Here is a 57,479-nt window from a genome sequence, read left to right as displayed (position 1 = left end):
CAGATCCAGCACCAGCTCGGGGCGGACATCATGTTCGCCTTTGACGAGTTGACCACGCTGATGGACACCCGCGAGTACCAGGACGCATCCGTGGAGCGGACCCACCGGTGGGCGCGCCGTTGCCTGGAGGAGCACAACCGGTTGACCGAGGAGCGCGTCGGCAAGCCGTTGCAGTCCCTGTGGGGGGTGGTGCAGGGTGCCCAGTACGAGGATCTGCGTAGGCAGGCGACGCGCGGTCTGGTGTCCCTCTCGGAGGAGTTCCGCGCGGAGGGGAAACGCGGTTTCGGCGGCTACGGCATCGGTGGCGCCCTGGAGAAGGAACGGCTGGGCACCATCGTCGGCTGGGTGTGTGATGAACTGCCCGTCGAGGTGCCCCGGCATCTGTTGGGTATCTCCGAGCCGGATGACTTGTTCACCGCGATTGAATCCGGTGCCGACACCTTTGATTGTGTCGCGCCGACGCGGCTTGGGCGACGCGGTGGCGTGTACACCCTCGATGGGCGCATGACACTGACCGGAGCGCGCTTCAAGCGGGATTTCACGGGTATCGACGAGGAACTCGGCGGCTACGTCAGTGAGAACTACTCCCGCGCCTACCTCCACCACCTGCTCAAGGCGAAGGAGTTCCTGGCGGGCACATTGTGCACGATGCACAATCTCTATTTCATGATCCGCCTCGTCGACGGCATCCGGGCCGCGATCGACAACGGTGACTATGAGGCGTTCCGGGACGAGTTCATGGGCCGCTACTACGCGTCGAAGCGGTAGGCGGATCGAATCCCCGGGCGGTACTGGTGTCGGCTGGCCCCGGCCGGGCTGGGGCCGTCGTCGGTGACAGTCCCGCGGGAGGCGGGGTCAGTAGTTCTCGCGTTTCTTCACCCAGGCGATCGCGGCGTAGGTTAGCGGCATCATGATGACCTCGATGCCTGTTTTCCAGAGGAATCCGACGAGCGTGTAGTTGATGGTGTCGCCGATGGTGGTGATTCCGATGACGGGGGCGGCGATGAGACAGAACAGCAGGGTGTCACCGAACTCGCCGACGATGGTGGATCCGATGAGACGGGCCCAGAGGGTTTTCTCGCCGGTGCGTTTCTTGATGGCGACGAGCACGTAAGAGTTGAGTAGTTGCCCGGCCAGGTAGCCGACGAGCGAGGCGATGACGATGCGGGGGACCACGCCGAGGACGCTGGCGAATGAGTCCTGGCCGTCGTAGAAGTCGGCGGCTGGGAGCGCGATGGCAATGGTGAAGGCGGCGACGGCGAGGAGCATCACGGCGAAGCCGGTCCAGATGGCGCGCCGGGTGGCGCGGAAACCGTAGCATTCGGCGAGGACGTCACCGATGATGTAGGCGAGGGGGAAGAGGAAGAAGGCGCCGTCGGTGATGATGGGGCCGAGTGTCACGCCTTTGGTGGCGGTGATGTTCGAGATCACGAACACGGAGACGAACAGGGCGAGCAGCACGGGGTAGTAGGAGCGCTGGACGGGGATGAAGCGGGCGTTTGCGGACGCTGCGGACGTGTCGGCAGCGCCCTGCCCAGGCAGGGAGTTCATGGCTTTTGTCATGGCGAACATCGTGCCACACGGGGGCGCGTGGCTGCTTATCGACGCCCGACTCTTTGGCACCGTTAGCATGGGCCCATGTCCGTTTCTTCGCCCGGCGCCGGTCGTTACGCGCCCTCACCCAGTGGTGACCTGCACTTCGGCAATCTGCGGACAGCGGTGCTCGCCTGGCTGTTTGCTCGGCGGTCGGGGCGGCGTTTTCTGCTGCGGGTGGAGGACATCGATACGCAGCGGTCCTCGGCGGAGTCCGCGGGGCGGCAGATCGAGGATCTGACTCTGCTGGGGCTCGACTTTGATGGTGAGGTGTGGGTGCAGCAGGACCGGTATCCGGCGTACGCGGCTGCGGTGGACGAACTGCGTGCCCGTGGGCTGGTTTATGAATGCTATTGCTCGCGCCGGGAGATTCGGGAGGCATCCGGTGCACCGCATGTGCTCCCGGGCTGTTATCCGGGGACGTGCCGTGATCTGGATGATGCGACGCGGGAGCGACGGCGGGCGGCACTCGCCGCCGATAATCGGGTTCCGGCGCTCCGGCTGCGTTCCGGGGTGGGGGAGTGGACAGTCCATGACCTCTACGCCGGGGAGTACACCGGGGAGGTCGATGATCTGGTGCTGCGCCGTGGTGGGCAGTGCCCGGACTGGGCGTACAACCTTGCGGTGACGGTCGATGATGCGGCGCAGGGGGTGGATCAGGTTGTGCGGGGGCGGGATCTGTTGTCGTCGGCGCCCCGCCAGGCGTACCTGGCACACCTGCTCGGTTATTCGGAGGTGGGGTACGTGCACGTGCCGTTGGTGCTCGGGCCGGGGGGAAAGCGTCTGGCGAAGCGAGATGGGGCGGTGACGTTGCGGCAGATGCTCGAACATGAGTCGATCGAGTGGATTCGGGGACGGATAGCGGATTCCGTGGGGGTTCCCGGGGTATCGGACATGGCTGAGCTGCTGGAGAGTTTCGATCCGGCGCTGCTCCCCGATGATGATGTGGTGTGGGCTACTTCCGGCTGAGTGGCACGGGTGTATGTGTGGCGAGGTGCCCCTGATGTGAGCAAAAAGAGAGACACCACAGAGGTGTCTCTCTTTTAATGCCCGAGGAAACGTCGCCAGATTCGGTACACGATGGCGCGGGGTGTTTCCGTCTTCTGCTCGGTGGGGGCCGGATTCGCGATGACGACCGGCAGGCTGGCCGTTGCGGTGTCATCTGCCGGTTCTGCTTCCTGGCGTGTGGAGGACGACGCTTCAGGAAGTGTCTTGGGGGCCGGGGAGTTTTGGGTCTCGGGTGTGAGCCTCCCGCGGATCCCGAGGGTACTTCAAGCGATCTCGGCGACCCGCCGTTTGACGGAGGTGCGCAGGAGCGCGAGGTTGGAGGATTCCCGGTCGACGGCTACGTAGATGAAGGACTGGTCGTCGAGCATGCGGATCAGGTGTAGCTGATCGTCGAGAGTGAGCAGCATGTCCTCGAGACCACTTTTGAGCCCCAGGGCCTTGATTGTCTTGTACTTGGCCTTGACCATTTCGCTGTTGTAGGCGGAGGCGACATCGAGGTCGAAGTTTGCCATCTTGGAGGCGCTCGCGAGGGACATGCCTGTATCGAGGTCGACGATGGAAGCGCCGATGAAACCATCCAGATCACTGGAGATGTTGGCGATGAGGTTGTTCAGGTCTTCCTGACGGGACATGGTGATCCTTTCGAAAGGGGGTGGATGCTCTGAGCGTAGCGTATTGTGCTACTAATTCTCGTGAGTATCGGTGTGGTGCCCTAGGTGAACACCGAAACACCTGGAGAAGCATGACTGAGGCTGTAGAGTACCGTCTTTTCAGGAGCCCCCGTGAATCATTCCCATATGAGATCCGAGGAATCGGAACCCGCGTTGCCGATCGATGCGATCATTGGTTCTCCCTCGGATTCGGAAGTTGTTTTTGTCGGTCCGCCTGGTGTCGGGAAAACGACCGCTGTCACGACGTTGTCGACTGCTGCGCCTGTGACCACTGAAGTCCTGATGGTCGATGATGCTGCAGAATTCGGGGACACCGCCAAACAAACCACCACGGTAGGTATCGACTACGGGATCTGGGAGCGAGGTGACGGAACCCTCGTCGGGTTGTTCGGGACCGCCGGGCAGGACCGCTTCAGTCACAGTCGGGCCGCATTGAATAATCCCGATGCGGGGGTTGTGGTTTGGTTGTTTGGTGACCGGGGAAACCTAGACGATGAACTTGAATACTGGATTGCCGCCGCGGGAGGACCGGATGTGGCGGCCCGGATGATGGTTGCTTTAAATTTCACGGTGCCCGGTGCTCTGGAACGGGCTCGGGCCTCACTCAATGGGTTGGGCTATGACTCGATTCAGGTTGTCGAAGCCGATCCCCGGAATATGGACGACATGGTCCGGCTCGTGACGGCGGCCATCCGACTGACGGGGGGATACTGATGAGTGCACGTGGTCATGCTGGTGGCGCGCAGCACCGCCGAATCCGGGGGCGGGAACTCGGTGCGAATGAGATCGCGCGGGCGGCCTTGCCCTATCTCTCCACGATTCGGGAGGAGGTCACCGGAATACGAGCGGTCGTGCTCGGCACCGGTGACGGTATCCATGTGTGTTCCCTCGGCATGAGTGGACCGGAGGATGCGGCGCGACTGTCGGCACTGAACTCCTCGATGTTCGGTGTCACTGGAGCTCAGGTGGAGCTGATGGGGCATCCCGGTGCCGTTGGGGGTGAAACCGTGGTCGCGGTGACGATGCCCGGGGAGATCCTCATCGTGGTGAGTATCGTCTACGAACCGGTGGGAAATCTACTGCTCTGTGTGTCCGCGGAGGACACGCAGCTCGGGATGGCTATCCACCAGGCCAGGCGCGCGGCTGATGAGCTCGCGGCCTGGTTGTCGGAGGACTGATCCGGACGGCGGCACTTCCAGGCGGATCAGAGCATCTTTCGTGTACGTTCCAGCCCCTCGGTGGTGTTTCGGTGGAGGGCTCTCATGAGGCGGAATCCGACGGCGTGATCGGCTCTGAAGTTGGCGAAGCGCAGCCAGATGCTGCCCTCGTGTGCGTCGACTGTGCGGAAGTACTCATCGGTGTACTCCTGTGTGCGGGTCGTTGATTTGCTGAGGAACAGCAGAGTCATGACGGGTGCGTAAATGAGACGCCACAGTGAGATGTGCCCGCACTTCGCATGGCCGAGTTCGTGGGCCATGCTGAAACGGAGGCCACCGAAGTTCCCGTGACTGTACGCGAGATCGAAGATGTCGGAGTGCAGCACAATGTAGGTACGCATTCTGTACTTGCTGGTGAAGGCGTTTATTGTGCCGTTTGAGGTTGTGCAGGTAGAGCTTCGGTGGTTTGTGGACACTCGGTTGGTTGAAGTCCATCCATGTGCCGAGTTCGGTGTAGAGCTCAGAGAGCTGTTTCTCCGTCAACTGGATGCTGTTGGCTGGGGTTTTCCAGTACATCACGCGGATGAACACGACGGCGACGACGGGCGTGATCAGGCCCAGGAGAATGCCCGCATCGCCCAGTTTTGAGTTCGTGACGGTGTCGAGCAGGACCGGCGCAACCAGCGGTTTTCCGCTGGGGAATCGTGGTGAGGAACGCAAAAAACCGTGGCCCGGAAAAATTTCCGGGCCACGGTTTTTGTGGCGGAGGATAGGGGATTTGAACCCCTGAGGGATTGCTCCCAACACGCGTTCCAGGCGTGCGACATAGGCCGCTAGTCGAATCCTCCAGAAAAGCCACGGCAGGTTTCCCCGTCATGTCTGCGGTGTACTATACCTAAACCTGCTCTCTGGGCCAAACCGGCTATCGGCTTGGGGCTTTGGTGCATTGTGGGTTACCCTGTCATCAGGACCCCGTGCGGCGTACATCTTGTGAACTCCCCCAGGGCAGGAATGCAGCAAGGGTCAGCGAGCTCTGACGGGTGCGCGGGGTCCCCTTATTTTTCTCGGAGGTGCACCGGCAGTAGTTGGCGGTGCACCTTTTGCGTGTCCGCTTCTTTCTGGGGGCGTGCTCCAGCCGTGGTGCCCGTCGGCGGCTACAGTGGATTGCGAAAGACACCGTCTGCTGCCGGGGCTGATTCCCGGGCGGGTGTCCAGGACTGTTTTGCACCCATTCACCGTGGAAGGTGGCACCTATGCCGTTGCAGGATCTCGATGCGAAGGAACTCGCCGATTTCACCGGGGAGATCTCGGCGAAATATGACGAACTTAAGGCCCGGAACCTGAAGTTGGATTTGACGCGCGGCAAGCCGTCGGCGGAGCAGCTTGATTTTTCCGAGGAACTCCTCAGACAGCCGGGCACCGGTGAGCACGTCACGGCTGATGGCATTGATGTCCGCAATTACGGTGGGTTGACAGGCATCGTTGATATTCGCGCGATCTACTCTGATCTGCTGGGGATCCCGGTGGACCAGATCTGGGCTGGTGACGCGTCCTCCCTGAATATCATGTTCGATCTGATTCTCGCGTCCTACGTTTGGGGAAATAATGATTCGGAAGTGCCCTGGCGTGAGCTCGATAAGGTTCGGTGGATCTGTCCGGTCCCGGGCTATGACCGTCATTTCACCATCACGGAGCATCTCGGCTTCGAGATGGTTACTGTTCCGATGACGGATGAGGGCCCGGACATGGATGTCGTCCGTGATCTGGTCAAGGATCCGTCAGTCAAGGGTATGTGGACCGTTCCGGTGTTCGGTAACCCGACCGGTGTCACCTTCTCGGAGAAGGTTTGTCGTGAACTCGCTGAGATGGAGACCGCCGCCAGGGATTTCCGTATCGTGTGGGACAACGCCTACGCGGTGCACACCCTCACCGATGAATTCCCGGTCATCCACAATGTCATCGATTTTGCGGAGAAGGCCGGTAACCCGAACCGTTTCTGGTTCATGACATCGACCTCCAAGATCACGTTCGCGGGTGCGGGTGTTGCGATCTTTGCGTCCTCGAAGGAAAACCTGGCCTGGTACGGCACTCACGCGGGTGTCCGGGGCATCGGTCCGAACAAGGTCAACCAGCTTGCGCACGCCCGCTATTTCGGCAACGCCGAGGGGGTCCGGGCCCTCATGCGTCGGCACGCCGAATCGCTGGCCCCGAAATTTGCCAAGGTCCTCGACATCCTCGACACCCGCCTCGGTGCGCACGGTGTAGCCACCTGGACGAAGCCGGAGGGTGGATACTTCATTTCTCTTGACGTTGTCGACGGCACCGCTTCCCGCGTGGTTCAGCTCGCGAAGGAGGCCGGGATTGCGCTGACCGGTGCCGGGTCCTCGTTCCCGCTCCACGATGATCCGAACAACCGCAATATCCGACTCGCTCCGTCACTCCCGCCCGTTGAGGAACTTGAGGTTGCCATGGACGGCGTTGCCACCTGTGTGCTCCTTGCCGCGGCGGAGAAGTTCGCGGGCTGATCCTGGCCCTATACTCGTTTCACCGACATGTGACCGGTGACGAGAAGGAGGGGCCCGGTGGACCTCAAGGAAACGACCTACTGGATCAACGATCTCATTCCGGGGTCACTGGAGGTGCACCGGATCGGTGATTTCCACATCGGTTCCGGTGTCCTCGATTCCGGGGAACGCCTCGCCACCACCCTCGACTTCGGGCGGATCGACACCGGGCTGATCACCGATGCGTCCAGTATCTCGGAGTCCGCTGCTGATAGTGTGCCGACGGTGCCCACCGATCTCGACGCCTGCCCCGTCGATGTGCGCAGTGAGATCTTCGCTGTCGCTGCGGACACCTATGACTGTCTTGATCGTGTGGTCGCGGCGTCAGCGTCGCTTCTCCGGGACGCCATGGGTAGGATTCCGGCGTCCCCGGGGCAACTGCTGCCGGGTGTCGGTGTTCTCGGGGGTCTCATTGCGGAACCGGATGTGACGGTGCGTCACGGGCTCCTCGTCGTGCCGTACGTCTGGGCGCGGGGTGTACCCCGCATGCTGGAGAAAGCTGGGGAGGTGGGCTCTGATCCGGGGGTCGGTACGCGGCCGGTGAATGCCCGTCTGACGGTGTTGCTTCAGCTCATCATGCTTACCGATGACGAGTTCTCCTACGCCAGGACGTACGGCATTCCGGCACTCCAGCAGGCGATGGTGGAGCAGAACGTCAACCTGCTCGATCTGGGGCGCTGAACTGAGGTGCCCGCACGCCGGTAGGCTGGGGGAGTGGCTCTTTATCGTAAGTACCGTCCCGCAACGTTCTCCGAGGTCATCGGCCAGGAGCATGTCACCGACCCGCTGAGCGTGGCGTTAGATTCCGGCAGGATCAACCACGCCTATCTCTTCTCGGGGCCACGGGGTTGCGGTAAGACGTCTTCCGCGAGGATCATGGCGCGTTCGCTGAACTGTGTCGAGGGGCCTACGTCGACGCCATGTGGCACCTGTAACTCGTGTGTGTCGCTCGCTCCGGGGGGACCCGGGAATCTCGACGTCACCGAGCTTGACGCAGCCAGCCACAACGGAGTCGATGACATGCGTGAACTTCGCGACAGGGCGTTGTACGCGCCTGCGGAGTCCCGGTACCGGGTGTTCATCATCGACGAAGCTCACATGATCACCACTGCGGGGGCCAATGCACTGCTGAAAATCGTTGAGGAACCCCCGGCACATCTCGTTTTCATTTTCGCCACCACGGAACCCGAGAAGGTTCTGGGTACCATCCGTTCCCGGACCCACCACTACCCGTTCCGGCTTCTCACCCCGCCCGCGATGCGTAGTCTCCTTGAGCGGACCTGCAGAGCCGAGGGCGTTGATGTGGAGGACGCCGTCTATCCACTCGTGATCCGTGCGGGTGGTGGTTCGCCGCGGGATTCGCTGTCGGTGATGGATCAGCTTCTCGCGGGGGCGGGCCCCCACGGTCTGACCTATGAGATGGCTGTCCCATTGCTCGGCGTCACGGATTCTTCTCTCATCGACGCCGCCGTCAACGCCCTCGCGCAGGGGGACCGTGCAACGATGTTCCGTACTGTCGCCGACGTCATCGAAGCCGGGCACGATCCACGCCGCTTCACCTCCGACCTCCTCGACCGGTTGCGTGATCTCATGATCCTGCAAGCGGTTCCAGGGGCTATTGAGATGGGGCTTGTTGACGTGCCCGCCGCCCAGGTAGCCGGGATCACCGAACAGGCCTCCGCTTTCGGGGGGTCCGCGCTCGCTCGGCTGGCGGCACTGGCCAATGACGGCCTCGACGAGATGCGTGGTGCCACCGCCCCCCGACTGCTCCTCGAAATTCTCTGTGCCCGCATGCTGCTGCCCGCAGGCACAGACAGCGTTGCTGGGGTGAGCCAGCGACTCGATCTCATCGAACAAGGGCTCAGTCAGCTTCCCGACGCGCCGCCCCCCGCCCGGGCGGCGGCACTCGCCGCCAGTAATCAGGAGCAGAGTCAACAGCAGTCCGAAGCCTCGACCTCAGCCGATAGTGGGGTTACGCAACCATCGCCGGGGTCACCCAGGGAGAGTGTTCGCCGAGCCCGTGAAACCGCGGAACGCATCGCCCGCCGCGGCTCCTCCCGCACCCGGAAACCCACAGAAACCCCTGCGCCGACACCCACCCCGGAACCGGGCCACCCCCCGGCAGAAAACACGGACAGTGCCGCCCGCGGCGTCGATAAACGCGAGGAAGTCCCTGCCGCCGAGGACCCCGCTGCTCTCGTTCGGCGTAACTGGGAGCAACTCCGTAGAACCATTGGAGCGAACAACAAAGTCGCCGAGATCATGCTCACCGAAGCCACGGTGCTCGGAGTCCGGGGAACAACCCTCGTCATCGGGCACAACACCGGGGCACTCGCAGCACGCCTCAATGCCCCCACCAACAACGGAGCCATCGTCGCGGCACTGAAGAACGAACTCCAGCTCGACTTCGATGTTGTCTGTGAGGTGGGGACCAGCCCTTTTGACTTCGCGCCCCCGGCTCCGCCGGAGGTCCCTGCCCAAAGTGCGCCGAAACCGGAGTCGGAGCCTCAACCGGAACCTGCGCCAGACCGGGAGATGACGCCGCACCAGGAGATAGCACCGAAACCGAGCCCCGAGACAGAGAACATGAAGCAGGCGCGCCAAGGCCCCGCCACGGAGACCTCTGTCGATGAGCCGCCCGTCGACGGTTGGGCCGCGCCCGCGCCACTCGGTGGCCCGGCATCCGAGACCCCGGCAGACACCGGGAGCACCGGTGACGGGGGGGAGCGGCCCGAGCGGCTCACCTCCCCGGGGGAACGGTCATGGAAGGGCACCATCACCCGCGTCACCAAACAGCGGGAACAATATCCCACCCCACGGGAGGAGGGCGCGAGCGAGGACACACACAGCTTCACCGGAGGCGTGCCTTTACCTCCAGAGCCTTTCGATGACGATGCCCCCATGCCCGATGACCCTTACGGGTATTCCGATGATGAGGGTGTTCCGCGTGTCGGGGAAGCACCCATGCCGCGACAGGCCATTTCATCGTCGGAGGTCTCCCACCCCGATGTGGGTCGGGAACGTACCGATGACCAGCCGCAGCAACCCGGACCTGCTGACCCGGACCCGGTACACGGGATCGACGAGGAGGAAGAGGACATGCTACGGGAAGCGGAATCCGGTCCAGGAACCCTCGACCGGCGTACATCCCGGGATATCGCGATGGAGCTTCTCTCGGCGGAACTCGGCGCACGTCAGCTCTGAACCGGAGCAACGGAAGGTAGACTGCGCACAGACGGCCACCGGTTTTCACCGGGGGTCATGACAGCGTGCGAAGTACCGCACACCAATGGAACCCACACCAGGAAGGTCACTCAATGACTCAGCCCGACATGAACCAGATTCTCCAGCAGGCCCAGGAAATGCAGGCCAAACTTGAAGCCGCCCAGCAGGAGATCTTGGCCTCCAGCGTCGTCGGTGAAGCCGGAAACGGTCTGGTGAAGGCCACCATGACCGGTAACGGCCAGGTCACTGCCGTCACGATCGACCCGAAGGTCGTTGACCCCGAGGACATCGACACCCTTCAGGATCTGATTGTCGGAGCGTACGAGGACGCGCACCGTAAGGTCGCGGAGATCGCCGAAGCCAAGATGGCGCCGCTCTCGCAGGGCTTCAGTGGTGGTGACCTCGGCGGGCTGATGGGCTGATCCTCCCCTCTGCCCGAATTTTCCCACGGAACCCGCCTCACCGCTCCCGCAGAGTGAGGCGGGTTCCGTGCTGCCGGGTGGACGCGTCATTTCGCACTTTGTCCTCGGGCCGTGGCGAACCGTAGTCTGATCAGGGTGTTCGGCCTGCTGTTCAGGTCGGTCAGCATAGTCCATCCCCGAACAGGAAAGAGAAGCGCCGGTGTTTGAAGGACCACTCCAGGACCTCATCGATGAGTTGTCCAGGCTACCTGGCGTGGGGCCGAAGTCGGCGCAGCGCATCGCGTTCCACCTGCTGACCGTCGAACCGGAGGATGTGACCCGGCTGCAGAATGCGCTGGGGGCGGTCCGGGATGGGGTGGCCTTCTGCCGGATATGCTGCAACATCTCGCGGGAGTCGGTGTGCCGGATCTGTGCAGATTCAGGCCGTGACAAGGGTCTGATCTGCGTGGTGGAAGAGCCGAAAGATATCCAGGTCATCGAACGGACCGGTGAGTACAACGGTCGTTATCACGTGCTCGGGGGCGCACTGGATCCGCTGGCGAACATCGGCCCGAAGAACCTGAACATCTCCCCACTGCTGCAGCGCATCGGCGGGGTATTGCCGGATCGTGAACTGGCGGATTCGACGCCGGAGGAACCGAAGTTCGATGACGCGCCGGAGATCACCGAGGTGATTCTGGCTACCGATCCGAACACGGAAGGGGAAGCGACGGCGTCGTATCTGGCACGCCTGCTGCGGGACTTCCCGGGCCTGATCGTATCCCGACTGGCCTCGGGCATGCCGCTGGGCGGGGATCTGGAGTTCGTCGACGAGCTGACGTTGTCCAGGGCGCTCAGCGGTCGGTTGACCCTCTAGCGCAGTCGTTCCGCGCGCAGCTTGTCGACGATGTCGAGGTCCAGCGGAGCGAGGTCCGTGAGCTCGGTACCGAGTGCCCGGGCGAGGATGAGGTCAGCGAGTTGCGGGTTGCGGGCGAGCGCTGGGCCGTGCATGTAGGTGGCGATGACGCTGCCCTGGACGGCCCCTTCTGCGGTGGTCTGCGCGCCGGGATCGTCGGCTCCGGTGGCGCCGTGGGTGTCGCAGTTACCGACACCCCGGGTGACGGTGCCGAGGGGTTCGGCATCGGGACCGAGGATCGTGGCACCCATGTGGTTCTCGAAGCCGGTGAGCGGCTGGTCGAGAGCTGCGCTGATACCTGCGCCGGTGGGCATCGACGCGACCTCACCGATGGTGCGTTGCGCCAGTGTGGAGGTGGTGGCGTCGAGCAGCCCGACACCGTCGACGGTGCGGCCCGCCGCCCGGAAGGAGGTACCCAGCACCTGCAAGCCTGCGCAGATCGCGAGGATTGGCCGCCCGGCGTCCGCCGCCCGACGTAGACCACCGTCGCTGATGAGGTGCTCCGCCGCGAGGATCTGGGCCGTGTCCTCACCGCCACCGAGGCAGTAGGCGTCGAGACTCTGCGGCACCGGGGTGCCGAGAGATACGGTGTGGATCTCTGCCGTGATACCACGCATGCGGGCACGCTGGCGGAGGACCAGGGCGTTGCCGTCGTCACCGTAGGTACCCAGAACCTCCGGGAGGATGAGGCCGATAGTCATCTGGGTCATTGCTTGTCCTCCGTGAGTTTGGCCAGTGCGCGGCGCAGATCGCGGAAGGCCGTGTAGTTCGCGAGCACCTCGATGCGTCCCTCGGGACAGGCGCGGATCGCGTCGACGGTGTTCTTGACCAGGGTGTGGTCGATGTCGGCGTAGGTGAGCCGGACCGCCAGATCGGTGCCGCGTTCACCAGCGGCGATGACGGAGAGTTCCCCGAAGTCCTCGAAACGGACATCCCAGATCCAGGACAGATCCTCACCGTCGGCGACCTGACCGTTGACGGCGATGACGAGCCCGTCGGCGGTGCGGTCGACCATGCTCAGCGCCTCCTGCCAGCCGGCGGGGTTCTTCGCCAGCAGCATGTGCACGTCACGGCCCTCGAACCGGATGGTGGAGTACCGTCCGGCGACGTTGTCCACCGCCTCCACCGCTGTCAACGCTTCCCCCACGGGGACAGCGTAGTGCCCTGTGGCGGCGGCGATGGCCTGGGCCGCGTTACCCCGGTTCGCAGTACCGGGCAGGGTGAGATTCACGGGATGGGTCGCCCCATCTGGTCCGGTGAGACCGTCGCCGGTGATCGTCCACGCCGGTGTGGGACGGCGGAACTCGCGACCGTCGGGTAGTTGCTTCACGGCATACCAGTCGTCGCCGTCTCGGACGATGTGCCCACCGGTGCGGGGACAGGAGACCGAGTCCCCGTGCCAGCCGTTACCGGCAGCGACCCACACGACGTTCGCTGCGTCGTAGGCGACAGACGTCATCAGCACGTCATCACAGTTCGCGATGACGGTCATGTCCGGATTGTCGGTGACGCACTGCCGCAGCGCGCGTTCGATGGAGTTGATCTCCCCGACGCGGTCGAGCTGATCGCGGGTCAGATTGAGCAGCACCAGGCAGTCGGTGCGGAGCCGACGCGTCACACCGGGCACGTGCAGTTCATCGCATTCAAGGACGATGTGGCTGGCGTCGCGCCCGCCGAGCAGCGCGGAGATGATGCCGGCGTCCATGTTGTCGCCGCCCTCATTGGTCACCACGTCGAACCGGGTACGGAGCGCGGCGACGAGCATGCGGGTGGTGGTGGACTTACCGTTGGTGCCAGTGATCAGGGTGACGGGGCGGCCTTTGCCGAGCCCCTCCATGATCGCGGGATCAATGGCGCCGGCGACGAGGCCGCCGATCATGCCGCCCGCGCCACGTCCGGTGGCCCGTGACGCCGCCGTCGCGGCCGTCGCCGCGAGGGTGGCGACGGTGGTGCGCAACCGCTTCACGGGTGCTGGGAGGTTGAGTTTCATTCTGCCGAGTCTACCGCCCGATGCTACTGGTCACTCCCGGGTGCCCGGTACGATGTCGCCGCCGACGATTTCAAGGAAAGCGGAATCGCTGATCAGTGGGATGCCCTTGCGCGCGGCGTGCATCGCCTTCCCGGACAGGTCGGTGGTCTGGTTGCACACGACGAGACTCGTGGCGCGGGTCAGCTTCTCAGAGTAGTTGAGGTTCGCGCCGACCGCTGCAGCGATGATGTCGTCCGGATCGGCCGCGATCTCCGGGGAGACGACAATTTCCATGCCCTCGGTCAGCGGTGTGCCGCGCTGCCAGGGGCCGGGGTTGATGAAGCGGCGTTCCGCATCGGCGGCATCGACGCGGAGGTGGCTACGTTGCAGACCGAAGCGGTCACTGTGGAGGTTGCCGGGGTCCAGGCGCGCGAAGGGGCGTTGCTCATCGAGGGCCGCTGGGCCACCGTAGGCGTCGAAGAAGAGCTGCGCGATGAGCCGGTTGTCGGTGCGGGTGTGTTCGGATTCGCGAATATCCGCTCGTTCCACGGATGCCACTGGCGTCGGCGCATCAAGTCCGAGGGTACGGGCGACACCTCGGATCCGGGTGTCATCGAGTTGGACCGACCGCCTGCGGGCGGTCGCGAGTGTGTCGATGATCGCCACGGGTCGGGGCACATGCCCGGGTCTGCGCTTACGGCCCCGGGCCCGACGGCCTCGGTTCGTCCGGTTGGTGTTGCTCCGGATGGCACGCCGGGATTCGGAGACGATGAATCCCCAGACCCGGGGCGCGTTGTGGACCAGGAGGGTACGGCCGTCGATGAGCCTGGTCACCGAGCGCAGAGCGTTGTCGAATCGCTGTCCGGAACGGATCTCTGCGAAACTCAGGCCATGGAGATGGGGAGGGCCGGGATCCGTACCCGGGTTGAGGACTGCGTGGTAGGAATCGACCTCATCGCCGGTGGGTGAGTAGGTGACAAGGTCGATGGCGACGAGGCGTGCGGTGCTGGGGTGGATGCCCGTGGATTGGATCGCCGCAACGACATATGGCGCGGCGGCGATCTCCGCAGCGCGATCGCGCTGGCGTTGTGCGCGGTCCCGGTTGTCTCCGGAGCGCTCGTTCGCGCTGTCTGTGGTGCCGGGCATCGTCGTTGTCATCACCTCCATCATAGGCTCAATGGTGGTGAGGTCGGTGCGCAGGTATCGGGGATTCATGACTAATCTGGACGGCATGATCCCGATGAGTTCTCCCCACCACCCGGTGCGCCGGGTAGGACGTAAGACGGGCCCGAAGCCCAGTTTTTCGGTCGAGGATGTTGTGGATGCTGCGTTGGAGATCGGTATTGCGCGTTTCACCCTGGCTGAGGTGGCGAAGCAGATTGGGGTATCGACGTCGGCGGTGTATCGCGTGTTCGATAGCAGAGATGATCTCGTTGATGCGTGTCTGGCGCATGGAGCGGCGTCAGTGGAGTGGCCGGACGCCGCCGCTGGATCGTGGCAGGAACTGCTGAGACAGTGGGCGGAGACGACGTGGATGGTGTGTGAGCGGTATCAGGGTCTGGATCAGGTTCTGTTCACGTTCCCCGGGGCGTTTCGTCACATCCAGGGAATCGCCAGGACGCTCGTCGATGCGCTTCATGAATTTGGGTTCACTGAATCCCAGGCTCTGTTCGCACTGGATTTCATCGGGGACACGGTGATATCCACGCACATCAGCATTTCTACGATGCGAGGAACGGGGGAGGACGGCCGGACAGGGTTTGAGAAGTTGGTCGAGGTGGCGCAGGAGGATGATGCGTTCAAGCCACAGGAGTCCTGGATCGGGAGGGGATTCCTGGACTCGAAGCTCGATTTCATCATCGCGGGTCTGGAGGATCGGCGACCGGAGGTGTAACCGGGTTTATCTGTGCCAGCAAGAAGAACGACACCTCACCCCGGTTCGTGACCGGGATGAGGCGTTTCTTTGGGACGTGAAAAGCCCCCAGCGGCGTTGCTGGGGGCTTTTTGGAGGGAGGGAGGGTTACTTGTCTGCGGTGGTTTTCTTCGCTGCGGCCGGCCGGGTGGTTTTCCTGGCGGTCTTCTTGGCCGGGGTGGCGGCTTTGGCACTGGCCAAGATGGTGTCGATGGTGGCTTGCATCCGCGACAGCTCGGCCTGGTGCCTTTCCTCGTCACGCTGCCGTTCGGTTTCCAGCATCTCGGCTTTGGTCTCGCCGCGCTCCTGGACGCGGGTTACTCGGTAGTCAGCCCCCCGTGTCAGATTGGCGCACAGCCCTCTAGCTGTGGTGATGTGTGGCTGCCTGAAGCCGGGTTTTCCGGTGATCCTGTTTTCCCTGTTCGTCCCACTGTGACAAGTTGGCAGTCAGCCTCTGACCTGCATAGGTGGGGCGATTGCTGGCGGACGGCATTTCGCCAATGTGAAGCCCGTTTTGTGGGCGGGTGCGGCGGCTTCTTTCCCGGCTGCTGTGGGTAATAACGCCGGTCTGGCCTGACCGGTCGATGGTGGCGAATGGAAAAGCACTGTTCGCCCAACTATGACATTTTGGCAGTCATGCCCTGGCCTGATAAGTGGTCGAGTGTGGACCATTTTCAAGATGTCGAGAAAGCCCCCGTTGCCAGTTCTATTTGGTAGTAGAATAGTCCGAATAGGGGGTGGTTCGGAGGTGATTTTATACACGCATCTATTGGAAATCTGTTTCCAAACGCGATAGGTTCTCGACTGCCGGGGACGACAAGTATTCTCGACCGGAAAGGCGTGATCGTGATGCAATTTGGGTATGTCCGACCGTGTCGGCATACGGTGAAGACGAGACGTTGTGTGGTGGCGGCAATTACGGCCATCTCTCTCGCAAGTGGATTCATCGTGCCAGCCAACGCAGGCGTTTTGATGACTGACCGTGCAGGTAATACGACGGCGGCCGGGGACCGTTCCGAAGATGCAAATTTGGCCACTATAGAAGAAGCTCTTACTTGGCTTGGTGATGCGAGTCCGGAAGAGATACGTAAGGCTTATGAAAATAGGAATGCTGTGGAGGAAGAGCGTGGAATCCCACTTCCTGGCCCTGCAGCGATTGTCGGATGTGTTCTCAATGCCGCGTGGGTGTTCCGTGACGGCTACGATGCGGATCGAATCTACTATCAATTAGCGGACCTTGTTATGGGATGTGCTGGCATCCCATTCGCTTCCGCTTTGACTACGAAAGTCGCGAAGCTGATTTGGCAGAACCGTCAACGGATCGCAGCCGCGCTGGGTGTCGTCGGCATCACAGCAGCCCAGCTTGCTCCGTTCTTGAATGCACCTGAGCCAGAATGATGCGGTCCGGGTCTGTTGCGGTGGCCACTGTAATACTGGCCACCATTGGTTCATTGTCGCTGGCTCTGGCCTACTTTGGCGGCGGCTCTGGTGCCTCGTCCTTCGAGTATTGGTACTTCTCGGCGTCGACCACGATGGCGGCGAGTGCTGTACTTGCCTACCAGTACTGGAAGTGGCGTCTCCCCGACGGTGATGGCCGGGGAGAGCCGGTAGTCATCGCAGGGATCTGTGGTCTCTTCGCGATTGGTTGCGTGGTCACCGCTGTGCTGGATCTCCAAGCAAAAGGGATGGTCACGTTCTTTTCGATTGGTGTGGCGGCCAGTGTGCTGGCAGCTTCAAACGTAGCGTGGAAACACCGCCGTTCGTAAACCGTCGCAGCCAGTATTTGCGCGGGAATGGCCTAGTTGAACCGTTGCCGAGCACTAGAGCAATAACGAAAAATGGGAAAAGCCCCCAAGGGTGTTCTGGGGGCTTTTCCCATTTTTCGTTATGGGGCTACTGCTGGTTGAGAGCGGTGATGATGGCAGTGCGGCTGACTCCGAACAGTTCAGCCAATCGCCGTTGGGATTCCCCGGCTGCGTGTAGCTCGCGGGCGCGGTCGGCCTGGGCGGGGGTTAAGGCTTTGGGGCGGCCACCGATCCGGCCGCGTTTGCGTGCGGCTTCTAGTCCTTGCATGGTGCGGTCTCTGAGCCGGCCGGCTTCTAGTTCGGCAAAGGAGGCGGCTAGCCGGTAGAAAAATTTTCCTTCACTGGTTGATGTGTCCACCCCGAGTCGAAGAATTTTCAACCGCACTCCACGCTGTTGAAGTTCCTCGGCGGTGTGAATGATCTCTACGGTGGTGCGCCCTAGCCGGTCTAGATCGCACACCACAAGGGTGTCGCCCTCGCTAAGCACTTCAAGACATGTCTGAAAGTTCGGGCGCTGCATCGTGCGCCCGGTGTAGTGGTCCGTGTAGATGTGCTCGACACCAGCGGCTGTTAGTTCGTCTGTTTGCCGGTCGGTTTTCTGCGTCCTGGTCGATACCCTCGCATACCCGTAAACACTCACACCCCGACCCTACCGGTTAACGGCCGGGGTTTAACAGACCGACCAACAGGTAAAATAGTAGCCGGTTTACGCGCGTCTACAAGTGGCTCTAAAACGATGGGTTTAACGCCAGTGAAAGAAGAAAAGGGGCGCTTCTTTCTCTCTGTTGTGTCACGTTCCGGTGCGTTGTCCTGTGCTGTGTCTCCACCATTGTCACGGCCCAACCGGAGCGAAGCGGAGGACGGGAGCGCGCGTTAAAGGCGGGGGAGTCGCTACTTGTTGCCGGTTTGTGGGTTAGTGTTCTGCCGATAGTGTGGCCGGTTTTGTGTCCGTAGGTGGTCCGGTGTCGCGACTTTTTGTGGCACGGATCGGTCTTGTTGTGCTCGCCGGAGGCGACCGTCTGCGGCGGAAAAAGTGGGTAACTTTTGCTTCGAAGTGTGCCAGTTATCTGTGCGTGAAGTGCTTCGTAGTGTCGTAGCGGCGTGCGTTTTTTCATGCGGTGTGCGCGTTCCTCTGGCGTGCCAGGTGTGCGCGTGCGAATGGTCTGATCCCGTGCCCCTTCGCCTGCTGCGTGCCTGCCCTGCACTGCCCACTGAGATTCTTGTGGGGATACCGGGGAAGTGTAAACATGTTTACATGAGTGGGTTGTGAGTCTTCGGCTTACGGATGATGAGAAAAACCGGTTGGATGCACTGGCGGAAAAACAGGATGCCCGCGTGCGTTCTACATCCGTGAAGCGTTGGGTAAGTACCTTGACGAGTTGGAGCATGTCTACTCGGTGCGTGCCGAGCATGAAGCCGCGCGCCGCCGGGAGCGTGCGACTGTCTCACTCGAAGAGCGTGAGCGAGAGCGGTTGGAGGATTGAGTTCACCCCACACCCCAAGTACCCGTACAAAAAGAAAAGCAGACTCAACACGTGGTGTTGGGTCTGCTGTATGAAGTAGTCGGCCTTGATGATCCCCGCGTTCGTGGTCAAGTCGAGGCGTGTGGGTGACGCCGTTTGGTTCTGTAAGGTGCGGTTACGCTCCGGTGAATGCGGGGGCTTTTGCGTTCGCCCGGTTGACGGCGGAGGTGATGGCCTTCAGTGATGCGTAGGTGATGGAGCCCGCGATTCCGACGCCCCAGACACGGGTGCCGTTGACATCGGCGTAGATGTAGGCCGCGGCTTCGGCGTCGTCACCGGCACTGCGGGCGTGCTGGCTGTAGTCCTGCACCTCAACATCAATGCCCAGTGCTTCGAGGGCGTTGGCGTAGGCAGCGACGGGGCCGTTGCCGTGGCCCGTGACCGTCTTCTCCTCACCATTGTGGATGACGTGTGCGGTGATGGAGGCCTGGTCGTTTTCGGTTTCGGCGGCGTCGACGCGCACCGAGACCTGTTCCAGCGGGGTTCGCTGATCCAGGTATTCACCGGCGAAGATGTCCCACATGCTCTTCGAGTTGACTTCGCCGCCTTCGGCGTCGGTGACGGCCTGCACCGCGGCGGAGAACTCCACCTGCATCGGGCGGGGCAGTGCGATGCCGTGGTCGGTCTTCATGATGTAGGCGACGCCGCCCTTGCCGGACTGGCTGTTGACGCGGATCACAGCCTCGTAGGTACGGCCGACGTCACGCGGGTCGATGGGCAGGTACGGCACCTCCCAGACTGATCCGCGCAGTTCCTCGGGAGAGACGTCGGTGTGTGTTGCGCCCGCGCGGACACCGGCGGCCATGGCGTCCAGGCCCTTGTTGATGGCGTCCTGGTGGGAACCCGAGAACGCGGTGAAGACCAGGTCGCCACCGTAGGGGTGCCGCTCGGGCACACGGAGCTGGTTGCAGTACTCCACCGTGCGGCGAATCCGGTCGATGTCCGAGAAGTCGATCTGCGGGTCGACGCCCTGGGTGAACATGTTCAGACCCAGGGTGACCAGGCAAACGTTGCCGGTGCGCTCACCGTTGCCGAACAAGCATCCCTCGATGCGGTCCGCACCGGCCATGTAGCCCAGCTCGGCTGCTGCGACACCCGTACCCCGATCGTTGTGCGGGTGCAGGGAGAGGATAACCGAATCCCGCTTCGCCAGGTTCCGGTGCATCCACTCGATGGAGTCGGCGTAGACGTTCGGGGTGATCATCTCCACTGTGGAGGGCAGGTTCAGGATCACCGGGTTCTCCGGGGTCCCCTCCAGGACATCGACGACGGCGTCGCACACCTCCTTGGCGTAGGCGACCTCGGTGCCGGAGAAGGACTCGGGGGAGTACTCCCACCGCCAGTTGGTGCCCGGGTAGTCGGCGGCCAGGGACTTGACCAGTTCCGCAGCATCCGTCGCCAGCTTCTTGATCTGCTCCTTATCCTTGCGGAACACTACGCGGCGCTGCAGCTTGGAGGTGGAGTTGTAGAAGTGCACGATGACGTTCTTCGCGCCCTCGCACGCCTCGAACGTGCGCCGAATCAGGTGCTCGCGGGCCTGCACCAGTACCTGGATCGTCACGTCATCCGGGATGCGGTTGTTCTCGATGATGTCACGGACGAAATCGAAATCCGTCTGGGATGCGGAGGGAAAACCGACCTCGATCTCTTTGAACCCCATCTCTACGAGCAGTTCGAACATGCGGCGCTTGCGTTCCGGGCTCATCGGGTCAATCAGTGCCTGGTTGCCGTCACGCAGATCCACCGCACACCACTGCGGGGCGCGGGTGATGCGCTGGTCAGGCCAGGTGCGGTCCGGCAGGCTGATCGGCTCCACTTCCTCGTGGAAGGGCTGGTAGCGGTGGATCGGCATATCGGATCCGCGCTGCATGTTCCAGGAGGCCTGATCTTCGGCACGCGGGCCGGAGGGGGTGTTGATGGTTGCGGGAGCTGAGATGAATGCGTCAGAGGGAGCCATGAGAGTTCAATCCTTTGTTGGACCCTTATATGAGGGCCGGTCGGTTGTGGTGGTGAAGTCACGACCGGCGGCAGAACTCTACTCCGCGACGGGGTGCCGGTCGTGTCAGACCTTGTTCCACCCGCCGCGGCGGCTAAGGAGAAGCGCTCGCTGCATGGGGCATACGGTACAACAGAACCTCGATTTTGGGAGAGCAATTCCACTATATGGACATTGCGACATATTCAGAGTGTGGGGGTCCTCGCCGTGCGGTCATCATTTTTCCTGGTCAGGACTTTTTTACGGCATCTAAACGTATTTGCTCACCGCTGTGTTCTGAACATGTCGTCGCCATAAAATCTGTGCACGGGTGTGGTGCGGGGGTGGCGGATGGTTCGTTCGATGAAAGGGAATGGACTGCAATGCCTCAAGGATGCAGACTTGCTAAGGGGATGATTTGGCCAGGGCGGCGGTTGTTATGAAGGCAAATGGAGGTGAGTGGTGGGCGACGAGAAAAAAACCCTGCAGGAACGGATATCCGGGTTTCTTACTGATGCGCCTGAGTGGCTGACCACAGCGTGTGTGACGATTGGGCCTTCGGTTACTTTCTACGTTCTCGGGAACGATGGCCGGACGTGGATGGTCATTCTCGGTGTCTTGTCTCTGTTTGTCGGGTTGGCGCTTATCAGCCTTCGCTCTAAGCAGCAGAAAGACCTGCGCGAGAAGCTCTCCAAGCAGCAGAAGGATCTACGGGAGGAGATGCAGTCGGAGGTTGCGAAGCAGATTGAACAGGACGACAAGGCATTCCGCTGGGCGATGAACGAGCTGTCGGGCGCGATCCTGAAGACTGCGGATGGGATGAGCGATATGAGTGAGGAACCGCTTCGCCTCCAGATGGAATCTGTGCGGAAGATCATCCTGAACATGATTCGCCAGGACCTGGGGCCGACTGACGGGGTCCGTGCCTGTCTGTTCACGGTTAATCCTGATCGGTCATCGTTGTCCGCCTGGCAGGAGGATGGCCGGACCCGCGGAAAACTGTCGGACCGTGTGTTTCGAAGGGGGGATAAGACTTTCGAGGACTCCCTCAAAGGTATCAACAGGTTTGAGAGAGATACTCTTAACACCCGTGTGCATGAAGAGTATGGTAGCGGCTATCAGACTTTCGCCACGTGGCCGTTGCTAATCAGAGGTACCCTCTACGGGATACTCACCATTGATGCGCCCGCTGCTGGTGATATAACCGACCATGATGTGGATATGTTCCGCACCTTCGCTGCGGTGATGTCATTGACGTTCGCCGTGGAGAAGAGTGCCCCCGGTATCCGGGCCGACACAGACGGTGCCGCTTGACGGACGATTGGTGTGTGGCATGGGATAATCGGAGGCAGAGCCTACTTTTTTGAGGAAGTGCACAGTGAACAACAGATCACGACCGACCGATGAGATGCTGCTGAGTAGGATGCGTCTGCTGGAGTGTGATCCGGAGCGGTACTACCGAGAGTTCCCGCGCGTGCCGTTCGGTTTTCAAGAGACTCGGCGTCCGCGAACTCAGGTGCAGGAGCAGCATCCGAAGGTTTGAGCGACTCGGACGATTGAACCCCACCCCGGTATTCCGGGTGGGGTTCAGCCGTCTGGTGTGTTGTTTTATGCGGAGCCGGTTGCTGCCCGGACCCAGTCGATGAACGCGACGTAGGCGTCGATGGCGGCGGAGCCTGTGTCGCGGAGGCCCTCTACGACGACGGGGACGGGAATCGGGATGATGATCATGGTTCTCCTGTGGGGTTCATGCGGTGGGGCGGGGATGCACCGGTTCCTTATAGTCATTGGGGTGGAATCGGTGAGAGGCTCTGTCTGTGCTGATTCTATCGGTTGTTCCGTCTGCATGTGTTAGCTGACTCCGCGGCGGGAGAGCAGGAATGTGGAGACGATCATGGCGAGAAGTGCGAGGGCCATCCATGTCCAGTCGAATCCGCTGACGGAGAATGTCTCTCCGAGGACGGTGTAGCCGAGGGCGAACGCGAAGATGGGTTCAGTGACGGTCATGGCTGGGAGGGACTGTTGGAGTGCTCCCGCGTTGAAGGAGGATTGTTGGACGGCGGTACCCAGGATCGCTCCGCCGAGTAGTGCGTAGGATTCCCAGCTCAGCAGGATTCCGGTGAATCCCTGGTGAACGAAGACGTCGACGAAGGCCTTCGAGAGTACGGCGACGTATCCCATGACTCCACCGGTGACCACGCCGAGGAGGAGGGCTTTCTGTCGCCGGACCCGCGTGTAGGCGAGTCGGTTGATGATGTAGAGCAGCAGACCGCCGACCGCGAGTGCGGGAAGCCAGCGTTCAAGTGGAGGTTCGAGGAGTCCCGGTCGTGGTTTGCCGTGGATGACGAGGACTGCGACGGCGATGGTGAGGACGAGTGACCAGAAGGTTTCCGCTTTGCTGATACGGCGTCCGTCGTAGACCGCGGACATGGGGAACGTGAACATGAGGGAGAGTACGAGGACGGGCTGGACCACGAGAAGAGTCCCGAATGCGAGTGCCGCGATCTGTAGCGCGTAGCCGAGGAGCGCCGCGAAGGTTCCGGCCCACCACAGGGGCCGGGTTATCACCGCGAGGATCGGTGTGTTCCGGAGTGTCGTGCCGTCACCCGGGGCCTCTTCCGCTACCCGGTGGCGGATGACGGTTCCCCAGGCGATGGTCAGGGCGGAGGCGAGGGCGAACAACACTGCGATGACGTTGTTGTGCACCCGTTCCACGCTAGCGGATGCACTTGATGACGCCCATTCGTGTGAGCTCCATACTGTTGTCGGCGGGTTTCCGGGCGGCAGTGGTGTGCCCGTGGAATACAGTGATGGTGCTGCCTAGTACGATGGTGTTGACTATTTTGCAACAGACATGAAAACCGAGAGGTGACGCGGTGGCACTGGTCGTCCAGAAATATGGTGGTTCCTCGCTGGAGAGCGCTGAACGCATCCGACGTGTGGCTGAGCGGATCGTCGCCACGAAGAAGCAGGGAAACGACGTTGTCGTGGTCTGCTCCGCCATGGGTGACACCACTGATGAGTTCCTTGATCTGGCAGCGCAGGTAAACCCGGTTCCGCCGGCGCGTGAAATGGACATGCTGCTCACTGCAGGTGAGCGTATTTCAAATGCGTTGGTGGCTATGGCCATTGAGTCGTTTGGTGCCAAGGCCCAGTCCTTCACTGGTTCCCAGGCGGGTGTGCTCACGACGGAGCGGCACGGCAATGCCCGTATCGTGGATGTCACGCCTGATCGGGTTCGGGAGGCTCTGGATGAGGGTTTCATCTGTTTGGTCGCAGGTTTTCAGGGGGTTAACAAGGACACCCGGGACGTGACTACGCTCGGTCGCGGCGGTTCTGACACCACTGCGGTGGCTCTCGCTGCGGCCCTCAACGCTGATGTCTGTGAGATCTATTCAGACGTTGACGGGGTCTATACGGCTGATCCCCGTATCGTGAAGAATGCCCGCAAACTCGATCATCTGTGTTTTGAGGAGATGCTTGAACTCGCGGCGGTCGGGTCGAAGATCCTGGTGCTGCGCAGTGTTGAGTACGCTCGTGCATTCGGCGTCCCGATCCGGGTACGCTCGTCCTACAGCAACGATCCCGGCACTCTCGTGACCGGTTCAATGGAGGATATTCCCGTGGAAGAAGCAGTTCTCACCGGCGTCGCAACCGATCTTTCCGAAGCTAAGGTCACCGTCCTCGGAATCCCCGATTCGCCAGGCGAAGCAGCCCGAGTATTCCGCGTGCTCGCCGACGCCGAAATCAACATCGACATGGTCTTGCAGAATATCTCGTCTCTGGAGGACAACCGCACCGACATCACATTCACCTGCCCACGATCCGATGGGCCGCGCGCGGTGGAACTGCTGAAGAAGCTGCAGGCGGAGGATGCCTGCGAGAATGTCCTGTACGACGATCAGATCGGCAAAGTCTCCCTCGTCGGTGCGGGAATGAAGTCCCACCCTGGGGTCACTGCCGTATTCTGTGAGGCACTGCGCGACGCGGGCGTCAACCTTGAACTGATCTCGACGTCGGAGATCCGGATCTCGGTGCTTATCCGGGAAACTGACGTGGAGGCTGCTGCCCGTGCACTCCACGATGCTTTCGAACTGGGCGGCGATACCGAAGCTACCGTCTACGCCGGTTCCGGGCGTTAGTTATCTTCACCACTTGACCGGCATTGAGTGCCTTCGGCCGGTTGTTCCCATGTAAAAACAAGGAGTTCTGATTCCATGACCACCCTAGCCGTCGTTGGCGCCACCGGACAGGTTGGCCGCGTCATGCGGGCCATCCTTGAAGAACGTAATTTTCCGTTGGACGGTATTCGTTTCTTCGCGTCCTCCCGTTCCGCGGGCACTGTCCTCCCGTTCCGTGGAAAAGACATCAAGGTGGAGGACCTCGCAGAGGTAACTGAGGAATCGCTGAAGGGCATTGACATCGCGCTGTTCTCGGCCGGGGGGTCGACCTCGAAGAAGTATGCCCCCGTGTTTGCTGCTGCTGGAGCTACGGTCGTGGATAATTCCTCGGCCTGGCGCAAGGATGACGAAGTACCGCTGATCGTCTCTGAGGTGAATCCGGAAGCCCAGGACGGATTGGTTAAGGGCATTATCGCGAACCCCAACTGCACAACCATGGCTGCGATGCCGGTTCTCAAGCCATTGCACGACGCTGCGGGACTCGTTCGCTTGCATGTGTCCTCCTATCAGGCTGTCTCCGGATCGGGTCTAGCCGGCGTGGAGGCGCTCGCGGATCAGACCGCAGCCGTCGGGGCCCGGGCTACCTCCCTGGCGCTGGACCCTGGAGCTGTGGCGCCTGCCGACACCACGCCCTATGTTGCTCCGATCGCGTTCAACGTCGTTCCTCTGGCGGGGAACCTCGTCGAGGATGGCTCGGAGGAAACCGATGAGGAGCAAAAGTTACGCAACGAGTCCCGAAAGATTCTGGGTATCCCGGATCTTAAGGTGGCGGGAACCTGTGTACGGGTACCTGTGTTCACTGGTCACACCCTGACGATTCACGCTGAGTTTGATCGGCCCATAACGCCTGCGGAGGCGACGGACCTGCTCAAGGATGCGCCCGGGGTAACGGTTGTTGATGTACCTACGCCCCTGGCAGCGACGGGTGGTGACGACTCTCTGGTCGGTCGTATACGACAGGATCAGAGCATCGACGGAGACAGGGGACTAGTCCTGGTTGTCTCCGGGGATAATCTTCGTAAGGGCGCGGCATTGAACACGGTTCAGATCGCGGAACTGCTGGTCAAAAAATAATTAGAAATAAGATAAAGCGGCCCCTGCTTCAATTGAAGCAGGGGCCGCTTTAGTATTTTGTTTGCTAACAAATCTAATTCTCAAAAAAAACTGAGGTTACGGTGAAAAATACGGACTTTGATGTAACGGATGAAGGTGTTGGTGAGATCTAAGGGGTAGAACGGTTGAGTCTTGCTGAGACGGTCGAGCTCCTGGCTTGATGCATGGTTTTCCCTGGTAATTTTTAACGTGGTGCAGCCCGCCCGTTCTATTGCTGGGCACTAATTTAGGTCAGCCTACCCCAACTTTTTCTGGACGCTGTCCGGGAGGAGCAAATTTAGTGTTTTCTTGTTTTCTGTCAAGATGGATGGTAGGTTGGAGTGGAAAGAGGACTGAGTTGGACGCAGGATCAGACTAACTACATGCATGTGTCGTGAATGAATGGCACCAAACCAATTACCTTATGGGTACGTTTTCTTTCCGTGAGGATCGAAGCTGCCTGAGTGAAACCGTACCGTCATATTAAGTCGACGGACATGTCGAAAGGCACCAGAACTTTGAGTGAACTACTGAACCGCAACTTTTTTGCGGGTGGCGTCGCCGTCACGATAAAACACGTACTGGCCCTGATTTCGGTTGTGGCATTGCTGGTTGCCGTCATTTCAATCCAGGTATCCGACCATGCCTTCGCGGAGGAAACGGACAATAAGCTTGTCGGCGATACTCCTGTAGTCACTGATACCAATGAGGGCTTTCCATCCCTAACCCTCGAAGGGACCTCACAGTCGCCGGAGGCGGACAAGTCCGAAGAGGGGAATGTGCCCTCTCGGGCGGGAAATGCTGAACAGGTTACGGAACCTAACCGTTTATCCGTTCCGCTCCCCGTCGAATACGAGGAAGCATTGGCTAATTGGCCGGCGGATGAAGCTGATGAGTTTCGACGTTATTACCGTGACCACCCAAACGAGCTTGAACTCATCGATGTAGCCCGGTTGCGTCGTGATGAGGCTAGTCCGATACAAGATCATAATTTTAGGTTATCGCGACGCAGCCAAAATCCCGGGGCAGATCCTTCGAAAGAATGTGGATTGAACGTCGCTATCGTCATAGATGTTTCATCGAGTGTGAACGAAGGTGATCCGAATGGCATAAATAAAATAAAGAAAGCTACAAAAGGTGCTATCGATCAGCTTTCGGGCAATGGAACGAAGCTAGGTCTATACAACTTTGCAAATAATGCGAACATGATTCCCGAAGCTCAGTTCGGGCCAAAAATTCTCACGCCTGATAATGCGACTCAGGCGAAAAAGGCCGTAGACAATCTGCGAACCAATAGTACTTTTAATGAGACTAATTGGGAAGATGCCTTAAAGCAGGTTCGGGGAAAAGGCTATGATTCAGTTATTTTTATCACTGATGGTGTAACCAATAAGCCCGGTAATGCAGCAGGCGGAGCACAGTCTAATACTTATTCCCTGTTGAAGGCACAAGAACAAGCTGATGCACTCGCCGACGAGGGTGCCAACGTTATCCCAATTTTTATTGGAGAAAATAAAAGGAAGCCTGTATGGGTTCCGGGTTGTAAAAGCGGTAACAGCCAAGGAACATGTAATACGCTTAACTGGCAAGCAAAAGAAGGTTTTTACTTCTTGGCTCCTGAGAACCGTCCGCGTGGTGTCGACTATGAGAATGTTGCTGAAAACGGCGGCACTGTTCCCAGCTCGGAAGTGACATGTCACGATATACGGACGTTCACATACAACAAGGATGGGATTAACCTCGGAACTGTTTATGCACAAAAAGGATGCTATAGGGGAACGAATAATTTTGTCTACACTATTGCCCGGGCTACGCCTGAAATGATGGCAGGCAGCTTGTCACAAGATGGTCGTGCAGACGTTCTCGATAACTTTGATCAACTAACGCAAGAGCTCAAAGAAAAAACTGCCGGTTGTGCGTCCGTGGCACCAGACGTTCAGTTTAGAAAGCTTATTCGAGCAGGTTTTGACGGTTCCCAATCGGCTGATGCCAACACGAAAGAGGGAGCATTAGACCTTGGCAATGACAATAACTATGGTTCTTTCAATGTTGAATTTGAGGTAACCAATGTCGGAAATAGCCCAGTTACTTATCTCGAACTGACAGATCGTCAACTTGAAGTAGAGAACAGTCAAGCTCCGGAATCGCTCCGAGGACTACGCTGCGGTGATCACAAAATCGTCCTGAGCGAAAATGACACTAAAGCGACCGTAACCTTAACTAACCCGCTTACCAATGGAAATTCTTTGACCTGTACGATCCAGCGGGATATAGCGGAATCAAACTTCCATAACCCCGAAAATCCAATTGCGGTGGATAAGTATTACGGAAATGAAGCAACTCTTGTTGCGAAAGTTGATCGCAATGCAAAAGACGCCACAACGAAAAAGGATCAAGCATGGGCAAAAGCACAAGCTAATCTAACATTGTTTAAATCCTACATCGGCGGTGTCCCCAGGACTGTGACCGGGGAAATTGGTCAGCAGATTCGGGCAAATTATAATATTGTCCTAACTAATGATGGATATGTGGATGGGACATTCCCCTCCCTTATTGATACGCCGATGCCTGCCGCTTCCGGCCCTAATAGGGAACGCCCTTCACTGAAAATTATAGGAGTCAAAGCCTATAATCGGGACATCACGAATGTAGGTAGCTTAACGGCCCAAAATGAATTAATCGCCGGTGATGGTGTCGCGACTCTTAGTGAGGAAAGACCGGGTACTTGGAAACTCGATTCATCTCAAATGGAGATTCTTAAAGCGCGGCATAAGGGCAACTTCAGACTAGAAGTTACTTATGAAGTCACGGAGATTCTAAGTGGCGATGACGAGGATAACTACAGGTGCGAAGCTGTCCGAGGCGAAAGAAATCGTGGTCGTGGTCTTTATAATTCCATTGACATAGTTCAGTCAGATGGTGTTCCTAACGTCAAAGGCTCAACGCGTAATGTTTGTTATTCACTGTTGAAGGCGGACGTGGGTGTAACAAAAAAAATCAACGATCAGGGAGAGAAAGTAAACCCTAACGACGATTACCAAAAGCAAAAAGCCAATAAAACTATTAATTTGGAGCCAGGCGAGACAGAGTTCAATGTGTCTTACGTTATCCAAAATAATAGTAAAACAGGCCCCAAGAATGTTGCGTCAAATAATGGCGACTTCCCTTCTTCAGACTTGGTTTCGGTGAAGCTTGTGGATACTGCGCTCGATGAAAGTGGTAACCCTACGTTGAGCAAGGTTCCCGTAAAAGGCTTGAGCTGTAATGGTCAGGAGTCCGGCAACTATAATCCGGAAACCGGAGTTTATACCTTTAATCCAGCAATTCCGGCCGGCTCTGAAGTGACTTGTACCGGAAAAGTTATTGTCGCCGAGCTCAGCGCGAATGACATTCATGATGGTGTTCATGGGGACGAAATCAAAGTCACTCCTACCTATAGGGTCCAAAGAGACCAGAACGTACCTGATTCCGATGGCACGACCACAGATACTGCTGAAGGACCTGCGGTGACTGACAAGGCGTGGGTCGGGTTCCCTGCCCCAGCTACTTTCTCACTGAGTAAAACTCCTTTAGAGCTGTCCCGGGTGGTCGATGGTTCAGATAATCAGCAGATTCCCGCACGTTATTCCGTCAGTGTCCGAAACGAATCAAAAGTCTCGGGGACACCGGGATCGATTATCGAGAATCCCACTCCACTCGCTGGATTCCGTGTGGTCAGCATCAAGGCAACAAACTCCGGTGGAAGTACGAAGCTTTTGAATACTGACGAGCCCGTAAAGTTAGAAAAAGTAACAACTGCTGACAATGATAGCCTATATAAATTGGACGCCCGCCATTTTAATAAGCTATCGGGTAACGATGATCGATGGGGTTCCGAATCTTCGATAAATATTGAAGTACTCTACGAAGTCGAAGACCCTAGCGTGATCCAAGCAGATTCGACGGAATTGGAGTGCTCTGACCCTAATCGGCCCGGTATGGGTCTCCATAACGAGGTCTATTTTGAAGAAGATGAAGAAAACTCCGACGATGCTTGTATAAGTCTGATGGTGCCCAAAGTTGAGGTCGAAAAAAGGATCAATGGTGAAAGGGCTGTAAATAAGGACGAAGCAGCATTCATCTTCCCGGGGCAGGCGAACGTGCCGATTTCCTATACTGTGATAAACAGGGGGAAAGTGGAAATAACCGGTTTCTCCATCAGCGATCGGATTTTCAAAAACGGACAGGTTAGCGATTCTTTTCTTGAGATTCGCAACTTGAACTGTGAAGATAAGAGTGAGAATATTTACTATCAGAATTCTTCGGCGAGGATTATTCTGAAAGAACCCATGCAGCAGGGTGAATCTATTACCTGTAGCTGGGCGCAAGACAATGGTGAATATTTTGGGTATGACGACAACGGATACCACGCTAACCGAGCGAAAGTATCGGCGGAGTTTCAACAGAGTAATCAACAGGAATCTTCCACCCCGATTACCGATGAAGATGATGCCTGGGCCTATAAGGTTCCGGAAAATCAAGGTTCACTCCCCGATGCGGGGGGCTGGGGTGTCGCTCCATATTGGATCACTACACTTCTTCTGTTCGCCGGAGCACTACTGATTAACCGGCGGCAAAGAAAGGTTTAAAAACATGAACAAATACGGAAATTCAATACGGCAAAGAGCGGGACCCGCTCTGCGTCGAAAAACGTCAGACATCGGACTGGAAGATATGCGGTTCGGTTCTACGTTCACGGATTTCAAGCTTCAATCAAGTACATCCAGCCTTCGGGCAACCTCGCAAGAGGATTAGAAAGGTTCACACATGAGTACCAACACGCGCACTAAGCGCTTTGCCACCCACGCCACGATCGTCGCTTTGGCGTTCGCCACAGCCTCCATCGGTGCCCCCTCCACTTTTGCTGCTCAGAATGCTGGGGATGATGAGTCCAATACTCCGCAGGTTGCAAGTATCAACTCGAATGCCGACGTCTCGCTGACGATCAATAAGCGACTCAACGCTGATCGTTTCAACGAGCCGACCGGTAACGTGGACAACGATGTTGATGGTGATCAGCTCCAGGGCGTCAAGTACCGGGTTCAGAAAATCAACGCAGATATCACTACTGCAGAAGGCTTCAAGAAGGCGGCGGATATGACCCCCGCCGAGGCTGCGGATGCGGTCGGAGAATTCTCGGTAGAGAAGACGACGGATCAAGAGGGAAGTATCGTATTCTCAAATGACGATCTCAATGGTGTCGGTGCATACCTTGTCACCGAGACCGAGGCTCCTGAGGGAGTGGTGAAAGCCGATCCGTTCATCGTCTTCTTGCCGATGACGAATCCGGCGAATCTCAGTGAGTGGAACTACAATGTGGTTGCCTACCCCAAGAACACTCAGAACAAAAAGGTGACCAAGAAGATCATCGACGGCGAAGAGGCAAACGCCGGAGATATGGTCAAGTTTGAAATCAGCACGGAGCGCCCCTCCTTCAACCCCGACAAGTCGTATCTTTCGTACTTCAGCGTCGTGGACGAGCTTCCGGCAGTCTTCAAGTACGATGTTGATGGCGCGAATCAGGCGGTAGTCAAAATCGGCGAGACGCCTCTTGAAAAGGGAACCGACTACAATATCTTGGTGGAGCAAACCGAAGGCGGCCTTCAGAAAGTTTCGGTCGTTTTCACTAACGGTGGCCTGATTAAGCTCAAGAACGCAGGCGCGAAGAGCAAGGTATCTGTTGAACTTCCCGTCGAGGTCTTGAGCAACAAAGAGAGCGGAAGTACCGACGGTAAGGGCGATAACACCGGTACGGTAATTTTCAAAATCAACAAAAAGTCCACGCCCGGTGGTTCGGTGGATACCGACGATCCCGAGAACCCTGAAAATAATCCGGGAGATACCCCGGATGAGCCGGAAAACCCCAACGTAGTCCCCAGTGATCCGGTTACGTCGCGTTGGGCGGATATCCAGATCAACAAGGTGTCCGACGGGAACAAAGAGAAGCTCCAAGGGGCTGTATTCGAACTCTTCCGTTGTACGGATAAGAATACCTTCACTTCGGATAAGCTGACCGTTAATGGTCAGAACTCCTGGACTACGGCCGGCGAAGAGGGTACTGTCACCATCAGCTCCGTGAGGGTACCGGATGCGGGCGAGTACAAGTACTGCCTCAAGGAGATCACGGCCCCGTCCGGATATGAACTGTTGGTCGAGCCCGTGGTTGTGGATGTCACTACAGTCGCGGAAAATGCAAATACCGTCGAGAAAGAGGTAACCAACATCAAGTCGACTTCGTCGAAGCTGCCTGAGACTGGTGGAGTTGGCGTCGGTCTTCTGATGGCATTGGGTGCTTCGATTCTTGGTGCTGGTGCATTCGCTGCAAAGCGTGCATCCCGTAAAACCCAGTAATTGGGTGATCTGAGCCTTGACCACTCTACCTGAGAGATCAAGGTCCCCTAAATCGGTCAAATAAGTCCGATTTTGGGGAGCACCAGCGGGGAGTGCCTCTTCCCCGCCCCTTTTCGCAAGATTTTTACCGCTACGGAGTAGATAATGGTCCATGATGTACTAACCGAGGTTCCTTCCGGGGCTTTGCGGAACGAAAAAAAATACAGTGTAAGGGCCATAATTCTTCCGGCACTTTTGATTTTCGTTGGTATAGCTGTTCTTATCTACCCAGTAGTCTCAACACAATGGAATAATTACCGCCAGGCAGAAGTCGCCGAGCGCTACGCCGAGGTCATTCAGCAGGAAGATCCCGTTTTCCTGAGTGAGCAAGTCGAACGGGCTCGGCAGTATAATTCGGACCATATCGGCGCGCCTATATTGGATCCCTGGTTAAGTAGGGTCAGTAAAGATAATATTGCTTATCAGGAGTATCTGGGCCAACTAAATAACAACTACGCAATGGCGCAGATTATTATACCAAAAGCCGAAGTTAACCTCCCTATTTATCACGGTTCAGATGAACATACTTTGCAAAAGGGTATCGGCCATCTATTCGGCACGGCATTGCCGGTTGGTGGAATAGGTACACACGCAGTTCTTACAGGGCATACCGGCCTAACGAACGCAACCCTCTTTGATAATCTTCCACGACTAAGAGAGGGGGATGCGTTTTACATCAATACGTTCGGTGAAAAAATGAAGTACCAAGTTGATCAGATTAAAGTCGTGCTCCCGGAGGAATCCGATGATCTTCGTGCTATTCCCGACCGTGATCTCGTCACTCTGATAACCTGTACACCTTACGGTATTAACTCTCACCGCCTCTTGGTGCGTGGAACTCGTGTACCCCTTGACCCTGCCGAAGAAGAAGCCGCTTTTAAAGAAACGGGCGGAGTGGTCTGGCAGTGGTGGATGATTGCGGCAATCGCAGCGGCCTTACTGGCTCTCATCTTCCTGGTTTGGTGGCTTTTCCGAGCACTTGCTGGTTCAAAAAAACGCTCTCGCGGACGCCATGCCGCGCCGAATAACGATATACAGAATCGGTGATACCTGTGAAAAGTAGAATTTCAATAAAGAAGACGCTGGGCGCTATGATTATTGCTTCTGCGCTGAGTGTAAATTTGGTTCCTCTTGCCGGAGCGGCGGTAGTGACTGGAAATGTTGGTAATCTCACGGCGGAATCTATACAGGTTGGACGGACCGTCAAGCTTACCCTGCATAAAGAACCAGCTAACCCCTATGATGATATCCCGCCAGGGGAATTGCCGCCCGGAGATGTTCGCGGAGCAACCTTTACGTTAGAACGTCTTGGTGGTTACGATCTAAGCGATCCGGAAGTTTGGAAATCCTTTAATGAGCTCAACATTTCGGATACAAAAAACTCGGAGGTTTTAGATACTTTCAACGCAGTAACCAACAGTGAAGGTAACGCTGTCTTCCAGGAATTGCCGATGGGCCTCTACCGCGTCTCTGAGACTCCACCTGACGAACCTGCTAAAAACTTTAGAATCTCAGCACCGTTTTTGATATCTCTGCCAGTTGGTGATGAAACCGGAAGCTCATGGGCTTATGACGTTTCTGTAACGCCGAAAATTAAACCACGGGACGAGGTGCCTGGTTCGTCGGGCGGATCGGGCGGTGTGATCCCGGTACCTATTCCAATTCCTGTTCCTGGAAAGACCCCTGGTTCTAGTGAAGTGCCCCACGGTCCCGGCATGGATACGACTCCTAAGCCACGGCTACCTGAAATGCAGGAAGAACAACAAACTTCGACGAAGGGTATTCTGGAATACCTGCCGAACACCGGTGCTAATGTCATTGGACTGTATGTGATAGGTCTGGTGTTGACTGCGCTTGGATTTGTTATTCTTAGACGCAGAAAGCGGTCAGGACATTAGGCTTTTCGTAGTTGAAGCTCGGCCCGTTCCCGCGACCAAATCGTGGGTAACGGGCCATTTTCTTATTCCGTTGGTTGGGGATAGTGAAAATGAGCATTAATTCAAGTTTAAGTTTTATAGTCTCGTCTATATGTGGCGCTATATCGATTGCTTCGACGGGCGGTGGAATTTAATTGACGGATTGAGGTCAATGGGGTCTTTTTTCATTTTGAGCGATAATAAAATTAGGGATCAGGGTTAGTTTTAAAAATAATTAGATAAGGTTAAATTCATTTTGATCCCTTTGTCTTTGGCTGGTTGTTAACTTGCTCGACATTGTTGCTTGGTCCGGTTTTTTTGGTGATTTCTGCCCTGGCTCGAGCTACTCTTGATCGAATTGTCCCGGTTCGTACATTTGCAATCTTTGCGGCCTCCTTGTAGCTATAGCCTAAAATTTGTGTCAAGATAAGCGCTTCCCGCTGGTCATTGGTTAATGTATCGAGGACGATTCGTATGTCGACCCACTCCGCCCACGAATCCGATGTAGCCGACGATGCTGCTGCATCCTCATACTCCACCACCGATTTCCGTGGGCGTGCCATGTCGTGGCGAATATTGTCCACCCAGACTCTGCGTGCCAGTGACAGTATCCATGTCCGGGCTGATGATCGTGCGGCGAACCGTGGGAGAGCGCTCATCACGCGGAGGTACGTTTCCTGGGTCAGATCATCCGCGATATCACGGTCGCCGAGATGTGCCAATAGGCGCCATACATCGCCCTGCGTGGCGGCGACGAACTCTGCGAGGGCGTCACGGTCGCCCCGTCCAGCTTTGAGGGCCAGTGCGGTGACGCGCGCATCAACCTGTGCCCGCTCGCTCTCACCAGGTGACTTCACCTCAAGAAATATACCAGCGTGACCGGGGGTCCGGGGTTGCGAGATGGTTTGTTCCTGCGCCTTTTGGGTAGGGGGTGGGCAGTGTATCCGTCGAAAGTTGGTATTTTTCTGCGCCGCTGGCATCCCATGATTGAATGGCATAGACTTTGAGTCACCGGCAACCGATAAGTAAAACTTAGGGTTGCTTCACCTTTACCTCACCCAGCCCGTTCGAGGAGATTCACCTGCATGACCAATCAGAATAAAACCCCCCGCACTCCGAGCGTCGACGATATCGTCGCCGCCGGCCAGTGCCCTGTTGCCCACGGTTCCACCACCAGCCTTGCCGGAGCTCCGGTTCCGAGCGAGAACCACTCGGTCACCCAGGGGCAGCAGGGAAGCGTCGACCTGCGCGACTTCCACCTCATCGAGAAGCTCGCCCACTTCAACCGTGAGCGTGTCCCGGAGCGCGTCGTCCATGCCAAGGGATCCGGTGCGTTCGGTGAACTGACCGTCACCGAGGACGTATCTAAGTACACCTGCGCCGCACTGTTCCAGCCGGGCACCGTCACCCCGATGCTCGCGCGTTTTTCCACCGTTGCCGGTGAGCAGGGTTCCGCTGACACGTTGCGTGACGTGCGCGGTTTCTCCCTGAAGTTCTACACCACTGAGGGTAACTACGATCTCGTCGGTAACAACACCCCGATCTTCTTCATCCGTGACGGCATCAAGTTCCCGGATTTCATCCATTCGCAGAAGCGTATGCCCGGCACTGGTCTCCAGGACTGGAACATGCGGTGGGATTTCTGGTCCCGTACCCCCGAGTCCTCCCACCAGGTGACCTACCTCCTCGGTGATCGCGGTATCCCGAAGAGCTTCCGGCACATGGACGGATTTGGCTCACACACCTACCAGTGGGTCAATGAAGCGGGCGAGCGTTTCTGGGTCAAGTACCATTTCAAGACCCGTCAGGGCTGGGAGACCCTCACTGACGCGGAGGCCGCTGAGGTCGTGGCAGCGAATCCCGACGCTGACCGCCAGGACCTCTACGAGGCCATCGAGCGCGGCGACTTCCCCACCTGGGATGTCAAGGTGCAGATCATGCCCGTCGACGAGGCAGAAGGCTACCGCTACAACCCCTTTGACCTGACGAAGACCTGGTCGCAGAAGGATTACCCGCTGATCCACGTCGGTCACTTCACCCTGAACCGTAACCCGCGTAACTTCTTCGCGCAGGTTGAGCAGGCTACCTTCGCTCCGTCGAACCTGGTGCGCGGCATCGGTTTCTCTCCGGACAAGATGCTCATCGCCCGTGGTTTCGCTTACGCTGACGCCCACCGCTACCGCGTCGGGGCGAACAGTGAGCAGCTTCCGGTCAACCGCCCGGTCTGCCCGGTCAACAGCTACTCGCAGGATGGCTCGATGACCTACCAGTTCTCCGCCCCGGAGCAGCCGGTCTACACTCCGAACCAGACTCAGCGTGAGGGTGGTTATCTGGATGACGGTCAGACCTCTGGTTCCGGTGTTACCGTCGGTATCGCCGGTGACCTGGGTCTGTGGGACACCCATGGCACGGACTTCACTCGTGGTGCCTACGTGCAGCACGCCGAGGACGGTGACTTCGTCCAGGCCGGAATCCTTGTCCGTGAGGTTCTGGATGATGCGGCCCGTGAGCGTCTCGCCGGAAACATCGCGCGCACCATGGATGGCCTGACCAGTGAGGTCGAGAAGAACGTCTACCAGTACTGGACCAACGTTGACGAGTGGTTGGGGAACCGCGTCCGTGAGCTCCGCTCCGACGCTGCCAAGTAGTTAGTTTCACACCACCCAAAGCCCCACGGACACTGTTCGTGGGGCTTTGTCGTGTCCTTCGGAGAATAAGAGCTTCACATGTGGGAATGTGGACGCGTCATCTAGTGTTGAATGGAATATGCCCACGCAGAAGAACAATCCCAGAAAGTCCATCTATATTGCAGTGGTCGCTGCGATCCTGATCATCGTTATCGGTGTCGTACTCGCGCTCACGCAGCCGTGGCGGGCCTTCACCTCATCCACCGTCGACGAAGCTTTCCCTTCGGTAGCCCCCGTATCTGACTCTGGTAAAGAGCCGCCGACACACAATCCCGAAGCCACCGTAGGCAGTGATGAAACCGTAGCTCCTGTGGCGCCCATCGAAATCAAGGGAGGACAGTTCATCTCTCTCGACCATGACACCTCCGGTACCGCATTCATCGCTGAGCTACCTGACGGTTCTCGCGTCCTTAGATTGGAGAACCTCGCCAGCCTCGACGGTCCGGACCTGAAGGTCGTACTCACATCTCAGACCGGAAACTACGCTGACCTCGACGCCTCCAGCTACACCAGTCTCGGTGCGCTCAAGGCGACCCACGGCAACCAGAACTACACCATCCCGCAGGATGTTGATCTTGCCGACGTCAACAGTGTGGTCATCTGGTGCGAACGCTTCACCTCCCCCTTCGGTGCAGCAGAACTCACCGCCTCCTGATTCTGCCCCCAACACGTGAACTCCCCCACCAGACACGGCCGGTGGGGGAGTTCACGTCGTTTTAGCGTGTGGAGGTGGTGTTCCCGTCCGTGACGTCCGTGGAAGCCGGAGGGCTGCCGCTGCACACGGAGTCGACGGTGATCACGTCGGGTTTCTCGAACGCGTAGATGGACCGGCCGAGATAGTAGGTGGAAATGTTGGAGATGACGAGGAGTGCGGTGATGGCGATGCACGCACGGACGAGATCAGCGGCGCTGAACCCGGCAGTGGAAAAATCATGGAGCAGATGTGCGGCGAGGATCAGTGGGATCGCCACACCGATCGTCGGTCCCAGCAGATTCGCCCGGGACAACGCATCCGGTGATCGCCAGAGGGCAGCCGCGGTCACCAACGTCATGGAGGCGGCGAACAACAGGGTCAGACTGATAATGATCTCTATAACGGTCACTAGCGGCGTCCCTTCGACAGAATCCGGGCAAGGGAGATGGTGGTCAACAGTCCGAGCAAGCCTGCGAGCAGTGGAATCTCGTAGGAAATCGATGTCGGATTGACAAATGTCCACGTCACGAACGCGGCGATCATGGTGTAGAAGACCTTGTCCGCGAGGACGATCCGTGTGGTGTCCTCACGATGCTTCAGCAGCAGCACCAGGCTCGCCAGCAGAGCCAGCGTCATCATCACGATGGATACCGCGACGACGATGGTCAGAGCGCTCATCACTTCCCCTCTCCGGTACCCTGTCCAGGCGCACCATGATCAATCCCTCGGACGGAGGGAACCATGCGTTCCTCCATGTCAGCCAGACCCTTGAACACCTCCATGGCATCGGCCCCGTACACGGCCTGCACGAGAAGAATCTCCGGGCCGTTCTCATCCCCACCGTCGAGCCCCGCCGGACGCAGACCCAGTGCCAGAGTGCCGGGCGTCATCGTGATGCAGGTCGAGAACGCGGCGATCTGCCAGTCCTTGGTCACCCGCAGCGGATAAGCCACCACGATCGGGTGCATCAATGAGTGGCGGCGCACCACGTCACGGGCGACGGTGAACGCGCCAGCGAACACCTGGCCGATGAGCCAGACACCGAATCGGATCACATGGAACATCAGTGGCTCTCCTCTGCCGTATCAGCCCCAAGAACGGGCGAGTCCTCCGGGACAACACCGATGGCGGAAGGTACATCGCCGAGTACAGCGTGCTGGTAGCCATCGACATCGAGAAGCCCCTCTGCCGCAGTGGTCGTCACCGAAGTCAAGACCCCGGCACCAACGAACATCGCCACACTCAGAACAGCGAGCGCCGCACCCGGGGCGAGTTTGGATCCGGACACCAGAAGCGTGGCGGGGAAATCCTTCTCCTTCATGTCCTTGCCCCAGAACACACTGCGCCACAGGCGGAGCATGGACAACAGTGCACCGAAACTCGCCAGCAGAATAGCGGCGATGACGAGCCACGCCTGGACATCCCCGGCGCGGGCGACAGCCAGAGTGACATACAGTTTGCCCCACACACCTGAAAACGGTGGGAAACCGATGACGGAGAATGCGCCCATCACGAACACCGCGGATACGAGCGGTTCACGACGCATCAGACCCGACAACCGGGTCAGCATGCCCGTGCCGTAGGTCTCCTCCACGGCTCCGACCGTGAGAACGAGGGAACCGACCGTCACCATGTGGTGCAGAGCGTAGAGGATGCCGGCGGCGAGTGCCCGAACCGGATCGAGCGCCGCAAACGCCAGTACAACCAGGATAAACGGCATGCCGTTGACCATCTGGTAGGCGATGACCCGGCGCATGGTGTGCTCGGCGAGGCCCGCGAAACCACCCACCAGCATTGAGACGACGCAGACGATGGCGATCAGCCACGACCAGCGGGCATCAAGGTCGAAGACGACCGTGTAGATCCGGAATAGCGCATACACCGCAACCTTCGTGTGCAGCCCCGAGAACAGTCCCATCACCGATGGTGAGGTACCCGGATAGGTTCGGGGTAGCCAGGTATGCACGGGGAAGACACCGGCCTTCACGCACAGCGCGATCACCACGACGCCCATCGCCACGGTGAGTGGACCGTTTCCCGCGGCAGCCCCCGCGAGTGCAGCCATGTTCACCGTACCGGCGACCCCGTACACCAGGGCGACACCGATGAGCAGAACCGTCGAGGTGGTCAGGTTGACCAGTACGAACATCCGACCACCGGCGAGCCGGGACCAGGTTCCCGTCATGGCGATCAGGCCGTAGGAGGGAAGCAGCATGACCTCGATGAACACAAAGAGGTTGAACAGGTCGGCGGTGAGCAGAGCACCATTGACACCCGCTGTGAGCATCAGGGCGAGGGCCGGGTAGAACCGGGCGCGTGTCTCACCGGCAACCAGAGCGAACAGATTGGAAGCAAGGGCGACCACGCAGGTGGTCAGAATCATCACTGCCGAGAATGGGTCGGCGGCGAAGGGAATTGCTATACCACCCGCATAGAGACCGACCGAGTGCGCGACCGTGCCTTGCGCCTCCGTGTGCCCGAACAACCATCCACCGGCGATGACCCCCGCACCGGGGACCGCCACCATCATGGAATCACGGACGACCCGCCACGGCGTGATCACAGCGAGAGCGGTAGCCACCAATGGGACAGCGACGAAAAGGGGGAGAACCCAGGAAAGATCAGTGTTCACGGTTTACTTCTCCTCCTTGGCCAGCCGGTCGGCGACACGGGCCGCACGGTGGGAACCGGGGCGAACTGGTGCGGCCGTCCGGCCACGGGTCTCCAGCGGTGACTCCTCATCAGGATCTTCCGCGGAACGGGTGTCATCCGAGCGTCCCAGCGCGGCCAGTGCGAGCATGAACGCGGTGGTCGCCATGGTGATGACGATGGCGGTCAACACGAATGCCTGCGGCAGCGGATCCGCCGCCTCATCAAGGGGGGTGCGTCCACCGAACGGCTCACCACGCCAGGCGTTGACGCCGGTGGCGAGGATGATGAGATTCGCGGCATGGCTCACGAGGCCCATGCCGAACACGATGCGCACCATACCCCGCTGCATGATCAGGTAGACGCCGCCGCCGAGCAGGAACGCGATGGTCAGTGCGAGAATCACTGTTTGTCTCCCTTCTGCTCGTCGGTGGTCCCGGAGGATCGGTGGTCCCGGTCGGTGCCGTGTTCTGCACCGACCGGGATGGTTTTCGACCCGCTCGACCTCCGTGGTTGTTGTGGGGCGTCGAGCCGTGATTCGGGACTGACATCGGGGGTCGTGGACAGGGGATGATCGCCGCCTCTATGGAACGGCAGAAGTTTCTTGTCGGCACCGGGGCGCAGGTATCCGCCGAGCGCGTTGATCGCGAGGGTGAGCATACCCAGCACCGCCAGGAACACGCCGACATCGAAGATCATCGATGTACTCACATGCTCCGGGCCTATGTGGCCGTGCAGGGGATAGAGGAATGACCCCTCGAAGAACCCGAGGAAACCGGAGCCGACGGCGGTGAGAATCCCGATACCGGTCAACAGATATGGGGTGTTCGGGCGAACAACAGGCTTGTCGGTGCCGTAGGCCAGATAAACGACCATGATCGCCCCTCCTGCCACCAGTGCGGCAATGAAGCCTCCTCCGGGGGAATTGTGTCCGCGCATGAAAATGAGGAACGAGAGGACACCGAGAACCGGGAGGAGATACTTCCGCACCTGCTCCAAAGGGACAACGTTGCGTGCTGGTGCGGCGAGGAACAACGGTTGGGTTCCATGCTGGAAAGGGTGCCTGGGTATAGAGCCGACGACTGCGGCGATGACGACGCCCGCCATGCCCAGCACCGCCAACTCGCCCAGGGTATCGAAAGCACGGAACTCGACGAGGATCGTGTTGACGATGTTGTCGCCCCCGGTGATCCCCGGTCCTTCATTCAGGTAGTACAGGCCAATATCCGACCGGGGATGCCTGCCGAGCAACCCCATCACGGCGGCGAACGCCGCAGTACCGGTAGCGACCCCGAGCACCGCAGCCGAGGTGCGGCGCTTCCCTGACGTGGCATGGAACTCCTCCGGCTGCTGCCGGATGACCATCATGACGATGACGACGATGAGCGTCTCAACGAGGAACTGCGTTAGCGCAACGTCCGGGGCGCCGAGCACCAGAACCTGCAGTGTCACACCAACACCGGTGGTGCCGAGGAGCACCGCGCCGGAGAGGCGGGTGCGTGCACGGGTAAGACCAAACACCGACACCACCACGATGAGCAGAGGAAGTAGGTCGATGGGGCGATCAATGCCGTCGATCCGCGGCGCGGGAGTAACCCCGTCGATACCCGGCGTGGCCAGTACCACCGTGGCGAAACCAAGGAGCACTAGCAGTGGGAACAGTAGATGCCGGGCAGGGGAGTACGAATCCGCCATGCTGCCCGCAGTTCTTCCCCAGCGACCGCACAGCTCCACGACACGGCGCAGCACGATGTTTCCGGTGAACGGCAACAGGGAACGACCGTCGAAAGCCGGGAGAATCCGTTTCCGTGCAACTACCCCGAGGACGCCGACAACCATGACTGCTACGGAGATTCCCAGCGGAACGGTCAAGCCGTGCCAGAGTCCGAGGTGCAGATGTGGTTCAGCGGTGATCGACCCGACGACGGCGTCCAACGGTGCGTCCAGAGAGGCCACGACGAACGCCAACGGGAGGGACACCAACCCGGGCAGAGCCGCAGGGAGCCACAACTGGGCCGGAGCCTCGTGGACCGAAGACATGTCGCGGGGGCCGTCGACGAAAGCACCCAGTACGAGCCGGGCAGAGTATGTGAATGTGAACACCGCACCCACCCCAGCCGCCCCGAGAAGTAGCCACACACCGGCGGCATCCAGGGGTGCCTCAGTGAACGCCTCCAGCATGCTCTCCTTGGAGATGAATCCCATCATCGGCGGCACCGCAGCCATGGATAGTGAACCGACGAGTACACCGGTGAACGTGAACGGCATCTTGTTCCACAGCGGGCCGAGACGACGCACGTCACGTGATCCGGCCTCGTGGTCCACCACGCCGATGAGCATGAACAAGGACGACTTGAACAGCGCGTGAGTCAGAGTGTGCAGTACTGCAGCAGCCAGTGCGAAGGGGGTGCCGATACCGATCGTGGCGACGATCCACCCCAGATGGGACACCGTTGAATAGGCCGTCAGTCGCTTCAGATCCGTTTTCTGGATGGCGAAGAGGGACGCCATCACGGCGGTGAACATACCGACGGTGATGAGCAGGAGGTTCCACACATGGTTGTCGTGCATCACGGTGGAGAACCGCAGCAGCAGGTAGATACCGGCCTTGACCACCGCCGCAGCGTGCAGGAACGCCGACACCGGAGTCGCTGCCGCCATTGCCTCCGGGAGCCAGAAATGGAAGGGGAACTGCGCGGACTTCGTGAATGCGGACACCGCGATCAGAACGCCCACCGTAGTACCCAACCGTGGATTCTCCGACCAGAATCCGGACGCGAGGATGAGGGAGAGATCCGTGGTGCCCGCCTGCGTCGCCGCTATGGTCAACGCCGCGAGCAACGTCAGGCCACCGGTGAACGTGAGGATCAGGGTACGCACCGAACCGGCCTCCCCGGCCGAGCCTGCCCGGGCGATGAGCAGGAAGGAACCGATGGACACCAGCTCCCAGGCGATGAACAGCAGGATCACGTCGTCCGAGAGTACGAGCAGCAGAACCGCAAGCATGAACGCCGACATGATGACGTAGAAACTGCCATTGGACTGCTTGTTGTGCAGATAGGACGCCGAATAAATGAAGACGACCGCGCCGATCACGAGAGCCAGGAGTGCGAAGAAGACACTCAGTGCATCCCCCCGTAACGCGAAGGTCGCGTGCTGGCCCGTGGCGATGAAATCACGCGCCCAGATGTGCCGGTAGGTGATCACCTCCCCGTCCATGAGCTGGGGGATATGCCGTGCCAGGAGTCCTGCGGCGAAGAGGAATACCGCCGCCAGTGGCCATCCGGCGCGGCGATCGAACACGCGGACAGCGAAGGGGGCGAGCCCGAGAACGGCCGCCGCCAACGCGAGGACGATGAACAGCGTCACTTGGGCATCACACCTGCGTTTCTGGATGAGAGTCGTGAGGAGATTCGTGTCATGCTGGAGTCAGACATACCCTTGTAGACGATACCAGCCGGTCAGCACCGTCGGAGAGCCTGGTCGGAGGTCACGGGAATGCTGTCAGCCGTGGTCGTCGGGGAAGGTCATGCGCCGGGCAGAAACCCGAACGGACAACTGTCCGGTGCGCCGTGACATCCGGGCACCTGCGTTGACGATAGATTTCAAGGTATGAGACGAACCGGAATGACCGTCACCCGTGCCCTGCTGAGCCTGCTACTGCTCCTGCCGGTGGCTGCCGGAGCTGTGTACAGCACGGTAACGGATACGGATCTGACCACAGCGGGCAGCCCCAGACCCGATGACGGGAGGGAGAGTAACGGAACAGGGGTGGCAGTTTCTTCAGCCACGGGGAGCGCCGATCTTGTCGCAGTGCGCCGCGCGGCCGGTGAAGCGGATACACAGGCGGGTTTTCTCGTCACCGGTACGAGAGAGCTCACTGTCGGCGCGGGGGAACTCGCAGACGGAAGCAAACGACTCTCGGAGGGGGCCGCGAAAGCGGCTGAAGGGGCGCAGCAGCTCACCGACGGACTGGTCAAACTGCAGGCGGGTACCGGGCAGCTCGGGGTCGGTGCCACACAGGTCGCCGACGGAGTCGCCCGCGCCGTCGAACAGATAGAAGCGATGCCCCTTGCCCGAGATCAGCTCCTCGGAGTCCTCGATGAACTGGATGCCACCCTCGCCACATCGAAACACCCGGAATCGCCGCGACTGCGGATGGAACTGGTCAAGCTCCGGGTTGAGGTGGTCAATTTCCGCGTCGATCCGCAGATGCTCGGCCAGTTGAATGAACTGCGGAGTGGTTCTCGTCAGGTGGCTGAACAGCTCTCCACTCCGGGGCAGCCGTTTCACGACGGTGTCTACAGTGCGGTTACAGGTTCCCGGTCACTGAGTGATGGCCTCCACGAACTCGATGAAGGGAGCCGTGCTCTACAGAGCGGCGCCGACGAACTCCGGGCGGGTGCCGAACGCATCCGTACCATGGCGGAGGCGAACGAAAACAAGGTCAATGCGATCCATGCTGGACTGACATCCGGACGCACCGGTAGCCCCGGTAACTCCCCGACGGACGTCGGAAACAGCATTGACACAGGCATGAACCCGATGAACGCATTGTTCACCGCAATACTCGTGTGGCTTGCGGCGACCTGCCTGTGGCTGGTCGGCAAACCGGTGTCCCGGCGGGTGGGGAACAGTTCTGGTACCACCAGTGGAACAGCGTTCCGCGTGGTATTCAGCGCGCCGGTCACCGCGATTCTCGGTGTCGCTGTGACTGGCGCAGCCTTTGTGGCCACTGCGGCGCGCCCCTCAGACAGTGTTTTACTCGGTGCGGTGCTGCTCGTCGTCACTCTCACTGCGGTGGCGGGATCCATTCTCGGGCGGGCGCTGATGACTCTACTGGGGCCGATGACCGGCCGGATCGTCCTCATCACCGGGTTGGCGGCCCAGGTGGGCGTCCTCGGGCATGTCTGGTCGAACACCGTGAACGGTGCGGAGGTGTCGACCTTCTGGCGGGTGCTCACTGCTCTGACTCCGTCCGGATATCCGGCAGCCGCACTGAGCGAACTCGGTTCCGGGGCCGCAGGACCCGTGCTGTGGGTGACTGTCGCTGTACTCGGTGCCCTCGTGGTCTTCGGGGCTGTCATCATCGCGAGAATCGGCCCCGTCGCGGACACGGCCCCCGAATCTGCCCCGGGGTCGGGGGTGCCGGAGGGATGCGCTGGGCTGGTCCCCTCCGAAGAGCAGGCCACCTCGTTCGGTACCACAGGTGGCTGATCGCCGTGCCAAGGCATGCACCGGATACGGTGGCGGGTGTAGCCGGGGAAAGAAAAACCTGTGGGCGGCGAACTGTTCAAGTTCGCCGCCCACAGGTGATGGTCGGGATAACAGGATTTGAACCTGCGACCTCCTCGTCCCGAACGAGGCACGCTACCAAGCTGCGCCATATCCCGGTGTGTAGAAACTATCTGCTACCCGGAACACTTTATCCTACGGTCGCGTTCCGGGCAAAACCGCAGATGGATGCTGGTTCACGGTCTGTGTCAGGGAAGCTCGGTGATGCGGAGGAGTGTTGCTGCGGGAGGGCAGAACAGCCGTATCGGAGCGTAGCGGGAGGTACCCAGCCCCTCGGATACGTGGAGGTACATCGGCCCGAACCTGCTGAGTCCCTTGGCGCGCTCGGGATTGATGCCGCAGTTGGTGACGATGGGGTGACCTCCGGGGAGGCAGATCTGGCCGCCGTGGGTATGACCGCACAGAGCGAGATGGTAGCCATCATCGGCGAAGCGCCGGAGAATTCGGGGTTCCGGGGCGTGTGACAGTGCGAGTGCGAGATCACAGTCCCGGTGTGGCGGACCCGCTATCGTGTCGTAATTGTCGAGATCGTGGTGCGGATCGTCGACACCTGCGGCGGCGATCCGCACATGCCCGGCCTTGAACTCTCTCCGGGCGTGGGTTGCGTCGAGCCATCCGTGTTCGATGAAGGCGGCACGCATTCCCCGCCACGGCAGTTCCACGTCACTGACCGGACGCCTCCGGTTGGCGAGGTAGCCGAGTGGGTTGACCGGGCGGGGGGCCCAGTAGTCGTTGCTCCCGAACACGAAAAGCCCGGGCCGCTCCATCAGCGGGCTGAGTGCCCGGAGCACGTCAGGAACGGATTTTGGGTCCCCGAGATTGTCCCCGGTGTTGACCACCAGGTCTGGATCCGTATCCACGAGGGTGTTCACCCATGCGCTTTTCGCCTCCTGGCCGGGGAGCATGTGTAAGTCGCTGATGTGCAGAATCCGGAAGTCACTGCCGCCGCGCAGTGTACCGGGCGGCAGTACCGGGACCGTGACCTCGTGGAGCCGGAAGTTCACCAGTTCCTGGGTTCCCCAGGCGGCGAGGGCGGCCCCACCCGCGGCGGCTGTACCAGCGGCGGTGAGGGTGTATCGGAGGATGAGGTTCGTGTTCAGTTGCACCCGTCCAGCGTATCGTGGACGGCATGAGTGAGTTGACTGATGCCGTCCGTGCAGACCTGACCGCAGCCATGAAGTCGCGTGATGAAGACACCAAGCGTACGTTGCGTAGTCTTCTCGCGGCGATCCAGACCGAGGCTGTCTCAGGTGCCAAACATGAGGTCGGGGACGAGGACGTTCTCCGGTTGATAGCCAGGGAGATCAAGAAGCGTCGCGAGTCCGCGGAGATCTACCGGGAGGCCGGGCGCACGGAACTCGCCGACGCAGAGGAGACCGAGGCCGAGATCCTGTCGCGCTACCAACCTGCGCAACTCGATGATTCGGAACTCACGAAGGTTGTTGACGCTGCCGTTGCAGAAGTCGAAGCAGGAACCGGGGTCCCGGTCACGATGAAACAGATGGGGCAGGTCATGAAAGCAGCCCAGGCTGCAGCGGCGGGACGAGCAGACGGGAAACGGCTCTCCGCTGCGGTCAGGGAGCGGCTGCAGCGGGCCTGACTACGTTCAGAATCCGTTTTCCCGGAGAAGATTGTTGAGTGCGTTCTGCAGGCTCTCCACGGTCTCCCCGGGATCGGGCGCTTGTCGACGGTCGCGTGGCTGGGACTCGGGCGCCGGAACCGAGGGGACGGAGACAGGGCGGGACCCATCGGATAGCTGCAGGATGACCTCGCCACCCTCGAACAGGGGTTCCTGTGCGGGAACCACGTTGACGGCACGCCCGAGCGGTATCCCATTTCCTGGTACATACTGCGTCCGGATTGCGTAGCCCTCGGCGGTGATCTTCTTCCGTGCGTCATCCTCACTCAGGCCGGATACCTGCGGGAGGTCGGCGACGGCGGTGCCTTGTCGGTAGCGGCCGTCGACCATGCCGAGTCCTCCGCCAGTTGCGGCGGGGATCTGGGAAGCCGCACTAAACCAGGTGCGGGCAGCCTCCATACCACCGTAAAGATCCCCGTTTGGGCACTGGCGTAGTGGGGAAGTACACAGTGGGGAGATCGTGGTTCCGTCGTTGTAGATGTAGGGTGCTGCGGCGAAACCACTGTTCAGTCCCATGAAGGCGGCGGACTGGTGAGATTCGGTCGTGCCGGTCTTCGCAGCAGTGGGCGCCGACCATCCAGCCGCCCGGGCGGCATCGGCCGCTGTACCAGAGATGACGTCCTGCGAGAGACCGTCCTCGAGTGCGTACGCGATGCCTTGGTCAAGGACGCGTTCGCACTCCGGTTGATCCAGAGCGATTTCTTTACCGTGACGGTCGGTGACGCGCACGATTGGGTTCGGCTCACACCAAACGCCGCCGGAGGCGATTGTCGCTGCGACATTGGACAGCTCGAGTGGGTTGACCGCGGTAGGGCCGAGAGTGAAGGAACCCAGGTTCTTGTCCTTCATGTACTCCGCGATGGAGGACTCACCATCGAAGCTCCCCGGGTCCGTGTAGTCCCGGAGACCCAGTTTCACCGCCATGTCGACGGTGGGTTTCACCCCAACCGTCTCAATGAGCTTCACGAACGTCGTGTTGGGGGAGTGGGCGAGTGCATCCTTGAGGGTCATCTTCGGTTTGTAAACCCCGGCGTTTTCGACGCAGTAGGTGTTCGGTGGGCAGTTCTGCGCACCACCGGTACCGAGATTCCTAGCTTCGTAGCGGGTGGGAACATCGAGGACCGTGTCCACGCCGATACCCTTTTCGAGTGCCGCAGCCGCAGTGAAGATCTTGAACACAGAGCCAGCACCGCTACCCACACGGGTCGAGGTCTGCGGGAGCACGGTCTCTCCGGCCTCCAGGTTCAGGCCGTAGTTTCGGGAGGACACCATGGCGCGGATGGGTCGGTCATTCTCCCCGGGCTCGATGACATCCATCACACCGGCGACACCGTCGGCCATGGGATTGACCTGGCTAACGACCGCACTGTGTGTGATGTCCTGGATGTTGGGGTCCAGGGTGGTCTCCACCCGGTATGCCCCCTTCTCGAGTTCATCGAGGCTGATGCCCTTCTCTGCTAGATAGCGAAGGACATGATCGCAGAAGAAACCTCGGTTTCCTGCGGCTATGCATCCGCGGGGCAGCTCGTTGGGTTTCGGGAGTACGCCGAGGGGTTGCTGCTTAATTTCCGCTGCCCCCTCCGGGGTGATCGCCCCAGTCGCGACCATCGTGTCCAGGACGGTGTTTCGCCGCAGAGTTACGCCCTCCTCATTGGTGTATGGGTTGAGGATGGACGACGACTGGACGATGCCCGCGAGCATCGCGGACTGTGCGACGTTGAGGTCACTGGCGGGGATTCCAAAGTAGGTCTGGGCGGCTGCCTCGATACCGTAGGCACCGTTTCCGAAGGGGACGATGTTGAGGTAGCGCGTGAGTATCTCGTCCTTGGTCAGGAGCTGCTCCAGATCGGAGGCCATGCGCATCTCGCGGAGCTTGCGTGCGTAGCTGGTTTCGGTGGCAGCGGCCTGTTCCGCCGCATCCTCGGCGTCGACAAGCAGCAGATAATTCTTCACATACTGCTGGTCGAGTGTGGATGCGCCCTGTTGCACGGACCCGGAGAAGATGTTGGTGACCATGGCCCGGATGGTTCCCTGCCAGTCGACGCCCTCGTGCTCGTAGAAACGACGATCCTCAACACTGACGATCGCCTGCTTCATTGAGGGGGCGATCTGGTCACCGTTGACTTCGAAACGACGCTGTTTATACAGCCACGCCATGTGGTTACCGTGGGCATCCACCATTTCGGTCACGCCGGGAGCCTCGCCATTGGTCAGGTCAGCGAGGTTGGATTCCATCGCCTCCTGCGTCCGGGCAACGGCAAGCCCGGAGACTCCGGCAACCGGGGCGACGACGGCTGCGCCGAGGACTCCGACGGCCACGATTGCGCCGACGGTCTTGGAGAGGGATTTCACGAGAGACACCCTTTTACCTTACGTAACAATTGCGCGCCCGTGGAAAAGTCCACTCCACCCACCGATGTGACGCATTCGACATCGGGTGTGCAGTGTGAATACACTTACATGCGTCAGTAAAGGCATGCAGTAGGAGAGATCAGCGATGACCGCATCACTTATCCAGGATCCGCGCACGAACCCCTACTTCGCCGGCGGCACAGGCACCGCACCGAACGTCTCCACCTCCCCGAGTCGCGGTGACTGGGTCACCCGGGCCAAGTGCCGCGAAGGCGACCCGGATGCTCTGTTCGTCCGCGGCGCCGCACAGCGGAAGGCCGCAGTGATCTGCCGCCGCTGCCCGGTTCTCACGGAATGTCGCGCCGATGCCCTGGACAACCGAGTTGAATTCGGTGTCTGGGGTGGGCTGACGGAACGCCAGCGCCGGGCCCTCTTGCGTAAGAACCCGCACATCAGTAACTGGGCCGAGTATCTCGCCTCCGGTGGTGAATTGGTCGGCATCTAGCCATAGCCCGTATCGACGTTATCGGCATCTGCGCCCAAAGCCCGGTCAGCGTCCCGGATTTCAGGTGCACTCGCCGAGAGAGACTGCGCGAACTCCGATCCGTGCGCGGATCGTGGTGCTTTCCCCTGCGATGCCCGTCGCCTACAGTGTGAGGCATGACTAAAACCACCTGGGAATATGCCACTGTTCCACTGCTCACGCACGCCACCAAGCAAATCCTCGACACCTGGGGCGAGGATGGCTGGGAACTCGTCACCGTTGTCCCGGGGCCGAACCCGGAGAACGTCGTCGCCTACATGAAGCGCCCGAAGGACTGATATGGGGAACTCACAACGTCTGCAGGAACTCGGAATCACTCTCCCCTCAGTCGCGGCTCCCGCAGGGTCCTACCAGCCGGCGATTCGGGTGGGTGACCAGGTGTGGACCTCTGGTCAACTTCCCATCGTCGACGGCGCACTTGTCGCGACCGGCAAGGTGGGCGTGGATGTCAGCGTCGACGACGCCGCGCACCTGGCGCGCACCTGCGCCCTCAACGCACTCGCCGCCGTCGACTCCCTCGTCGGCATCGACAATGTGTCCCGCGTACTGAAGGTCACAGGTTTCGTAGCCTCCGCCGAAGGATTCACCGCGCAGGCTGCGGTTCTCAATGGTGCCTCTGACACCCTCGCCGAGATCTTCGGGGACGCCGGACGCCACGCTCGCTCCGCCGTCGGGGTGTATGAGCTGCCTCTCGGTTCGCCGGTTGAGGTGGAGATTGTGGTGGAAATCAAGGAGTAACACCGTGCATGGACGCCGTTGGCGGTTAAGCTAGTGGGCATGGAGCACCCCGCTTACAGCCAGCTGCGTCCGGTCACACCGTCAGCTGCAGTTGTCCTCAGCCCGAACCCGTCCTACGCCTCCCTGGAGGGAACAAACTCCTGGGTAATCCGAGCTGAGGGCGATCCACGGAGCATCGTCATCGACCCGGGGCCGGAGGACGAGGGCCACCTCAACGTCCTCAACAGCAAAGCCAGTGAGGTCGCACTGATCCTGATCACCCACCGGCACCACGACCACGCCGACTCCACCGGCCGGTTCCGCCAGCTCACCGGCGCACCCGTCCGAGCCTTCGATAAGACGTACTGCCGGGAAGGCGCTCCGTTGGAGGACGGCGAGATCCTCGCCATTGACGGCGTGACCCCGCAGGTTGAGGTCCGGCACACCCCGGGGCACACTTCCGATTCCGCCTGCTTCTTCATCTGGAGCGGCGTTCCCCACGAGTCCACTCTCGAAGGTATCGTCACCGGTGACACCATCGCCGGTCGGCACACCACCATGATCTCCGAGACCGACGGCGACCTGGGCCTCTACCTCGACACCCTCCACATGCTGGAGAAGGAGGGCGACGGCATCCACCTGCTACCCGCCCATGGCCCTGATCTGCCGAACACCGCGCAGATGGCCCGCAAGTACATCGACCGCCGTGAGCAGCGTCTCCGCCAGGTCCGCGAAGTGCGCGCCCGCCTCGGCAGGGATGTTCCGCTGAAAACCATCGTCGACGAGATCTACACCGATGTAGACCCGGTCCTCCGGGGCGCAGCCGAGCAGTCGACCCGCGTCACCCTGCGGTACCTGGAAGCCAACGGCGAGTAGACCACCCCATGCGAGAAGCCCCGTTCGCCTTCCGTGTCGGGAAGAGAACGGGGCTCTCTCAGATCAAGGAATAGGGTTTTCCTAGCGTGCTCGCTTGGCAAGGTGCTCGGTGTCGCAGATCAGGACGCTCTTGCCTTCGAGGCGGATCCAGCCGCGGTGTGCGAACGTGGCCAGGGCTTTGTTCACGGTTTCGCGGGAGGCGCCGACGAGTTGGGCGATCTCTTCCTGGGTGAGGTCGTGGTTGACCCGCAGTGCCCCGCCCTCCTGGGTGCCGAAGCGGTTCGCGAGTTGCAGCAGGGTCTTGGCCACTCGGCCGGGCACATCGGTGAAGATGAGGTCGGCGAGGGAGGCGTTTGTCCGGCGGAGGCGGCGGGCCAGTACCCGGAGAAGCTGCTCGGAGATCTCCGGGTGGTCGCTGATCCACTTGCGGAGCATCTCGGAGTTCATCGTTGCGGCCTGAACCTCGGTGACGCACACGGCCGAAGAGGTGCGGGGGCCGGGATCGAAGATGGAGAGTTCACCGAACATGTCCGAGGGGCCCATGACGGTGAGGAGGTTCTCACGCCCATCCGCGGCGTGCCGGGCGAGTTTCACCTTGCCGGAGGTGATGATGTAGAGCCGGTCCCCGGGCTCACCCTCGTCGAAGATCGTGGTGCCGCGCGGGTAGCGCACCGTATCAAGTTCCTGGATGAGGTTGGTGACGGCGACGGGATCGACGCCCTGAAAGATACCTGCGCGGGACAGAATCTCCTGTACGGCTTCCACTCGTTTCTCCTAATCAGATGAAGCAGGTCCGCATGTAAGGGACAGGCTGGGTCCGCAGATTCTCCAGCTCACTTACTTCGCCCGTGGGCATGTGACGGAAAAACTTGTGCGGTAGAAATATAACGCTGTTCCCCAACACTCTACTATGTTTTATGTCACGAACGCACGCCTTGTGTGACCGTTTCGAACCCCCGTGGTAGTCCCCGGAGTGTTTCCCCGCGTTCGTGTGTCGCTGACCATCAACCAACCCTGCTGCAGTCGGTGCATTGTGCCGCTACTCGGTGAAGACCTCCACGGGTGCAGCGGTGGTGCATCGTGTGGAATAAGCCTCGAAGCGTTCCATCTGCATCGCGAACACGGCGAGAACCATGGGAACGAGAATTACGGCGATGAGGGTCATATTTCCATAGTCTAGCCCCCTTCAGGGTTTCACGGCATCGGATTTCGGAGTTGTCCCGAAACCCGACGTCGAAGGACGTTCCGGTGTCCGTCCTACTGCCGACTACAGTGGTTGTCATGTCAGCCTCTCCCTCCACACTCACCAGCCGGAACCGCCCCCGGGTGGAATCGCACCCGGCAGCTTCCGGTCGGGAGACGCCGCTCGGGCGCACACGTCGGGCCCGAAGAATTAACCGGACTCTCGCCGTCGGCTACCCGGAAGCTCGCTGCGACCTCGACTTCTCATCCCCCCTCGAACTTCTCGTCGCCACCGTACTCAGTGCCCAGACCACTGATGTCCGGGTCAACCAGGTAACTCCCGCGCTCTTCGCCGCTTATCCCACCGCCGTGGACTACGCCCACGCGGAGCAGGAGGGGATTGAGGAGATCATCCGGCCGACAGGTTTCTTCCGGGCCAAGTCCCGGAGCCTCATCGGTATCGGCCGAGCCCTCGTCGACGATCACGGCGGAGAAGTCCCCGATAGCTTGAAAGGACTCGTGAAACTCCCCGGAGTCGGCCGAAAAACCGCGAACGTCGTCCTCGGCGACGCCTTCGGCGTCCCGGGGATCACTGTCGACACGCATCTCGGTCGGCTCTCCCGCAGAATGGGCCTGACACTCAACGACGATCCGGTCAAGGTGGAACGTGACTTGTGCGAACTCATCGAACGCCGCGAGTGGACGATCTTTTCGCACCGCATGATCTGGCATGGTCGTCGCGTCTGTCACTCCCGAAAACCTGCCTGCGGAGCCTGCTTCCTGGCGGCTGACTGCCCCTCTTTCGGCGCTGCAGGCCCCACGGAACCCGCCGAAGCTGCCCGCCTGATAACCAGCGACGACCGTGAACACCTCCTCGAACTCGCGGGAGTGGTTGCATGAACCGGAGTCTCGGTTGGGGTATCGCCGCTGCCCTCGTGTTCACTGTTCTTGTCATCCTCGCTGTGCCCGCGATGCTCCGTGCCGTCAACGAAGACTCCCCTGAACCCGGCACCCACCCGGTGCCGGTGGAGAGCGCCGTGGACCGGACATCCGTTCTCCCCGATAGTGCAGAGGGGCGCCCAGACTGTCCCGGCCCTGCCGTCGCCGGAGTGGAACTGGACTGCCTCGGGCACACTGCGGAGGCCCCCGCTGCCCGTCCCACGATCGCCGTCGTCTGGGCGTGGTGGTGTGCGCCCTGCCGCGAGGAGATGCCGCTCTTCGACAGTTTCGCGGAACAGCACCCGGAGTACACCGTGGTCGCGGTCCATGCGGATGCAACCACGGAAGCAGGCCTCGACAAGCTCAACGACTGGGGCATTGGGTTGCCCAGTTACGCTGACCCCCACGGAATATTCGCGGGAACACTCGGATTACCCGGTGTCGTTCCGGTCACCGTGGTCACGGATGCTGATGGCGCGGTCCGTGGAACGTTCCCCCGGACGTTCACCAGTGTCGAGGAAATCCGTGCGGCAGTGGACGGAGCACTGTCATGACCGACCGTGACGCAGGAATCGGGCGGGGTGACAGACACACCGTCGTCGACCGGCCCGGTGAGAACACCGACCTACTGCCGCACGCTGCACCAGTGTGGATGCGCAGGCTCGTCGACAGTGTGACCTCGGGAGAACTGCACCGCCGCCTACCTGCATATTCCCGCTCAGGTGGTGACCGCGCCCGGCGCGCCGCCGTACTGATGCTCTTCTCCGGGACGGAAGTGTCCGCGGAACTTCCCAATGACGCCGGGATTCTCCTGACCCACCGCTCGTCGACGATGCGCTCCCATTCGGGACAGATAGCGTTCCCCGGTGGCAGGGTTGACCCCGGAGACGCTAACGCCGTCGACTGCGCACTCCGTGAAGCGTGGGAGGAAACTGGCCTCGACCGCACCAGCACCACACCACTCGCCCAGCTCGATGATGTGCACATTCGTGCATCTGGGTATCCGGTGCACCCGATCGTCGCCTACTGGCACACCCGTACACCGGTCGGAGTGGTCAGCCCCGATGAGGCAGACGAGGTGTTCGAGGTTCCTCTCATGCACCTCACGGACCCGGCGAACAGACTCACCGTCGGCTGGAACAACTGGCGTGGAACAGCGTTCACCATCGATGGTTTCCTCATCTGGGGATTCACCGCCGGACTGCTCGACGCCGCATTCCATCAGGCTGGCTGGGAACGCCCCTGGGATCGCGACACGGTGCACAACCTCCACGACGCCCTCGCACGCTCGCGCAATAATGAAGGGCTGCTGTAACTCGCGGCCAGAATATGATCCCGGACCGCCCCACCCCGCCCAAGGGACAAAGTAAGGAAGATCCAACGAAGTGACAGAGTCCCCGCAGCTTATTGTCGACGGCATACTCGTCACCGCCGTGCTCCTTTCTTTCTGGGGGGGCTGGCGGCAGGGAGCGTTTGCCTCGGTACTGTCCACTGTCGGAGTGCTTGCAGGTCTGATCTGCGGCGCAGCACTCGCGCCTGCTGTGATGAGCTACACCGACTCGACCGCACTCCGATACCTTTACGCCCTCGGTACCGTCCTCGCCCTCGTCGCTTTCGGCAACCTCATCGGTGGAGTCACGGGTTCTGGGCTCCGCGAATCTGTCCGTTTTCGGCGCACCCTGATCATCGATTCCGTCATCGGGGCGATCTTCCAGGCGTTAGCCACCCTTATCGTCACCTGGCTCGTCGCCAGTACCCTCGCAAGTGGGATCACCGGACCCATAGCGCGGGGAATCCGCAATTCAGTGGTGCTCGGGATTGTCGACAAGTCCACCCCGGACGTACTGGACACCCTGCCCGACAAAATTTCCGCGATGCTCAACGACACCGGACTCCCGCCTATGGTCTCCCCCTTCGACGGCAGGGTCAAACACGTGGATGCGCCAGCCCCGGAAGTCAGTGACCCCGCCCTTGTCGAGGCACTGCGCCCCAGCGTCATCCATGTGCTCGGCGACGCCCACCAGTGCCGTCGTCGGCTCATGGGTTCCGGTTTCGTCGCTGCCCCCGATCTCGTCATCACCAACGCACATGTCGTCGCTGGGACAGATGAGGTGCTCCTCGACACCGTACTCGGCGTCAAGGAAGCCCGTGTCGTCCTCTACGATCCCGAGGAGGACATCGCGGTTCTCCGCGCCGAAAACCTCGACCTACCTGCACTGAAATGGGCACCTGAACCAGCACCCAGCGGTGTGGAAGCCATCGTCATGGGCTATCCCGAGTCCGGTCCCTTCGAGGCTGCGCCCGCCCGGATTCGTGAACGCCTTACCATCAACGGCCCCGACATTTACGCCACCGGACGTGTCGAACGTGAGGCGTACACGGTGCGCGGCACGATCCGTCAGGGTAACTCGGGGGGCCCCATGGTCAATGATCGGGGAGAGGTCCTCGGAGTCGTCTTCGGCGCAGCCACCGAGAACACCGATGTGGGGTACACCCTTACTGCGGATGAGGTGCAGGGCAGGATCGGCGACATCACTCAGCTCACCGAACCGGTGGACACCCGAGAATGCGTGGTCCGCTGATCCGGGCGGTCACCGCCGGGGGAGTTGATCAGCGAGGAAACCTGTGGCGAGTCTCGTGAAAGTCTTCGGGTCCTCGATATGGGGGAGGTTCTTGGTCCCGGGGACGGTTGTCTGAACCCAGTGCCCGACTGAACGGCGAGCGTTCCGCGCGGCGAGAGCCCGCCAGGTACTGTTCGCCCCACTGATCCAGAGCACAGGAGCCTCAACCTTCGTGGAGACCCACTTGGCGGGAAGCTGCGCCGTCTCAAGTCGGGCGTTCCGCATCATCGCAGGCCCCGCGTTATCGATTCTGGCGGCCTGAATCCGAAGTTCCAGGTAATCAGCGAAGCGACTGGTTCGATGGAAGGGAACCGCCGTGTTCGTTGCCAGGTCGAGGCGCGCCAGCTTCACGGGATCCGGAGCCAACCGTGCAGGGAGACGTACTGCCAATGCGCGGGTCAGCGGAACAGTGTGCTGCCAAAATCGCGCGGCGATGACGCGGTTCATCTCGATAGGGTGGGAAGCCGACACGGAGATGAGTGCATTGACGCACTGTGGATAGTTCGCTGCCAGCGTCCATGCGACCGCTCCGCCGGTACCGGAACCGATGACGATGGCGCCGGAATCACCGAGGGCGTCGATCACATCGGAGATGTCACCCACGGCGTAGCGCAACTCATACTCCCGGGGAGGTTTGTCAGACATGCCGTATCCGCGCATGTCGACGGCTGCGACGCGGAAACCGGCGGCAGCCAGCGGCTCCATCACCTCCCGGTAATCGAACCAGCCGCCGAACGCACCGTGCAGGAGCACGATCAATGGTGCGGTGGGATGACCGATCGTCGCCACATGGAAGCGCATGCCGCGAGCATAGACACGCTCGTGGCTCCACGGACCGTCGAGAGCGACGACGGACGGCGGATTCGGTTTTCCCTTCTTGCGGAACAAGCGTTTCACATCCTTTCCGTGGGAGCCGTGAAACGGGGCAGAATGACAAGCCCGCCCCG

56 protein-coding genes, 2 tRNA genes and 1 other RNA gene (1 of these 59 cut by a window edge) are annotated in these 57,479 nt (G+C 60.1%); 34 read left to right on the top strand and 25 right to left on the bottom strand.

Translation table 11 applies throughout. The features are described from left to right. On the top strand, positions 1-768 hold the 3' portion of the coding sequence (tgt, locus tag QWU44_RS05725) for a tRNA guanosine(34) transglycosylase Tgt (RefSeq protein WP_370914722.1). Its footprint begins 477 nt before the window's first position; the window shows 768 of its 1,245 coding nt (coding positions 478-1,245); its start codon lies beyond the left edge, outside the window; it ends in the stop codon at positions 766-768. Positions 769-855: 87 nt separating this feature from the next. Here tgt and QWU44_RS05720 read toward each other — a convergent pair whose 3' ends face one another. Then, complete coding sequence (locus tag QWU44_RS05720; RefSeq protein ID WP_370914721.1) at positions 856-1,563, bottom strand: queuosine precursor transporter; 708 nt, start codon at positions 1,561-1,563, stop codon at positions 856-858. A 75-nt stretch (positions 1,564-1,638) separates the two neighbouring features. Between QWU44_RS05720 and gluQRS the strand changes: the two genes are divergently transcribed. Continuing rightward, entirely contained in the window at positions 1,639-2,562 is a 924-nt protein-coding gene (gluQRS, locus tag QWU44_RS05715; protein WP_370914720.1) for a tRNA glutamyl-Q(34) synthetase GluQRS, read from the top strand. 302 nt (positions 2,563-2,864) lie between these two features. Here gluQRS and QWU44_RS05710 read toward each other — a convergent pair whose 3' ends face one another. Continuing rightward, entirely contained in the window at positions 2,865-3,233 is a 369-nt protein-coding gene (locus QWU44_RS05710) for a hypothetical protein (protein WP_370914719.1), read from the bottom strand. A gap of 150 nt (positions 3,234-3,383) precedes the next feature. On the opposite strand from QWU44_RS05710, the gene QWU44_RS05705 reads away from it, so the two are divergent. Both QWU44_RS05705 and QWU44_RS05700 read left to right on the top strand, forming a co-directional pair. After that, complete coding sequence (locus QWU44_RS05705; RefSeq protein WP_370914718.1) at positions 3,384-3,986, top strand: hypothetical protein; 603 nt, start codon at positions 3,384-3,386, stop codon at positions 3,984-3,986. After that, entirely contained in the window at positions 3,986-4,450 is a 465-nt protein-coding gene (locus QWU44_RS05700) for a hypothetical protein (protein WP_370914717.1), read from the top strand. Before QWU44_RS05705 ends, QWU44_RS05700 begins: the two co-directional genes overlap by 1 nt. 26 nt (positions 4,451-4,476) lie before the next feature. Here the strand turns inward: QWU44_RS05700 and QWU44_RS05695 are convergent, their stop codons facing one another. Further along, a complete protein-coding gene (locus QWU44_RS05695) occupies positions 4,477-4,830 on the bottom strand; it encodes a hypothetical protein (protein WP_370914716.1) in 354 nt (117 codons plus the stop codon). Positions 4,831-4,837: 7 nt separating this feature from the next. Here QWU44_RS05695 and QWU44_RS05690 point away from each other — a divergent pair, with 7 nt between their 5' ends. Next, positions 4,838-5,077 carry a hypothetical protein gene (locus tag QWU44_RS05690; protein WP_370914715.1) on the top strand — a complete coding sequence of 80 codons (240 nt, stop codon included), beginning with the start codon at positions 4,838-4,840 and terminating at the stop codon, positions 5,075-5,077. A 112-nt stretch (positions 5,078-5,189) separates the two neighbouring features. Here the strand turns inward: QWU44_RS05690 and QWU44_RS05685 are convergent. Then, positions 5,190-5,277: transfer RNA gene (locus QWU44_RS05685), tRNA-Ser, on the bottom strand. A 115-nt stretch (positions 5,278-5,392) separates the two neighbouring features. On the opposite strand from QWU44_RS05685, the gene ffs reads away from it, so the two are divergent. From ffs to QWU44_RS05655, 6 genes are all read left to right on the top strand, one after another. After that, an RNA gene (ffs, locus tag QWU44_RS05680) (signal recognition particle sRNA small type) lies at positions 5,393-5,489 on the top strand. 193 nt (positions 5,490-5,682) lie between these two features. Continuing rightward, a complete protein-coding gene (locus tag QWU44_RS05675; protein WP_370914714.1) occupies positions 5,683-6,954 on the top strand; it encodes an aminotransferase class I/II-fold pyridoxal phosphate-dependent enzyme in 1,272 nt (423 codons plus the stop codon). A 57-nt stretch (positions 6,955-7,011) separates the two neighbouring features. Beyond that, positions 7,012-7,674: a hypothetical protein gene (locus QWU44_RS05670; RefSeq protein WP_370914713.1), complete on the top strand. Its 663-nt coding sequence runs from the start codon at positions 7,012-7,014 to the stop codon at positions 7,672-7,674. A gap of 33 nt (positions 7,675-7,707) precedes the next feature. After that, positions 7,708-10,197, top strand: coding sequence for a DNA polymerase III subunit gamma and tau (locus QWU44_RS05665; RefSeq protein WP_370914712.1), 2,490 nt, complete (start codon positions 7,708-7,710; stop codon positions 10,195-10,197). A 113-nt stretch (positions 10,198-10,310) separates the two neighbouring features. Continuing rightward, positions 10,311-10,640, top strand: a complete 330-nt coding sequence (locus QWU44_RS05660) for a YbaB/EbfC family nucleoid-associated protein (RefSeq protein ID WP_370914711.1) — start codon at positions 10,311-10,313, stop codon at positions 10,638-10,640. 199 nt (positions 10,641-10,839) lie between these two features. Continuing rightward, entirely contained in the window at positions 10,840-11,496 is a 657-nt protein-coding gene (locus QWU44_RS05655; RefSeq protein ID WP_370914710.1) for a recombination mediator RecR, read from the top strand. Here QWU44_RS05655 and QWU44_RS05650 read toward each other — a convergent pair. From QWU44_RS05650 to QWU44_RS05640, 3 genes are read right to left on the bottom strand one after another with little or no spacing between them, the layout of a single operon-like run. Then, positions 11,493-12,245, bottom strand: coding sequence for a type 1 glutamine amidotransferase (locus QWU44_RS05650; protein ID WP_370914709.1), 753 nt, complete (start codon positions 12,243-12,245; stop codon positions 11,493-11,495). The genes QWU44_RS05655 and QWU44_RS05650 overlap by 4 nt on opposite strands. Continuing rightward, entirely contained in the window at positions 12,242-13,525 is a 1,284-nt protein-coding gene (locus QWU44_RS05645; protein ID WP_370914708.1) for a MurT ligase domain-containing protein, read from the bottom strand. The genes QWU44_RS05650 and QWU44_RS05645 overlap by 4 nt, the downstream gene beginning before the upstream one ends. A gap of 30 nt (positions 13,526-13,555) precedes the next feature. Then, a complete protein-coding gene (locus tag QWU44_RS05640; RefSeq protein ID WP_370914916.1) occupies positions 13,556-14,662 on the bottom strand; it encodes a DNA polymerase III subunit epsilon in 1,107 nt (368 codons plus the stop codon). 55 nt (positions 14,663-14,717) lie between these two features. Here QWU44_RS05640 and QWU44_RS05635 point away from each other — a divergent pair, with 55 nt between their 5' ends. After that, positions 14,718-15,398 carry a TetR/AcrR family transcriptional regulator gene (locus QWU44_RS05635; RefSeq protein ID WP_370914707.1) on the top strand — a complete coding sequence of 227 codons (681 nt, stop codon included), beginning with the start codon at positions 14,718-14,720 and terminating at the stop codon, positions 15,396-15,398. Positions 15,399-15,524: 126 nt separating this feature from the next. Here the strand turns inward: QWU44_RS05635 and QWU44_RS05630 are convergent, their stop codons facing one another. Then, the gene (locus QWU44_RS05630; RefSeq protein ID WP_370914706.1) at positions 15,525-15,698 is read right to left on the bottom strand and encodes a hypothetical protein; all 174 of its coding nucleotides are present in this window, start codon (positions 15,696-15,698) and stop codon (positions 15,525-15,527) included. 666 nt (positions 15,699-16,364) lie between these two features. Here QWU44_RS05630 and QWU44_RS05625 point away from each other — a divergent pair. Further along, the gene (locus QWU44_RS05625; RefSeq protein WP_370914705.1) at positions 16,365-16,814 is read left to right on the top strand and encodes a hypothetical protein; all 450 of its coding nucleotides are present in this window, start codon (positions 16,365-16,367) and stop codon (positions 16,812-16,814) included. Positions 16,815-16,834: 20 nt separating this feature from the next. Then, positions 16,835-17,182: a hypothetical protein gene (locus QWU44_RS05620; protein WP_370914704.1), complete on the top strand. Its 348-nt coding sequence runs from the start codon at positions 16,835-16,837 to the stop codon at positions 17,180-17,182. Positions 17,183-17,309: 127 nt separating this feature from the next. Here the strand turns inward: QWU44_RS05620 and QWU44_RS05615 are convergent, their stop codons facing one another. Then, positions 17,310-17,861, bottom strand: a complete 552-nt coding sequence (locus tag QWU44_RS05615) for a recombinase family protein (protein ID WP_370914703.1) — start codon at positions 17,859-17,861, stop codon at positions 17,310-17,312. 718 nt (positions 17,862-18,579) lie between these two features. Between QWU44_RS05615 and QWU44_RS05610 the strand changes: the two genes are divergently transcribed. Continuing rightward, complete coding sequence (locus tag QWU44_RS05610) at positions 18,580-18,705, top strand: hypothetical protein (RefSeq protein WP_370914702.1); 126 nt, start codon at positions 18,580-18,582, stop codon at positions 18,703-18,705. A gap of 154 nt (positions 18,706-18,859) precedes the next feature. On the opposite strand, the gene leuA is transcribed toward QWU44_RS05610, so the two are convergent. Then, a complete protein-coding gene (leuA, locus tag QWU44_RS05605) occupies positions 18,860-20,701 on the bottom strand; it encodes a 2-isopropylmalate synthase (RefSeq protein WP_370914701.1) in 1,842 nt (613 codons plus the stop codon). A 480-nt stretch (positions 20,702-21,181) separates the two neighbouring features. Between leuA and QWU44_RS05600 the strand changes: the two genes are divergently transcribed. Continuing rightward, the gene (locus tag QWU44_RS05600) at positions 21,182-22,033 is read left to right on the top strand and encodes a GAF domain-containing protein (RefSeq protein WP_370914700.1); all 852 of its coding nucleotides are present in this window, start codon (positions 21,182-21,184) and stop codon (positions 22,031-22,033) included. Between the two features lie 294 nt (positions 22,034-22,327). On the opposite strand, the gene QWU44_RS05595 is transcribed toward QWU44_RS05600, so the two are convergent. Continuing rightward, positions 22,328-22,450, bottom strand: coding sequence for a hypothetical protein (locus tag QWU44_RS05595; RefSeq protein WP_370914699.1), 123 nt, complete (start codon positions 22,448-22,450; stop codon positions 22,328-22,330). A gap of 120 nt (positions 22,451-22,570) precedes the next feature. Then, positions 22,571-23,425 carry a DMT family transporter gene (locus QWU44_RS05590; RefSeq protein ID WP_370914698.1) on the bottom strand — a complete coding sequence of 285 codons (855 nt, stop codon included), beginning with the start codon at positions 23,423-23,425 and terminating at the stop codon, positions 22,571-22,573. A gap of 170 nt (positions 23,426-23,595) precedes the next feature. Here QWU44_RS05590 and QWU44_RS05585 point away from each other — a divergent pair, with 170 nt between their 5' ends. The 6 genes from QWU44_RS05585 (at position 23,596) to QWU44_RS05560 (ending at position 34,319) form a co-directional block, all read left to right on the top strand. Next, a complete protein-coding gene (locus QWU44_RS05585; protein ID WP_370914697.1) occupies positions 23,596-24,861 on the top strand; it encodes an aspartate kinase in 1,266 nt (421 codons plus the stop codon). 75 nt (positions 24,862-24,936) lie between these two features. Further along, positions 24,937-25,974 carry an aspartate-semialdehyde dehydrogenase gene (locus tag QWU44_RS05580; RefSeq protein WP_370914696.1) on the top strand — a complete coding sequence of 346 codons (1,038 nt, stop codon included), beginning with the start codon at positions 24,937-24,939 and terminating at the stop codon, positions 25,972-25,974. Between the two features lie 515 nt (positions 25,975-26,489). Beyond that, on the top strand, positions 26,490-30,620 hold the full coding sequence (locus tag QWU44_RS05575) for a vWA domain-containing protein (RefSeq protein WP_370914695.1): 4,131 nt from the start codon (positions 26,490-26,492) through the stop codon (positions 30,618-30,620). A gap of 178 nt (positions 30,621-30,798) precedes the next feature. Then, on the top strand, positions 30,799-32,382 hold the full coding sequence (locus QWU44_RS05570) for a SpaH/EbpB family LPXTG-anchored major pilin (RefSeq protein ID WP_370914694.1): 1,584 nt from the start codon (positions 30,799-30,801) through the stop codon (positions 32,380-32,382). A gap of 144 nt (positions 32,383-32,526) precedes the next feature. Beyond that, positions 32,527-33,468: a class C sortase gene (locus QWU44_RS05565; protein ID WP_370914693.1), complete on the top strand. Its 942-nt coding sequence runs from the start codon at positions 32,527-32,529 to the stop codon at positions 33,466-33,468. 44 nt (positions 33,469-33,512) lie between these two features. Next, entirely contained in the window at positions 33,513-34,319 is an 807-nt protein-coding gene (locus QWU44_RS05560) for a pilin N-terminal domain-containing protein (RefSeq protein ID WP_370914692.1), read from the top strand. 269 nt (positions 34,320-34,588) lie between these two features. Here QWU44_RS05560 and QWU44_RS05555 read toward each other — a convergent pair whose 3' ends face one another. Further along, positions 34,589-35,194, bottom strand: a complete 606-nt coding sequence (locus QWU44_RS05555; protein WP_370914691.1) for an RNA polymerase sigma factor — start codon at positions 35,192-35,194, stop codon at positions 34,589-34,591. Positions 35,195-35,422: 228 nt separating this feature from the next. On the opposite strand from QWU44_RS05555, the gene QWU44_RS05550 reads away from it, so the two are divergent. Together QWU44_RS05550 and QWU44_RS05545 are read left to right on the top strand one after the other, a co-directional pair. Next, positions 35,423-36,985, top strand: a complete 1,563-nt coding sequence (locus QWU44_RS05550; protein WP_370914690.1) for a catalase — start codon at positions 35,423-35,425, stop codon at positions 36,983-36,985. Positions 36,986-37,103: 118 nt separating this feature from the next. After that, positions 37,104-37,679: a DM13 domain-containing protein gene (locus tag QWU44_RS05545; RefSeq protein WP_370914689.1), complete on the top strand. Its 576-nt coding sequence runs from the start codon at positions 37,104-37,106 to the stop codon at positions 37,677-37,679. 61 nt (positions 37,680-37,740) lie between these two features. Here QWU44_RS05545 and QWU44_RS05540 read toward each other — a convergent pair whose 3' ends face one another. Genes QWU44_RS05540 through QWU44_RS05515 form a run of 6 tightly spaced genes read right to left on the bottom strand, consistent with a single transcriptional unit; the run spans position 37,741 to position 43,736 of the window. Continuing rightward, positions 37,741-38,127, bottom strand: a complete 387-nt coding sequence (locus QWU44_RS05540; protein ID WP_370914688.1) for a Na+/H+ antiporter subunit G — start codon at positions 38,125-38,127, stop codon at positions 37,741-37,743. Beyond that, positions 38,127-38,396, bottom strand: coding sequence for a cation:proton antiporter (locus tag QWU44_RS05535; protein ID WP_370914687.1), 270 nt, complete (start codon positions 38,394-38,396; stop codon positions 38,127-38,129). The genes QWU44_RS05540 and QWU44_RS05535 overlap by 1 nt, the downstream gene beginning before the upstream one ends. Further along, positions 38,396-38,782, bottom strand: coding sequence for a monovalent cation/H+ antiporter subunit E (locus QWU44_RS05530; protein ID WP_370914686.1), 387 nt, complete (start codon positions 38,780-38,782; stop codon positions 38,396-38,398). Before QWU44_RS05530 ends, QWU44_RS05535 begins: the two co-directional genes overlap by 1 nt. Further along, entirely contained in the window at positions 38,782-40,350 is a 1,569-nt protein-coding gene (locus QWU44_RS05525) for a monovalent cation/H+ antiporter subunit D family protein (RefSeq protein ID WP_370914685.1), read from the bottom strand. Before QWU44_RS05525 ends, QWU44_RS05530 begins: the two co-directional genes overlap by 1 nt. Before the next feature lie 3 nt (positions 40,351-40,353). Continuing rightward, complete coding sequence (locus QWU44_RS05520; protein ID WP_370914684.1) at positions 40,354-40,773, bottom strand: cation:proton antiporter subunit C; 420 nt, start codon at positions 40,771-40,773, stop codon at positions 40,354-40,356. Then, positions 40,770-43,736, bottom strand: coding sequence for a DUF4040 family protein (locus tag QWU44_RS05515; protein ID WP_370914683.1), 2,967 nt, complete (start codon positions 43,734-43,736; stop codon positions 40,770-40,772). The genes QWU44_RS05520 and QWU44_RS05515 overlap by 4 nt, the downstream gene beginning before the upstream one ends. A 243-nt stretch (positions 43,737-43,979) precedes the next feature. On the opposite strand from QWU44_RS05515, the gene QWU44_RS05510 reads away from it, so the two are divergent. Next, on the top strand, positions 43,980-45,584 hold the full coding sequence (locus tag QWU44_RS05510; RefSeq protein ID WP_370914682.1) for a hypothetical protein: 1,605 nt from the start codon (positions 43,980-43,982) through the stop codon (positions 45,582-45,584). Between the two features lie 99 nt (positions 45,585-45,683). Here QWU44_RS05510 and QWU44_RS05505 read toward each other — a convergent pair. Beyond that, positions 45,684-45,760, bottom strand: a tRNA-Pro gene (locus QWU44_RS05505). A gap of 90 nt (positions 45,761-45,850) precedes the next feature. After that, complete coding sequence (locus tag QWU44_RS05500) at positions 45,851-46,762, bottom strand: metallophosphoesterase (RefSeq protein ID WP_370914915.1); 912 nt, start codon at positions 46,760-46,762, stop codon at positions 45,851-45,853. A 29-nt stretch (positions 46,763-46,791) separates the two neighbouring features. Between QWU44_RS05500 and QWU44_RS05495 the strand changes: the two genes are divergently transcribed. Then, positions 46,792-47,262 carry a GatB/YqeY domain-containing protein gene (locus QWU44_RS05495; protein ID WP_370914681.1) on the top strand — a complete coding sequence of 157 codons (471 nt, stop codon included), beginning with the start codon at positions 46,792-46,794 and terminating at the stop codon, positions 47,260-47,262. Positions 47,263-47,268: 6 nt separating this feature from the next. Here QWU44_RS05495 and QWU44_RS05490 read toward each other — a convergent pair whose 3' ends face one another. Then, positions 47,269-49,662, bottom strand: coding sequence for a transglycosylase domain-containing protein (locus tag QWU44_RS05490; RefSeq protein WP_370914680.1), 2,394 nt, complete (start codon positions 49,660-49,662; stop codon positions 47,269-47,271). Between the two features lie 136 nt (positions 49,663-49,798). On the opposite strand from QWU44_RS05490, the gene QWU44_RS05485 reads away from it, so the two are divergent. The 4 genes from QWU44_RS05485 (at position 49,799) to QWU44_RS05470 (ending at position 51,790) form a co-directional block, all read left to right on the top strand. Continuing rightward, positions 49,799-50,158: a WhiB family transcriptional regulator gene (locus QWU44_RS05485; RefSeq protein ID WP_370914679.1), complete on the top strand. Its 360-nt coding sequence runs from the start codon at positions 49,799-49,801 to the stop codon at positions 50,156-50,158. Between the two features lie 155 nt (positions 50,159-50,313). Then, a complete protein-coding gene (locus QWU44_RS05480; protein WP_370914678.1) occupies positions 50,314-50,475 on the top strand; it encodes a hypothetical protein in 162 nt (53 codons plus the stop codon). A gap of 1 nt (position 50,476) precedes the next feature. After that, on the top strand, positions 50,477-50,935 hold the full coding sequence (locus tag QWU44_RS05475; RefSeq protein WP_370914677.1) for a RidA family protein: 459 nt from the start codon (positions 50,477-50,479) through the stop codon (positions 50,933-50,935). A gap of 39 nt (positions 50,936-50,974) precedes the next feature. Next, complete coding sequence (locus QWU44_RS05470; RefSeq protein WP_370914676.1) at positions 50,975-51,790, top strand: MBL fold metallo-hydrolase; 816 nt, start codon at positions 50,975-50,977, stop codon at positions 51,788-51,790. 81 nt (positions 51,791-51,871) lie between these two features. Here QWU44_RS05470 and glxR read toward each other — a convergent pair whose 3' ends face one another. Continuing rightward, positions 51,872-52,555 (bottom strand): CRP-like cAMP-activated global transcriptional regulator GlxR, encoded by a 684-nt coding sequence (gene glxR / locus QWU44_RS05465; protein ID WP_370914675.1) that lies wholly within the window; start codon positions 52,553-52,555, stop codon positions 51,872-51,874. A gap of 274 nt (positions 52,556-52,829) precedes the next feature. Then, positions 52,830-52,955 carry a hypothetical protein gene (locus QWU44_RS05460; protein ID WP_370914674.1) on the bottom strand — a complete coding sequence of 42 codons (126 nt, stop codon included), beginning with the start codon at positions 52,953-52,955 and terminating at the stop codon, positions 52,830-52,832. Positions 52,956-53,071: 116 nt separating this feature from the next. Between QWU44_RS05460 and nth the strand changes: the two genes are divergently transcribed. From nth to QWU44_RS05440, 4 genes are all read left to right on the top strand, one after another. Beyond that, complete coding sequence (nth, locus tag QWU44_RS05455; protein ID WP_370914673.1) at positions 53,072-53,872, top strand: endonuclease III; 801 nt, start codon at positions 53,072-53,074, stop codon at positions 53,870-53,872. Continuing rightward, on the top strand, positions 53,869-54,465 hold the full coding sequence (locus QWU44_RS05450; protein WP_370914672.1) for a TlpA family protein disulfide reductase: 597 nt from the start codon (positions 53,869-53,871) through the stop codon (positions 54,463-54,465). Before nth ends, QWU44_RS05450 begins: the two co-directional genes overlap by 4 nt. After that, the gene (locus tag QWU44_RS05445) at positions 54,462-55,226 is read left to right on the top strand and encodes a CoA pyrophosphatase (protein WP_370914671.1); all 765 of its coding nucleotides are present in this window, start codon (positions 54,462-54,464) and stop codon (positions 55,224-55,226) included. Before QWU44_RS05450 ends, QWU44_RS05445 begins: the two co-directional genes overlap by 4 nt. Positions 55,227-55,296: 70 nt before the next feature. Next, positions 55,297-56,493, top strand: coding sequence for a MarP family serine protease (locus QWU44_RS05440; protein WP_370914670.1), 1,197 nt, complete (start codon positions 55,297-55,299; stop codon positions 56,491-56,493). A 9-nt stretch (positions 56,494-56,502) separates the two neighbouring features. Here the strand turns inward: QWU44_RS05440 and QWU44_RS05435 are convergent, their stop codons facing one another. Further along, entirely contained in the window at positions 56,503-57,420 is a 918-nt protein-coding gene (locus QWU44_RS05435) for an alpha/beta fold hydrolase (RefSeq protein WP_370914669.1), read from the bottom strand. Between the last annotated feature and the right edge of the window lie 59 nt (positions 57,421-57,479).

The sequence above is a fragment of the Corynebacterium sp. CCM 9203 genome (genome assembly GCF_041357675.1).
In the GTDB taxonomy this organism is placed as follows: Bacteria; Actinomycetota; Actinomycetes; order Mycobacteriales; family Mycobacteriaceae; genus Corynebacterium.
The sequence above is the reverse complement of the archived record's forward strand: the minus strand, read 5'-3'. Positions and strand labels throughout refer to the sequence as shown.

Bases quoted from the DNA above. Each gene is read 5' to 3' on its own strand.
- QWU44_RS05510 (WP_370914682.1), top strand. From the start codon at position 43,980: ATGAGACGAACCGGAATGACCGTCACCCGTGCCCTGCTGAGCCTGCTA.
- QWU44_RS05720 (WP_370914721.1), bottom strand. From the start codon at position 1,563: ATGACAAAAGCCATGAACTCCCTGCCTGGGCAGGGCGCTGCCGACACG.
- QWU44_RS05450 (WP_370914672.1), top strand. From the start codon at position 53,869: ATGAACCGGAGTCTCGGTTGGGGTATCGCCGCTGCCCTCGTGTTCACT.
- QWU44_RS05535 (WP_370914687.1), bottom strand. From the start codon at position 38,396: ATGAGCGCTCTGACCATCGTCGTCGCGGTATCCATCGTGATGATGACG.
- QWU44_RS05480 (WP_370914678.1), top strand. From the start codon at position 50,314: ATGACTAAAACCACCTGGGAATATGCCACTGTTCCACTGCTCACGCAC.
- QWU44_RS05530 (WP_370914686.1), bottom strand. From the start codon at position 38,782: ATGTTCCATGTGATCCGATTCGGTGTCTGGCTCATCGGCCAGGTGTTC.
- QWU44_RS05460 (WP_370914674.1), bottom strand. From the start codon at position 52,955: ATGACCCTCATCGCCGTAATTCTCGTTCCCATGGTTCTCGCCGTGTTC.
- leuA (WP_370914701.1), bottom strand. From the start codon at position 20,701: ATGGCTCCCTCTGACGCATTCATCTCAGCTCCCGCAACCATCAACACC.
- QWU44_RS05560 (WP_370914692.1), top strand. From the start codon at position 33,513: ATGATTATTGCTTCTGCGCTGAGTGTAAATTTGGTTCCTCTTGCCGGA.
- nth (WP_370914673.1), top strand. From the start codon at position 53,072: ATGTCAGCCTCTCCCTCCACACTCACCAGCCGGAACCGCCCCCGGGTG.
- QWU44_RS05630 (WP_370914706.1), bottom strand. From the start codon at position 15,698: ATGCTGGAAACCGAACGGCAGCGTGACGAGGAAAGGCACCAGGCCGAG.
- QWU44_RS05695 (WP_370914716.1), bottom strand. From the start codon at position 4,830: ATGCGTACCTACATTGTGCTGCACTCCGACATCTTCGATCTCGCGTAC.
- QWU44_RS05475 (WP_370914677.1), top strand. From the start codon at position 50,477: ATGGGGAACTCACAACGTCTGCAGGAACTCGGAATCACTCTCCCCTCA.
- QWU44_RS05545 (WP_370914689.1), top strand. From the start codon at position 37,104: ATGCCCACGCAGAAGAACAATCCCAGAAAGTCCATCTATATTGCAGTG.
- QWU44_RS05645 (WP_370914708.1), bottom strand. From the start codon at position 13,525: ATGAAACTCAACCTCCCAGCACCCGTGAAGCGGTTGCGCACCACCGTC.
- QWU44_RS05650 (WP_370914709.1), bottom strand. From the start codon at position 12,245: ATGACCCAGATGACTATCGGCCTCATCCTCCCGGAGGTTCTGGGTACC.
- QWU44_RS05660 (WP_370914711.1), top strand. From the start codon at position 10,311: ATGACTCAGCCCGACATGAACCAGATTCTCCAGCAGGCCCAGGAAATG.
- QWU44_RS05700 (WP_370914717.1), top strand. From the start codon at position 3,986: ATGAGTGCACGTGGTCATGCTGGTGGCGCGCAGCACCGCCGAATCCGG.
- QWU44_RS05580 (WP_370914696.1), top strand. From the start codon at position 24,937: ATGACCACCCTAGCCGTCGTTGGCGCCACCGGACAGGTTGGCCGCGTC.
- QWU44_RS05595 (WP_370914699.1), bottom strand. From the start codon at position 22,450: ATGATCATCATCCCGATTCCCGTCCCCGTCGTCGTAGAGGGCCTCCGC.
- gluQRS (WP_370914720.1), top strand. From the start codon at position 1,639: ATGTCCGTTTCTTCGCCCGGCGCCGGTCGTTACGCGCCCTCACCCAGT.
- QWU44_RS05445 (WP_370914671.1), top strand. From the start codon at position 54,462: ATGACCGACCGTGACGCAGGAATCGGGCGGGGTGACAGACACACCGTC.
- QWU44_RS05550 (WP_370914690.1), top strand. From the start codon at position 35,423: ATGACCAATCAGAATAAAACCCCCCGCACTCCGAGCGTCGACGATATC.
- QWU44_RS05635 (WP_370914707.1), top strand. From the start codon at position 14,718: ATGACTAATCTGGACGGCATGATCCCGATGAGTTCTCCCCACCACCCG.
- QWU44_RS05575 (WP_370914695.1), top strand. From the start codon at position 26,490: ATGTCGAAAGGCACCAGAACTTTGAGTGAACTACTGAACCGCAACTTT.
- QWU44_RS05710 (WP_370914719.1), bottom strand. From the start codon at position 3,233: ATGTCCCGTCAGGAAGACCTGAACAACCTCATCGCCAACATCTCCAGT.
- QWU44_RS05485 (WP_370914679.1), top strand. From the start codon at position 49,799: ATGACCGCATCACTTATCCAGGATCCGCGCACGAACCCCTACTTCGCC.
- QWU44_RS05495 (WP_370914681.1), top strand. From the start codon at position 46,792: ATGAGTGAGTTGACTGATGCCGTCCGTGCAGACCTGACCGCAGCCATG.
- QWU44_RS05470 (WP_370914676.1), top strand. From the start codon at position 50,975: ATGGAGCACCCCGCTTACAGCCAGCTGCGTCCGGTCACACCGTCAGCT.
- QWU44_RS05640 (WP_370914916.1), bottom strand. From the start codon at position 14,662: ATGACAACGACGATGCCCGGCACCACAGACAGCGCGAACGAGCGCTCC.
- QWU44_RS05675 (WP_370914714.1), top strand. From the start codon at position 5,683: ATGCCGTTGCAGGATCTCGATGCGAAGGAACTCGCCGATTTCACCGGG.
- QWU44_RS05565 (WP_370914693.1), top strand. From the start codon at position 32,527: ATGGTCCATGATGTACTAACCGAGGTTCCTTCCGGGGCTTTGCGGAAC.
- QWU44_RS05570 (WP_370914694.1), top strand. From the start codon at position 30,799: ATGAGTACCAACACGCGCACTAAGCGCTTTGCCACCCACGCCACGATC.